Here is a 57,671-nt window from a genome sequence, read left to right on the forward strand (position 1 = left end):
CCTCGCCGCGGTCGCCGCACGACTCAACAACCGCCCCCGCAAAACACTCGACTGGCACACCCCACTCGAGAAACTCACCACGCTACTGTCCTAACAGAGCACGTTGCGACCACCACATGAATCCGCCCGGCATTGGAGACACTCAGCGTCTCCAATGCCGCATTGGGGACACGGCTCTGGGAAGAGAGTGTCTTGAATGCCTCTTTCACCCGGTTCAGCTGAAGAAGCTCGACCTTCAGACCTTCCCCATGTCCTGAGGTGACCCAGTAGTGAAGGGGGCCTTCACGCGACGCAGCGCCGGACCGACGTCACCGCGGGGGAGTCTCCCGCGGCGACCGGAACGTCCTCGCCGCGATCCAGCCGCCCGCCAGCGCCGCCACGGCCGCGATCGCGAGCGAGATCGGGATCGACCAGCCCGACGGCCGTCCCAGCGCGAGCGCCCTCGTGGCGTCGATCGCGTAGGTCAGCGGGTTGATCGCCGAGGCCACCCGCAGCCAGGTGGGCATGGTCTCGAGCGGCATGTAGGCGCTGGAGGAGAACATCAGCGGGAACATGACCACGAACGACGCCATCTGCAGGGTTTCGGCCTTGCGCAGCCAGGTCGTGATGGCGACGAAGATCCAGCTCAGGCACCAGCCGACGACGAGCGTGAGCAGAAGTGCCGCGGTGACACCGAAAACCCCGCCGGTCGGCCGGAAACCGAGCAGGACCACGCTGGCGAGCGCCGTCACCAGCAGTTGCACGGCCAGCCGGGCGGAGTCGGAGATGGTGCGGGCCACCAGGACAGCCGAGAGACTGATGGGCATGCACCGGAGGCGTCCGGTGAATCCACTGTAGATCTCCGCGAGCAGGCCGGCGCCCGAGCTCATCGCGGTGGTCATCGCGATGTTCACCAGCGTCGCCGGGACGAGGAAGTTCACGTAACCCTGGTAGGCCGCGACACCGGGCAGCGTGCTGACCCCGTTGAAGACCTGGCTGAACAGCAGGAGCAGCACGATCGGTTGCAGCAGCCCGAAGAACACCAGCCGCCGGTCGCCGAACGCGGTCTTCAGCGACCGGACGGCGAGCACCCGGACCTGGGTGCCGAAGGTGCTCGGCGGCCAGGTCGCCGGATCGGTCAGCACCAGCGGTGCCGGCGCGCGGTGGCGTGCCTCGGTCATGACGGGACCGCCGGATTCCGGTGCAGGGAAAGGTAGACGTCGTCGAGCGTCGGCTCGGCGACGGTGAGGTCCTTCATCGGCGCGCCCGCCGCGTCGAGCGCGCGGACCAGCACCGTGATGTCGGAGGGCCCGGACAGCGGGACGCCGAGCACCAGCCCGGAGGCCGACGTCGTGCAGCTCATGCCGAGCCGGTGCAGCGCGGCCACTGCCCGGTGGGCGGCGAGCCCGGTGCCGAAGGTCAGGGTCGCGGTCCGTTCCCCGAGTCTGGCCTTCAGTTCCGACGGCCGCCCGGAAACCGTGACGTGCCCCAATCCCAGCACGATGACGTGATCCGCCAGTCTGTCCGCCTCCTCGAGGTACTGCGTGGTGAGCACGACGGTGGTGCCGCGTGCGGCGAGCCGTTCGACGCCGTCCCAGAGCCCCGCTCGGCTGAGCGGGTCGAGGCCGGTCGTCGGTTCGTCGAGGAAGAGGACGTCGGGGGAGCCGACGAGCCCGGCCGCGAGATCGAGCCGCCGCCGCATCCCGCCGGAGTACGTCCGCGCGGGCCGGTCCGCGGCGTCGTCGAGGCCGAACATGGCGAGCAGTTCGGCCGCGCGGGCCCTGGCCTGGCGCCGGTTCGCGCCCAGCAACCGGGCGACGAGTTCCAGATTGCCGCGGCCGGAGAGCGCGTCGTCGACCGCCGCGAACTGGCCGGTGACCCCGATCCGCCGTCGGACGTGATGTCCGGCGCGGACGACGTCGAAACCGCACACCTTGGCACTGCCGCCGCTCGGTTTGACGCGGGTGCTGAGGATGTCGATCAGCGTCGTCTTCCCGGCGCCGTTGTGGCCGAGCACCGCGAGCACGGTGCCGCGGCCGACGCGGAGACTGACGCCGGCGAGAGCCGTCACTTCACCGTAGTGCTTGGCAAGGCCGGTCACTTCGATGGCAGCCTGCTCCATTCGCCGAACGTAGCGGGGGTTTCGGTGCGGCCGCAATGAACGGGAGCGGACTCCGGACGCGCGTGGCAATTCAGGACGTCGTCCTCCACACGCGCGTCACAAGAACACGCGTGTGACAGTTTTGCCTCCGCCGATGTCGACGAGCGTGACAAAAGCGATTCGGCGCGGGTGGCGGTGCCAGTTAATGAGTCACCCGATCCCACCCGGATGACAAACAAAAGGGGCCGGATCCGGTGTCCTTGCCGGTGCGAGAGGGCACAGGTAATTTACCGCTTCCGTGTCCGTGCCGTTTCGGCCGTGTCACGCAATTTCTCCGATTCCCCGGGAGTGACCGTTGTGAAGTTCCCACAGAAACTGAAGTCGAAAAGATCGGTGCAAGCCTTGGCCGCCGGTACGGTGGCCGCCGTCGCGGCCACCCTGGGCATCGCCGGCGCGGGCTTGAGCGAGGCGGCGCCCGCGTCGCTGACGCTGAAGTACACCTGCCCGTTCCCCCTGATCGGCGACCAGACCCTCGTCGTGAAGATCGACACCGTCCTGCCGGACGACGCCGTGGCCGGGAAGACGTCCACCCCGATCACGTTCGACGTCGACGTCACCGTTCCGGCGGACGCGACCGCGGGACTTTCGCTCGTCGGCGCCACCACCGTCGAGGGCAGCGCCAAGGCCGCCGCGGTGCTGAAGTACCCGGTCGACAAGACGCTGAACCTCGGTCTCCCGCTGGTCATCCCGGTCACGCCGGTGCCGGAGGCGGGCGAGTTCCACGTCAAGACGAGCGGCAAGGCGCCCGCGGTCACGTTCCCCAGCGCGGGCACCGCTTCGGTGACCGTCGGGAACTTCAGCACCACCATGACGCCGAAGAACGCGCAGGGACAGCCGACCGACCTCGGCACGTTCACGTCGGACTGCATCGTCCAGCCGGGACAGAACCAGCAGCTCGGGACGTTCGAGATCAAGCCCGCCGGTGGTGGCACGACGACACCGACCACCCCGACGACGCCCACGACACCGACGACGCCCACCACGGAGCCGACTCCGACGACGGAGCCGACTCCGACTTCGACGACGCAACCGACTCCCACCACCGAGCCGACCCCGACGACGGAGCCGACTCCGACTTCGACGACGCAACCGACTCCCACCACCGAGCCCACGCCGACGACGGAGCCGACTCCGACCTCGACCACGGAACCCACTCCGACCACGGAGCCGACCCCGACGACGGAGCCCACTCCGACTTCGAGCACGCAGCCGACTCCCACGACGGAGCCGACTCCGACCACCGAACCCACGCCGACTCCGACCACGGAGCCGACGCCCACGACCGAGCCCACTCCGACCACGCAGCCGACTCCCACCACGGAGCCGACCCCGACGACCCAGCCGACGAGCCCGACCACCGTGCCGACCACGCCGACCACGACACAGCCGCCGGGCGACACCAAGATCGTCTACGGCGTCAAGGGCAGGACCACCATCGCGGGGCTGAACGCCAGACTGCCGCTGGGCCCCGGTGAGTTCACCGCGAAGCTGAACGCCCAGTCGGGCAAGTTCACCGGTCAGCTCTCGCTGCCGCCGTCGAACGTGCAGTTCCGGTTCCTCGGCTTCTTCCCCGCCTCGGCGACGGTGAAGATCAACCAGGTCGGCGACGTGACGGGCACCGTCAACGCGGGCGCGGTGAAGGCCGACACGAAGGCCGACGTCAAGCTGCTCACGGTGCGGCTGTTCGGATTCCCGATCCTGGCGAGTTCGACCTGCCAGACGGCCAAGCCCGCGGACATCCCGCTGGTTTCCGCGCACGGCTTCAACCCGTTGAAGGGCGGCAAGCTGACGGCCGAATACAAGCTGCCGCAGTTCCGCGGTTGTGGCCTGCTGACGCCGTTGATCAGCGCGATGGCCTCCGGTGACGGGAACAGCCTGGAGATCAACCTCACCAAGAAGTAGCAAAGCCTCGTGAGTGGTAATGACGGTTAGAACCGTCATTACCACTCACGAGACCCACTGCAAAACAGTTACGCCCATTACAACCTTTCCGTTTTCCCGAACGCCCGGTCCCGCATTACTTGTCTCCCTGATCTCCCGCCAGTAGCGTGCTGCACAAGTTGGCCGTTCGGCCGGAGAAGTCGAAGTGAGGAAGCCCGAATGTCAGTGATGACCGGGCGCGTTCTGCGCGCCTTCCTGCTCCCGGCGGTGCTGGGGCTGGGGGCGCTTTCACTGGCTTCCGCCTCGGCCGCTCCCGCGCCGGCGCAGCAGGCCGGACCCGAACAGCCTCCGTCCGCCGCGCAAGCCGGACTGAAGTTCGGCTTCTACGTCGGCGACGAACAGCAGCCCACGACCAGCCGCGTCGCGAAACTCGGTTCGGACATCACGTTCCCGCAGGGCCGGTTCGACGGCATGATCCTCGGGTTCACCGACAAGTCGCCGATCTCCGGCAAGCTCGCCATCCCGTCGACGTCGAGCTACTTCGTCTCCTTCCGGTTCATGCCCGCCACCGGCACCGTCGAACTCGTCCCCGACGGCGACGCGACCGGCGTCGTCGACGTGGACACCGGCGCCACGGGCGACTGCAAGGAGGTCGGCACCGCGATCTGCGCGCACACCGATGTCACGTCGAAGGTGTTCATCAAGCTTTCCGACGTCAAAGTGGACGGAAAGGTCCTCGACGTCGGCCCGAACTGCCGGACGGCGCAGTCGGCCGTGGTGAACATCAAGGCATTGGTGCCGCTCGCGTTCCCCGCCCCGCCGGTGAAGGTCACCAGCACCTTCGCCACGCCGGGATTCACCGGTTGCGGGGTCCGTGAGGATCTGAGCCCGTTGCTCACCGGTCTGGTGGCCGGACCGGGCAACACCCTGGTCACCAACCTCAAGCTGCGATGTGTCGGCTCGGCGGGTCCCCCCAACGGATGCGGAGCCTGACGATGACCAATCCCGTCACCCTGCTCGCCCGCGCGCCGGAGAAGGCCGCCGCGGGACTGCGCGAATTCGGCCGCATGTGCGCCATGGGCCTCGACGTCATCCTCGCGATGTTCCGCCGCCCGGTGCAGGTCCGCGAGTTCGTCCAGCAGTTCTGGTTCATCGCCAGCGTGTCGATCACGCCGGCGATCCTCGTGTCGATCCCGTTCGGCGCGGTCATCTCACTGCAACTCGGCTCGCTCACCAGTCAGATCGGCGCGCAGCAGTTCAACGGCGCCGCGAGCGTGCTGGCCGTCGTGCAACAGGCCAGCCCGATCGTGACCACACTGATCATCGCGGGCGCCGGCGGTTCGGCGATCTGCGCGGATCTCGGCGCCCGCTCCATCCGCGAGGAGATCGACGCGATGGAGGTGCTCGGCGTCTCGCCGATCCACCGGCTGATCGTGCCGCGGGTGCAGGCGGCCATCGGGGTTTCGGTGCTGCTCAACGGTTTGGTCAGCGTCGTCGGCGTGCTCGGCGGCTACTTCTTCAACGTCATCGTGCAGGGCGGGACGCCCGGCGCGTACCTCGCGAGTTTCAACGCGCTGGCCCAGCTGCCCGACCTCGTGGTCAGCTCGATCAAGGCGTTCATCTTCGGGTTCCTCGCCGGGGTCGTCGCGTCGTACCGGGGGCTGAACCCCAGAGGCGGCCCCAAGGGCGTCGGTGACGTCGTCAACCAGTCGGTGGTGATCACGTTCCTGCTCCTGTTCTTCGTCAACACCATCCTGACCGCGCTGTACCTGCAACTCGTCCCGGCGAAGGGAACCTGATCCCGTGACCAGCGTCCCCGAACGGGCCAAGGAAGCCTTCAAACGCCCCGGCAACAGTCTTTTCGAGCTGGGCGACCAGTTGCTGTTCTACGTCCGCGCGCTGGCGGCGATCCCGATGGCCGTCACCCGCTATTTCCGCGAAGTGGTGCGCCTGCTCGCCGAGGTGACCTTCGGCAGCGGCGCCCTCGCGGTGATCGGCGGTACCGTCGGCGTGATGGTCGGCCTGTGCGTGTTCACCGGGATCACGGTGGGGCTGCAGGGTTTCAGCGCGCTGAACCAGATCAACATCTCCGCGATGACCGGCTTCCTCACCGCGTACTTCAACACCCGCGAGATCGCGCCGCTCTCGGCGGGGCTCGCGTTGTCCGCGACGGTCGGCGCCGGATTCACCGCGCAACTGGGTGCCATGCGGATCTCGGAAGAGATCGACGCGCTCGAAGTGATGGCCGTGCGGAGCATGCCGTACCTCGTCACCACCCGGATCGTCGCGGGGTTCATCGCGATCATCCCGCTCTACGTGATCGGCCTGCTGATCTCGTACCTCGGTTCGCGGGTGACGACGGTCGTCTTCTTCGGACAGTCCGGCGGGACCTACGACCACTACTTCTCCCTGTTCTTACCGCCTGAAGACGTGTTGTGGTCGTTCGCCAAGGTGCTCGTGTTCAGCGTCGGCGTCATCCTCACGCACTGCTTCTACGGCTATCGCGCCGCGGGCGGCCCGGCGGGCGTCGGGGTCGCGGTCGGCCGCGCCGTGCGGACGTCGATCGTGCTGATCAGCGTGCTCGACCTGTTCCTCAGCCTGGCCATCTGGGGCGCCACCACGACGGTGAAGGTCTCCGGATGACCGCCCGGGCACGGACACAGGCCGCCGGGGTGATCTTCCTCGTCATCCTGGTGCTGCTCGGCTGGCTCGCCGTGGCCATCTTCAACAAGGACTTCGACCGCGCGGAACTGGTCACGCTCAAAACCGACCGGGTCGGCAACCAGCTGGCCCCGCCCGCCGAGGTCAAGGTCCGCGGCGTCCCGTTCGGCGAGGTCAGGGCGGTCCGCGGCAGCGCGGACGGGGTCGAGGTGGATCTCGCCATCGACCCGGCGAAGATCGATCAGCTGCCGCGCAACGTTTCGGCCCGGCTGCTGCCCAAGACGGTGTTCGGCGAGCGCTACGTCAATCTCGTGCTGCCGGACCGGCCCGAGGGCGGCTCGCTGCGCGACGGCGACGTCATCGGCCAGGACCGGTCGGCCAACGCGATCGAACTGGAACGCGTCCTCGGTGATCTGCTGCCCCTGCTGCGGGCGGTGCAGCCGCAGAAGCTCAACAGCTCGCTCGGCGCGATCTCGCTCGCGCTCGACAATCGCGGGAAATCCCTGGGGGACAGCATCGTCCAGCTCAACGATCTCCTCGGCCAGGTGAACCCGCTGATGCCGCAGTTCAAGGCGGACATCAGCAAGCTCGCCGACGTCGCCGACCTCTACACCGGCGCGGCGCCGGACATCCTCAAGGCGCTCTCGGATCTCTCCACGACCGCGAAGACCATTGTGGACACCCGCGCCGATCTCGACAAGCTGTACACCAGCGTCACCACCGCGAGCGGTGACCTGAACAAGTTCCTGGTGCAGAACAAGGACAACATCATCGGCGTCAGCGTGAAGAGCAGGCCGACACTGGAGCTGCTGTCCCGCTATTCGCCCGAGTTCCCGTGCCTGTTCGACGCGGTGAACCGGCTCAAGCCGGTGATGGAGAAGGCCTTGGGCAAGGGCACCGGCGAGCCCGGGCTGCACGTGACGTTGTCCGTCCACGATCCGCGCGACAAGTACGTGCCGGGCCGGGACGATCCGCGGTTCGACCAAAAGGGCGGCCCGCGGTGCTACGGCGGGGGTACGGCTTCGGCGACGGTGTCCTTCGCCGCCGATGGGGACCTCGGCCCGGCCAATTCGAAGGGGGAGCGGGGGCTGGTCGCCGAGATCCTGGCGCCGTCGCTCGGGATGAAACCGGCCGAGGTCCCGGACTGGAGCAGTGTGCTCGTGGGCCCGGCGTTGCGCGGAACGGAGGTGACCGTCCGATGAGGAGTATCGCGGGACCGGCGATCAAGGGCCTGATCTTCTTCGTGATCACCGTGGTGGCGACGGGGATCCTGGCCATCACCATCGCCAACTCCGGGGTCGGCACGACGGTCGGCTACACCGCCAGATTCACCGACGCGACTTCGGTCAACCCCGGGGACGAGGTCCGGATGTCCGGCGTCCGGATCGGGCAGGTGGACTCCATCGGAGTGGTCGAGCGGCGCCTGGCGGACGTGCGGTTCTCGATCGAGAGCAAGCGCCGTCTCACCGCGGGCGCCTCGGTCACCATCAGGTACCGCAACCTCGTCGGCCAGCGCTACCTCTCGATCGATCCCGGTCCGGACGGGCCGGCCGCGCTGACCGAGGGCGCGCTGATCCCGCCGGAGCGGACGACCCCGGCGCTGGACCTGACCGCGTTGTTCAACGGGTTCAAACCGCTGTTCCAGGCGTTGTCGCCGAACGACGTCAACCAGTTGTCGTTCGAGATCGTCCAAGTGCTGCAGGGGGAGGGGAGCACCATCGACAGCCTCCTGGAGCACACCGCGTCGCTCACGAACACGCTGGCGGGCAAGGACGAGGTGATCGGCCAGGTGGTCGGGAACCTCAACACGGTGCTCGACACGCTCAACTCCCAGGGCGACCAGTTCGACAAACTGGTCGACGTCACCGCGCAACTGGTCTCCGGGCTCGCGGCGGACGCGAAACCCATCGGTTCGGCGATCGGCGGGCTCGGCGAACTCACCACGGCCACCGCGGACCTGCTCAAGGACGGCCGCGCGCCGTTGAAGGACAGCATCAACACCCTCGGCGACCTGTCGAAGAACCTCGCCGACAACACCCCGGTGTTCGAACAGTTCCTGACGAATCTCCCGAAGAAGCTGGACCGCATGGGCGCGATGGTCTCGTACGGCTCGTGGTTCAACTTCTACCTGTGCTCGGTCAAATCGGACGCGCCACCGGCCCCGGGCGGCCCGCCGGTCGGCATCCCGCTGACCCAGGGACGGTGCCGGTGAAAGCGCCCAGGATCAAACCCTTCCGCAGCCGCAATCCGATCGTGGTCGGCACCGTCACGGCCGTGCTGATGACCGTCGCCGGTTCGGCGGTGTTCTTCTCCGACGACCTCCCGCTGATCGGCGGCGGCACCACATACGCGGCGGAGTTCACCGAAGCCGCCGGGCTCAAACGCAACGACGAGGTCCGGGTCGCCGGGGTGAAGGTCGGCGAGGTCACCGACGTCCTGCTGGACGGCGGCCGCGTCAAGGTCCTGTTCCGGGTCAAGGACACCTGGGTGGGCAACCGCACCACCGCCGCGATCAAGATCAAGACCCTGCTAGGACAGAAGAACCTGGTCATCGACCCGGTCGGCAACGCGGAACTGGACCCGGACGAGCCGATCCCCGTGCAGCGCACGAGTTCTCCCTACGACGTCACCACCGTGTTCAACGACCTCGCGAACACCGTGGGCGCGATCGACACCGATCAGCTCGCGAAGGCTTTCGGGACGTTGTCGGAAACGCTCGGCGCCTCCACACCCCAGGACGTCCGGACCGCCTTCGACGGCATCACCGCGCTGTCCAAGACACTCGCGTCCCGCGACGAAGAACTGGTGAAACTGTTCCAGAACACGAACAAGGTGTCCCAGACGCTCGGCGACCGGTCGCAGCAGATCGAGGCGCTGATCCGCGACGGCAACACCCTGCTGACGGAGCTGAACGCGCGCAAAGACGCGATCGCGAAGCTCTTCAGCGGGGTGAAGAACCTCTCGGTGCAGCTCAAGGGGCTCGTCGCGGACAACCAGAAGACACTGGGCCCGGCACTCGAGCAGCTCGATCGCGTCGCCACCGTGCTGCAGCGCAACCAGGACAAGCTCGGTGAAAGCCTGCGGCTGGCCGGGCCGTTCTACCGGCTGCTCGGGAACGCGGTCGGCAACGGCCGCTGGATCGACACCTACATCTGCGGGCTCGTCCCGACCGGCAGTACGCCCGGCAGCTGCATGCCGTCGAGGAACGGGGGACGCTGATGGGGCGCCACTTCACGTTGTCCGATCTCGGGGCGCACGCCCGCCGCCGGGCCTGGGTGCGGCGGCTCGCGGTCGCCGTCGTCGCGGGGCTGGTGGTGACGGCGGCCTGGCCGCTGCTGACCCGGCAGGCCGACCGCGTGCTGACCGGGTACTTCACCGCGACCGTCGGGGTCTACCCGAACACCGAGGTGCGCGTGCTCGGGGTCCCGATCGGTTCGGTGACCAAGGTCGAGCCCCAGGGGACCACCGTCCAGGTGACCATGACCGTACGGCCGGACGTCAAGCTGCCCGCCGGTGTCGGCGCCGTCGTGATCACGCCGAGCCTGGTCGCCGACCGGTACGTGCAGCTCACCCCGGTGTACACCGACGGCCCGGAGCTGGGCGGTGACGCCCGGATCCCGCCCGAACGCACCGTGACCCCGGTCGAGGTCGACGAACTCCTCGGCAGCCTCAACCAGCTGATGACCGCGCTGGGGCCGAAGGGCGCCAACCGGGACGGCGCGGTCAGTGACGTCCTGACCAAGGCCGCGACCTACCTCGACGGCAACGGCGGAAAACTCGGCGAGGCGATCAAGAACCTCGGCGAATTCGCCAGGACGGCGAGTGATTCCAAGGACGATTTGTTCAACTCCGTCGACAACATCAGCAAGTTCACCGCGATGCTCGCCTCGAACGACGACAGGGTGAAACAGGCGATCCAGCAGATCTCCTCGATCAGCAAGATCCTGGCCGATCAGCGGGACCAGTTCTCCGGCGCGATGACCGAACTCACCGAGGCGCTGAGCGTGGTGCAGGGCTTCATCAAGGACAACCGGGGCAAAGTGAAGTCCGATGTGGACAAACTCGCCGAGATCACCAAGGTGCTCAGCCAGCAGAAGGCGTCGCTGAGCGAGGCGCTCGACGCCGCGCCGAACGCGCTGGCGAACGTCCTCGGCGCGTACAACCAGGGCGCGGGAACGCTGGACGGCCGAGGGAACCTCACCGAATTCTCGGGGGCGAAATGAAGTCCCGGTTCAAATGCGCGGCCCTGCTGGCCCTCACGCTGGCCGCCACCGGCTGCAGCAGCGGCGGTGTCGACGTCTACGACATCCCGTTGCCGGGTGGCGCCGCGCTGGGCGAACACCCGATCCATGTGACGGCGAGTTTCAGCAACGTGCTGGATCTCGTGCCGCAGTCCGGGGTGAAGGTCAACGACGTCCCGGTCGGCCAGGTGCGGACGGTCGAACTGGCGCCGGACGGCCGCAGCGCGGTGGTCGGGCTGCTGCTCAACGGGGACGTGAACCTGCCTGCCAACGCGGTCGCGCGGCTGCGGCAGGCGAGCATCCTCGGCGAGAAGTTCGTCGAACTCGCGCCACCGGCCGACGGGACCCCGAGCGGGCGGCTCACCGACGGCGCGGTCATCCCGCTGGCCAGTTCGTCGCTGACCCCGGAGATCGAGGAGGTCTTCGGCGCGCTTTCCCTGCTGCTCAATGGTGGAGGCGTCGCGCAGGTGCAGAACATCACCCGCGAACTGAACGACGCGCTCGGCGGCAAGGAAAGCGCGGCCCGCAGCCTGCTGGCCAATTTGGACACCTTCGTGCGCGGACTCGACGAGCACAAGTCGGAGATCACGCGCGCCATCGAGAGTGTCAACAAGCTCGCGGCGACGCTGAACGCGAACACCGAGGAGATCAAGACGACGCTGAACGGGCTCACCCCGGGGATCGAGGTGCTGAACCAGCAGCGTCAGGCGCTCGTCGGGATGCTGAAGTCGTTGGACGGGCTCACTTCGGTCGCGGTCGACACGGTGAACCGCAGCAAGGACGACCTCGTCGCCGATCTCAAAGCGCTCGAACCGTTGCTGCGGAAGCTGGCCGACTCCGGGGACAAACTGCCGAAGGCGATGGAGATGATCTTCACCTTCCCGTTCCCCGACGCCGCGCTCGAGGCCATCCGCGGTGACTACCTGAACACGTTCCTGACCTTCAAGAACAGTGGTGGCCGCTGATGCTGACCAAGTTCGTCCGTGTCCAGCTGGTGGCCTTCGTGGTCATCGCGGTCCTCGGCGTCGCGTATGTCGGCGCGACGTACGCGGGGCTGGACAAGCTGGTGCTCGACCGCGGCTACACGGTCAAAGTGCGGCTCGCCACCGGTGGTGGCATCTTCAGCAACGCCGAGGTCACCTATCGGGGCGTGCCGATCGGCCGGGTCGGAGAACTGCGGCTGACCGCCTCCGGAATGGAAGTGGACCTGGAAATCGAGCCGGGCGGCCCGGAAGTCCCCGCGGACACGGAAGCCGTCGTCGCCAACCGGTCCGCCGTCGGCGAGCAGTACGTCGACCTGAGGCCGCGTCGCGGTGACGGTGCCGTGTTGCGGGACGGTTCGGTGATCAGCGAGGCGGACACGAAGATCCCGCTGCCGGTGGACGTCGTCCTGTCCAGTGTGGACTCCTTCGCCAACTCGGTGCCGAAACCCGCCCTGCGGACCGTGGTCGACGAGCTGTACAACGCGACGTCCGACGCGGGCCCGGCGCTGGACCAGCTCGTCGGGCGGGGGATCGAGTTCGTGAAGGAGGCGAGCGAGCACGTCGGCCCGCTGACCAGGTTCGTGACCGACGCGCAGACCGTGCTCGACACGCAGGTCTCACAGGCGGACGCGATCCGGTCGTTCGGCGCCAACGCGAAACTGCTCGCCGCGACGCTGAAGAGCTCCGACGGTGATCTGCGGCGGCTCATCCCGGCCGTTCCGGCGGCGGCGAACGAGATCAGCACGCTCCTGAGGGAGACCGGCCCGAGCCTCGGCATCCTGCTGGCGAACCTGCTGACCACCGCGGACGTGCTGGAAACGCGGCAGGACGGCCTCGAACAATTGCTGGTCACCGCGCCGAAGGCGGTCGCCGCGGGCCACGCGATCATGGGCCCGGACGGCGCGCACGTCGGCCTGTCGCTGACGTTCTTCGATCCGCCGCCGTGCGTCACCGGCTACGGAACCGGCTACCGCGACGGTCTCGACACGTCGCCGCGACCGTTGAACACCGCGGCGCGCTGTGCGCTGCCGAAGGGCAACCCGACGAACGTGCGCGGCTCGCAGAACGTGCCGGGAAGGTGAAGACGATGACTCGACTCGCGGTTCTGCTAGCGGTGGTGGCCACCGCGTTCGCCGCCTGGTTCGGCTACTCCTGGTGGGACGCGAGCCGGGACGACGGCGTCGCGCGGGCCACCGTCCGCGAAGAGGCGTTGCAGGTGGGCAGGCAGGCTGTCGCCGCACTGACCACTTTGGACTATCGACAGGCCGAACAGGGCTACCAGAACTGGCTGAACCTGTCCGGCGGCGCGCTGCACGACGAGCTCGCGCGGGACCGGGAAGGCGGGCTGGGCCGGATCGGCCAGGCGAAGACCGTCACCACCGGCCGGGTCGTCGACGCCGCGGTGACCGAAGTGGACAGCGGTGGCGGGACCGCCGAGGTGATCGCCTCGGTCGAGCTCGAAGTCCGCCCCGACGGCGGGGAGGCAGTCACCAAACACAACCGGTTCCGTGCCGGCCTGAACCGGACACCGGACGGATGGCGCGTCACGTCGCTCGGCCAGGTGCCGGTGACCGACACCGGAAAGCCTTGACGGAGGACGGAATGACCACGAAACGAGCCGTCAAACCGGTGCGGCGCACCGTGAAGGTCGCCGGGAAGATGGGCGGGAGCGCGCGGGTCCTCGAAGCCCCCGAAACTCCCGACTCTGTGGTCCCCGAGGAGCCCCCGGTCATCGTCGCTCCTGTGCGGCGGCGGGGTGTTTTGGTGTTCGGCGCGGTCGCGCTGGTGATGGCGGGCCTCGCGGGGTGGTTCGCGATCGAAGCGCGGGACGCGACGGCGGTCCTCACGCACAACACCGCGCTGACCGACGTCGCCACGACCGCCGAGGTGAGCGACCAGGTCGGCAAGGCGCTCGGTACGGTGTTCTCCTACCGCTACGACGATCCCGCCAAGAGCGAAAAGGCCGCGAAAGAGGTCCTGACCGGGCCCGCGCTGGGGCAGTACGACCAGCTGTTCGCGCAGGTCCGTGGGCTGGCGACGGAGCAGAAACTCGTCGTGACCTCGACGCCGGTGGTCTCGGGCGTCAAGGTTCTCGACGGGGACCGGGCGTCGCTGCTGGTGTTCCTGGACCAGACCGGCGTGCGGGGGGATGGGCAGCGGAGCTCCGGTGCGGCTCAGCTGAGCGTGACCGCTGAACGCTCCGACGGCCGCTGGCGAGTCACCGCTCTCGCCGCCGCCTGACCTTTCCACGCAACTAGTCGACTACTTGCGCTGCCGGTCCGTGAAGGCCTCCTTCCCTACTCTCAAAGTAGGGAAGGAGGCCTTCACGGCATTGGGTCGCCTTGTGAAGGGGACTTGCGGCCGACGGCGATCCGCGTGAGCCTCAGGAGGGGGCGGCTCGCAGGGCCAGGATCATCTCGAACCGCCGCTCAGGATCCCGCAGCCCGTCCGAGAACAGCGCCTCCAGCTCTTGAGCGCGCGACCGCACCGTCTGCGGATGCACCGCGAGCCGTTCCGCCACCTCGCGGACGTTCCCGCAGGTCTCGAGCCACGCCAGCAGCGTCCCGGCCAGCCTCGAATGCTGCTTCCCGGTCAACCCGGCCAGCGGACCGAGCCGCTCCCGGACCAGTTCGGCGGCCAGGAACGGTTCCTTGAGCAGCCACAGGCGCGAAAGGTGGTCGACACACCACGTCACGGGTTCGTCGACGAGCGCGCCGGACTCGACGAGCCGCAGGGCCTCTCGTGCGGCCCGCAAGGAACGTGCCGCGAAGGCGGGTGGGACGGCCGGGCCGATCGCGGCCCGGCAGCCGGTCAGGTCTTCGGTGAAGCGTTCCCGTTCGTCCGGTTCCGGAGCGGGGAGCAACAGACAAGGAGAGGGACTCTCGAAGTCGGCCAACCCGGTCAACGCGGCTACGGGCGCTTCGTCCGTCAGCCGGTCGAGGGCGACGGCGACGAGGAGGTCCGGCAGCTGCCAGCGGGCCAGGTCGGCGGCGTGTTTGACGACATCGGGCGGTGACGGCGGCTCGGCGAGCAGGAGCTCCATCAGCCGGTGCCGTCGGCGCTCCAGCGCGCCCGCGGCCTTCTCGCGCGCTTCCGCGTGGCCCTCGACGGACAGCGCCGACAGCTCGTCGATGTAGGCGAAGATGGCTTCGGCGAGCAGGCACAGCGTCGCGGAAGGGACGCCGGCGCGGCGGCCGGCCTCGGCCACCCGGCGCCAGGTCACCCTGGCCCCGACCCGGTACGCGGCCTGGAGGACGTCGACGTTGCGGCCCTGGTGGAACTCCTGGACGCCCAGGCTCAGGAACACGCTCCGCCGGTCTTCCGACGGGGCTTCCGGGTTCCCGATCCGCTCCACGAACTGCAGGAACGCCATCTGGACGCCGGTTTTGAGCGCCTTCCCGAACGCGCCGTCCAGCGGCCGCGCGTAGTCGGGGATGGTCCGCTGGATCTCGCGGACCACCTCTCCGGCCACGTCGGCCAGCACCGGCCGGAACACGGTCGACAGCTCTCTCGGCAGCAAAGCCCAGAGCTGGACGGCACGCCCGCTCGACCCATCGGGCCGAGCGGGCGTGAGAAGCGGGCCGTACGTCGCCTCGATCCCGCTGCGGGCATCCTGCGGTCGGGTCACCTCGTCACCTCGTTGTGAGTGGGAAACGCTGGTCAGTCCTCGGTGAGCAAGGCCTCCGCGCGCAGAGCGATCTCCATGTCGAGCCGGTCGTCGGCGTTGTTCAACCGGTCGCCGAAGAGATCGATGAGCTGGTGCATGCGGTATCGGACGGTCTGGGGGTGGACCTTGAGTTTTTTCGCGATCTCCGGGGCACTGCCCCGGGACTGCAGCCAGATCAGCAGCGTCTCCCCGAGCCGCGCCCGCTGTTTGGGGGTGAGGTCGTTGAACGGGGCGAGGCTGCGGGTGCACAGCTCACGGACCAGGAACTCGTCGGCGAGCAGCCACAGGGTGGACAGGTGATCGCTGTACCGGGTGACCGGTTTGTCCGGCAGGACCCCGCGCTGGACCAGCCGCAGGGTGCGTCGGGCCCACAGCAGGGAGCGCGGTGCTTCGGTGAGCCGCACGGCCGGGCCGATCACCGCCCGCCAGCCGGGAAGCCGTTCGGCGAGGTCCTTCAGGTGCTTGTCGGGGTCGCCGGTGACCAGGCAGGGCTTGGGACCCTCGAAATCGACCAGGACGTCGGAGTCCAGGTCGGCGCTGTCGGGGTCCAGCGGGCCGAGCCGTCGTTCCAGCGCGACGACCGTGACCTCGGCAGGCATCGCCCATTGGGCGTTGGCGGCGTGGGACGCGATCGACTGCGGTGAGGACGGCGGATCGGAGAGCATCAGTTCGAGCAGCCTGCGCCGGCGTCTCGCCCTGGTGCCCGCTGCCCGCTCCTGTGCGGCGGTGTAGCCCTCGATGGACAGCGCGGAAATCTCGTCCACGTAGGCGAAGATCGCCTCCGCCGCGGTGCACAGGAGATCGGCGTCCGCTCCGATCGCCTGCCCGAATTCCGAGACGTGCCGCCAGGCGACGCGACCGCCGACGCGGTACGCCGTCTGCAGGCAGTCGAGGCTGCGGCCCTCCTTGAACTCGACCTTTCCGAGGTTGCGGAACACCGCCGACCACTTGTCGAGCGACGTCGTCCCCTGTCCGATGGTATCGAGGCAGTGCAGGATCGCCTGCCGGATACCCTGCGTGATGATCTGTCCGAACGCGCCTTCCAGCGGCTGCGCGTACTCGGGGACGGCTCGTTGCACCTCCTGAAGGATGGCTCGCGCCAGGGGGTCGGCTCGCGGCCGGAACCGCTCGCCGAGATCCCTCGGCAGTGACGCCCACAGTCCATTCGCACCGGTGCTGCGCACAGGTCGGTTCTCCACTGGGGTTCTCGGTGCCGGCGTGAAGGCGCGCGGTCGCTGGACCGGACCCGGTGGCTGGCGGTGCGGGGTGGCGGGGTTACGCACGTCGGGGTCAGGCCGTGCGGTCCGCAGATCGTGCCGCGAGAACCCGGTATCCAAGTCGGTCATGTTTTTTATCCTTGCTGGCAACAAAATCAGCCTCTTCAACGGTGAAGCCGATCCAGATTTTGTGGCTCACGCAACATAAAATCCGGCCGAGAGGACTGTCAACGGCTGGCGGGGCCTTGATCGGCCACCTGGATGGACTACACCCGAACGGGTGGTCCGATCCGGCGGCGGGTGACACTTAGGCGGGCCTGAGATGAGGCCCGGGTGACAACTTTTCCGGGGCCTTTTCGAGCACCTCCGCCGCCTCGCTGGCGCGGATGAGCACCTCGACGACCTCGTCCAGGCTCAACCGGGCGGGTGCGGTCTCGGCGAGGAAGCGCTCGAGCTCGCCGCCGAACCGGGCCGGATCGGCCACATGTGGAAAGTGTTTCGCATTTTCGAACACCGTCAAGCGGCTATCCGGCAGCAGTTCGCTGGTCTTCCGGCCGTGGCCGACCGGGATGAGCGGATCGTGCGCGCCCCAGACGACCAGCGTGGGCACCTCCCGGGCGAGGTAGAGCTTGTCGACGGCGCTCGCGCGCTGGCCGCGGAGGTCGATCAGGCTGCGCGCGATGAACAGGAACGCCCGCCGCCTGCCCGGATCGGCCAGCGACGAGAGGTGGCGTGTCAGCTCCCTGGTCTCGGGGGAGAGCTTCCCGCCGAGCTTGCGGCAGGCGGCGGCGATCCCGCGGGCGATCGCGACGGTGACCGGGTTGACGGCGGCCGACAGCGTCGCCTTGGCCCCCGGCAGCGCCGTCGCGCGCAGGACCGGGGTCACCTGCGGGCCGAGCCCGGCGCTGCCCACGAGCACCAGCCGGGCGCACATCTCGGGGAACTGGTACGCGAACTGCATCGCGATCCCGCCGCCGAGGGAGTGCCCGGCGATGGTCGCGTGGCGGTTGCCGGTGAGCGCGAGGACGTCACGGACCACGCTGGCCATCGCGCCGAGGCCGTAGTCGGCCCGTGGCGAGCCCGAATCACCGTGTCCCGGAAGGTCGGGGACGAGAACGCGGCGGTCGAACCCGGTCCGCTCGAAGTGGTCGAGCAACGGCACCCAGGTCTCACCGCTGCCGGAGATCCCGTGCAGCAGCACGAGCGGTTCACCTGCGATGTCCTTTGTGGACGGCAGGTATTCCCGCAACCGGATTTCCTGCCCGTGCAGGGTCAGTGTGCGCGTTTGAAGGGCCATGTCCCGCCTTTCCGTTGTCAGGCGTCAAAATAACGGGTAGAACGGCTGGTGCGTCAGCGTGTCGCCGGACACGTCCGGTAATGACGACCCGGATGACAAGAATTCCGGCGCGCACCCCGAGCCGGATGCTAAAACCGTGACGGCGAGGCCGTTTCGCATCGACAATCTCCCACCGTCCCGGTATTCAGGAAAGCGTCGGTAAACACCCGTCACCACGGGGAGAAGAAACGATGGCCTGCCGGGCGGACTTCCACATCGACCAGCCGAGGGCGAAGCGCGCCCGCCGGGGCCTGCGCTGGGTGCTCCCCACCGTGCGGCCACCGGAACGGCGGGTCCGGCGCGTCAGCTCCCTGGTTCCCCTTCGTCGGGGCGGAGGGCCCGCATAAGTCGCTGCGCGCGCAGCGCGAGGTGCATGCCCAGCCGGTCGTCCGCGTCCTTGAGGCGGTCACCGAACAGGTCTTCCAGTTGCCGAAGGCGGTTCCGCACGGTCTGCGGGTGCACTCCCAGCCGTTGCGCGATATCCGGTGCCCCACCGCGGGTTTCCAGCCATGCCAGCAGGGTTTCGCTGAGTCGCGCCTGTTGTTTCTCGCTCAGTGAGCTGAACGGGTCGAGGCTCTGCTTGGCGAGCTCTGCCCCGAGGAAGTCCTCGGCGAGCAGCCAGAGCGTGGCGAGGTGATCCCGGCACCAGACGATCGGCCCGGGGGCGTCTTCGCTGGTCAGCAGTAGTGCGCGGCGAGCGGTGCGGAGGGCGGCGGGGGAGTCGGTGAGCGGTACGACCGGGGAGACCGCCGCGCGCCAGCCGTCCATCCCGTCCTTCAGCGGCGCGAGATCGGTGTCGGGATCGGCGGTGAGCAGATACGGCTCGGTGCTGTCGAGGTCGTGCAGCACGGTGTCGTCCAGGAGATGGGCGGGGAAGCCGGGGGCACCCGGGGTGCGCTGGAGCGCGACCATGGCCGCGGTCTCCGGAACACGCCATCCGGCGCCTTTGGCCAGGCTCGCGATGCTGCACGCGGACCCTTCCGGGGCCTGCGAGATCAGTTCGAGCAGGCGGCGGCGCCGGAGCGGGATCGCGCCTGCCGCCTTGGCTTCCGCTTCCTGGTAGCCCTCGATCGTCGTGGCGCACAGTTCGTCGACGTAGACGAAGACCGACTCCGCCGCGAGCGCGATGACGTCGGGGCCGACACGGAGTCCGCGCACGATGGGCCGCATCGCGCGCCAGGCCGCCCGGGCGCCGACCGTCGCGCTGTCGTGCAACGGTTCCAGGCCGCGGCCCTCCGCGAACTCGGTCCGTCCGCGCAGCCGGTAGAACTCGATCCAGCGGTCGTGGGGGACGTCCGGGTCGCCGATGCAGTCGACGTAGTGCTGCACCGCCCGCTCGCAGGAGACGACAAGGACCCGGCCGAAGACGCCGCGCAACGGCAGCGAATACGCGCTGACCGACCGCTGCACCTGCTTGATCATGGCCGCCGCGGCGTGACCGACATACGGACGCAGTTCTTCGCCGAGCGAACGCGGCAACGTCGCCAGCATGCCGAAACTGCGGTACTCGACCACGAAGACCACCCTTTGATTTTCTTCGAACCGGGGACGGGAACATGAATCCCTTTGCACAACCGCGTCGGATCGACGGACCGGGTGCCGGGAGTGTTTCTACTGGATCGGCCGACGGCGTGTACCACGAATGTGACGTTGAATTGGCGACGGAAAGTCGCGGCACGCCGCGCCGGTGACACGGATGGGCGTTTCGGCGTGGCGGCTTTTGACACGGATGTGGCGCCGGTTCTACGCTCCGTGCATTCGAGTGCGCCGGTGGCGCGCGGACGAAAGGGAATTGGTGCCCGTAATCGTCGGCCTACTTCACAGCGGGAGAACGCACACGTGAGCTGGCAGCCCGTTGGTTCGTTGTGGGCACGCCTGCCGAGGGAACTCGGTGACGCCGTCCGGCCGCGGATCCCGGCGATCGCCCGGTACTGCGTCGAAGGCGTGATGTCCGAAATCGCCGAATGCGCCGAGGTCTTCAGCGACAGCGACGCCCGTGCCGCGGCCGTCGAGCTGACCCGGCGCAGCATCGAACGCGCCATCGACCGGGTCGGCGTCCCCGAACTGCTGCAGAACGACCTGCTGGCGGACTTCCGCGCCCAGGGCAGGATCGCGTTCCATCAAGGACTCAGCCGCGAGGCCGCGCAGGCCGCGTTCAGGGTCTCGAGCCGGGTGCTGTGGCGTTCGATCGCCGCGGCGGGCCGTCAGCTCCAGCTTTCGGGCGACGTGCTCTACGGCGCGGCCGAATGCCTGTTCGGCGACGTCGTCGAGGTGACGATGGCGCTGACCGAGGGCTACAACGCCGCACAGGCCGAGGCGACCGGGCCCGCGGAGCAGCGGGCCAGGTTGTTCCGGCTGCTGACCGGCGGCGCGGGATACACCCAGGCCGACGCCGGCGCGCTCGCCGTCGCGATCGGCTGGCGCATCCCGCAGCGGATCACCGCGGTCGTCTTCAGCGCGGCTCCCGGGGCGCCCGCGTTCCCTTCGGGACTGTTGCCCTCGGGGGTGCCCGCGGATCTCGTCTCCGACGCGCCCGGCGCGCTGGTGGCGTGTCCCGAAGCCGACCTCGGCGGCCTGCGGGAACTGCCTTCCGGCTGGTCGGCGACGGTCGGCGTGTCCGTCCCGACGGCACAGGCCGCCGAGTCGTTCCGGATCGCGCGCCGCGCGTCCGAACTGGCCCAGCGGGGGATGATCACCACGGTCGGCCCGGTGCTGTGGTGCGAGGAGCACATCACCACGCTGTTGCTGCTCGCTGACGAGTTCCTGCTGGATCAGCTGGCCGTCGAGGCGCTGGAACCGTTGTCGGGACTGGCGCCGCGGCAGCACGACGAGCTGGCGGCGACCCTGCTCACGCAGGTGCAGACGCGGGGGAGCGCGCCCGAGATCGCCCGGCAGCTCGCCGTGCACCCGCAGACGGTGCGGGCCCGCCTGCGGAGGCTCACGGAGTTGTTCGGCGAACGGCTGGACGATCCGGATCAGCGGCTGCGGATCGAACTCGCGCTGCGCGCGGAACGACTGAGGCCCGCCGACGTCTGATTCCGTAGGCACTGACGGGCTCCCGCCACCGGGAACACCCAGCGGCGGTAGCCCCACCAGCGGAACGCCGAACCCGCCGCGGTGCCCAGCAGCATCCCGCTGACGAAGTCGGCGATCTCCTGCGCCAGGAAACTGACCTCGGGGACCTCGAAACGCAGGACGTAACGCGAGATCAGGGGCGGGCACAGGTTGATCGTCACGGCGATCGCGTTGACGGCGAAGAACAGCGCCGCTTCGTGCAGCCTGCGCCTGCCGCCGCGGGTGTGGAACGCCCAGCGGCGGGAAAGCAGGTACGCGAAGGCCGTCGCCACGACGGTCGCGATGGCCAGTGCCGTGACCGGTTTGGCTTGCAGGACGGTGAGTTTCAGCCCGTAGTTGGTCCCGAGGGTGAGGCCGAACGCGGCGAGGCCGACGGTGGCGAACCGGAGCAGCTCACGCCGCTTGCCGGTCCGCGCACCGCCGTGCGCCGCGTCGTCCACAAAGGACGCTGGGGCGGTTCTGAGCACCGCGGGCTCAGCAGTTCGACGTCGCCGGGGTGCCCGCGACCCGGTCCTTGAGGAAGGCGAGCACGTCGGCGTTGCCGGTGTAGACCGCCGTGATGTGATCGGTCTCGAAGGTCTTCCAGGTCGTCTTGACCCCGGCGGCGCAGTAGGCCTTGTGCAGCGCGTCGGCCTGGGCGAACTGCACGAGCTGGTCCTGTGTCGCGTGGTAGAGGAACACCGGGACCTTGGGGGGTGTGCCGCCGAGCTTGTTCTCGTTGAGCCGCTTCACCCATTCCGGCCGTACGTAACCGGCGCTGGTCGTGTAGTCGGCGATCCTCTGGTTCGCGTAGGTGGTGAGCAGCTCGAACGTGCACGCGCTCTTCTGCATCTCCGCCAGTTTCACGCGGCCGTTGTCGCTGAGGAAGGAGTCCAGCTTCAGCTCGGGGTACGCCTTGTCCAGGCCGAGGAGGGCGTAGGCGAAGACGCCGAAGCCCTGCTTCCCGTCGAGTTGCAGCGTGACCTGGACGAGGTCGGCGGGCACACCGCCCGCCGCGACGCCGACGAGGTTCAGCTCCGGGGCGTACGAGGGCTGCAGTTCGCCCGCCCAGGCGGCCGCCCCGCCACCCTGCGAGTACCCGCGGAAGAGCACCTTGGCGTCGGTGGACAGCTTGGCTTCCGGCAGGCGTTGCGCGGCGCGGACCGCGTCGATCACCGCCGGGCCTTCCGAACGCCCGACCACGTACGTCGTCTTCGGGTCCTGGCGGTAGCCCTCGTAATCGGTCAGCGCGACGGCGTATCCGGCGTCGAGCGCGTCGTCGAGACCCGACTGCTCGTAGAACGCGCCGATGTCGACCATCTTCGACGGCGCGCAGTCGAACGCCGGACCCTGCGTACCGGCGGCGAACGAGACGATCGGCGCCTTCGCCGGGTCGGCGTTCTTCGGCACCAGCACCGTCCCGGTCACCGCGTCCGGCCGCCCGAGGGCGTCCGTCGACAGGTACATCACCTGCCACGCGTTGACGGAATCCTTACGCGGTCCGGCTTTCGAGACACGTGAGCGGATGATGTCACCCGGTTTGCCCGCCGGGAGCGGGGACGGCGGGGTGTAGAACGAGTCGTCGGACGCCGTGGGGGCGGCGGAATTCGCCGGGCTCCCGCTCAGCACGGTCAGCAGACCGGCGGACAGGACGATCGCCAGCACGGCGGCGAGTGTCCGGCGGGACGGGCGGGGGAACGAGATCGGCACGGCCGGGCCTCCAGAGTGCGGGACGGGTTCAGACGTTGCCGTAGACCTGGCGGCAGGTCGGGGATTCGGCGAAGGCGAGGTTCAGTTCCGGGTTGGCGCGCAGGTGCTTGATCGGGCCTTCCGGCTCGCTCAGCCCGCTCATCGTGGTGTCGGCTTCGGCGACCACCTTCTGCAGGCTCGCCTGGTCGGTGACCGTCGCGCCCTGCATCTTCGTGAGCGTGGCGGCCACCTTCGTCTTGGTCTCGCCGAGCGTGGTGGTGGCCTTGTCCACAGCGGACTGTCCATCCGGGACCGGCGGCACACCGGCGTTCCGGATCCCGCCCGCCATGTCGTCGAGGGCGGCGGAGAGCGAGTTCAGGAAGCCCACCATCGCGGTCTTCGTCACCTGCGGATTGGCGGGATCGAACGCGGGCGGCTGGGACAGCTTCGCCGAGCCCGTCGCGACTCCGGAGCACACCTTGTCCACCCAGGCGAGCGCGGCGGGGTCGGCGTGCCGCCCGGTGTCGGCGGGCTCGTCGGACCCGCAGGCGGTCAGCAGGACCGCCGCGGCGGTCGCTGAGACGGTGGCGAACGCGATTCGCGCTGCCGTGCGGCGCATTCTTTTCATGGTTTCCCCGTCGAATTCGGCGAAAAAGGGCCGGCCGTGGCACGAGGGGCGGGAATCCGCGGTGGTCGGCGGTGACCGGCTTGCTGAACCGCGAGGTTACTCACGAAGGATTCCGTCAGGCAAGCGAGGCGGGGCCGGGAAAAGGTGATTGGCACGCGCGAGATAGTTTCGCGCCGCGTGATTGTCACCCGCGTCAGCGGTTTCGAATCCGGTCTCAAGTGGCTCTGTGCTGGGGAAACCCATGTGCCGCTACTAGGAACCGGGTGGGTGCACCGTGCCAGGGTGACAATTTACCGGCGGCGCGTCAACTTTTCCGGAGAAGCCCTTGATAGCGGTGCGGGAGCGTCGTTAGTTTACTGTTCGGTTGCGATCCGTCAGACATCGTCGCTACCCGGAGAATTCTCTCGGGCCGATATTTCAGTGCTCTGGGGAATTGTACGCCGTTTCGTATCATCGTTGATACCACGGAAGGACGATCGTGAGTCACCGTAGAGGAACAAAGAAGGCGGTCGCCGCCGCCGCTGCCGGTGCCGTGGGGCTTGCCACCGCGGTACTCGTGGTCGGGGCACAGTCCAGTGTCGCCGATCCCATCTCGCTGCCGCTCAACTACCACTGCAACCTGCCGCTCGTGGGGTCGCAGTCGTTGAAGGTGGTGATCAACACCGATCTTCCGCTGTCGGTCAAGACCGGTCAGCCGACCGGCACGTTCGACATCAAGGCCGTCTCCACGATCAACGCGGACACGGTCAGCGGGCTCAACCTGATCGGTGCGACCACGCTGGACGGCCAGGCCATCGCGGCGGCGAACGTCGCGGCGCCCGGGCTCAACCTGCCGGTCAAGGTGCCCAACGACATCGCCAAGCAGAACATCCCCACCTCGGGCGAGATGACGATCAACGCGGCGGGCAAGACCCCCTCGCTGACCTTCAACCAGCCCGGCGAGGCGAAGATCACCGTGGGTGACCTGCAGCTGAAGGTCACCCCGCGCAAGGCCGACGGTTCGGTCACCGGCATCACGCCGGACGGCACGATCGACGCGCCGTGCACGCAGGATCCGGGCCAGAACAACACCCTGGCGACGATCAAGATCGGTGACGGTGGCGGCACCACCACGCCCACCACCCCCACCACGCCGACCACACCCACGACCCCCACGACGCCGACCACGCCCACGACCCCGCCCACTACGACCACCACCCCCGGTGGCGGCGGGATCAAGTACGCGTTCGGCATCAAGGGTCAGACCGCGCTGAAGTCGCTCGGCAGCACCGCGCCGATCAACGGCGGCTTCGACGCGGACGTCGACCTGGCTTCGAAGACCTTCACCGGCGATCTGAAGCTCGACCCGTCGTCCACCCAGTTCAAGCTGTTCGGGTTCGTCGACGGTCGTTCGGAGATCAAGGTCGAGCAGGTCGGCAAGCAGACCGGTGAGCTCATCGGCACCGGTTTCAAGGCGAACATCAAGTTCAACGTGTTCCTGCCGAGCGTGCAGGTCTTCGGGATTCCCATCAGCAGTGACCCGAAGTGCGGCACGGTCAGCCCGTCCACCAGCGTGATGACCACCGGTCCGGACTTCGACCTGCTCAAGGGCGGGAAGCTGTCGGGTACCTACTCGCTGTCGGCGCTGCAGAACTGCGGTCAGTTGAACGACTTCATCAGTGCGTTCGCCAAGAGCGACGGCAACACGCTCGATCTGAACCTCACCAAGAAGTAGCCAGGCAAGCCGGTCCCCGTCGCGATCCGCGGCGGGGACCGGTGCCGTCTCAGGCCGTCCAGGAAGGCGACCATGCCCCTTCGCATCAATGTCCGGATGCTGCTCGCGGCGGGCCTCATCGTCCTGCTCACCGCCGGCTGCCTGCTCTTCGTCGCCGTCCGCAGCGCGGCGGCCGGCACCCCCGTGGACAAGAAACTGTCGTTCACCTGCCCGTTCCCGCTGATCGGGCTGCAGAAGCTCGACGTGAACATCAAGGCCGACTTCGAGGTCCCGACCGCTCCCGGCGGCACGCTCAGCACCTCAGGGCTGACGATCACCGTGAACGTGCCGGACAAGGCGACGCGCGGGCTCAACCTCGTCGGCGCCGCCACCATCGAAGGCACCGCGGCGGCGGGCGTCACGCTGGTCAACGGCGACGCGAACCCCTTCCCGGTGCGCATCCCGCTGAACGTCGCCAAGACCGGCCTGCCGCCGTCCGGCACCTTCAGCACGGTGGCGACGGGCTCCGTGCCGACGGTGACGCTCGCGAAGCCGGGCAAGACGACCTTGACGGTCGGCGACTTCACCACCCGCCTGACCCCGAAGAAGGCCGACGGCTCGTTCACCGGGATCGGTTCGTTCACCTCGGACTGCACGCTCGACCCCGGCCAGGACCCCGTCCTGCTCTCCTTCGACCTCGGTGACAAGCCGGCGGGACGTCAGTACACGGTCGCCGGCAAGACCGGCGTCAAGGCGCTCGGTGCCACCGCGCCGCTGTCCGGCGGGTTCGACCTGAGCGCCACTTCGGCCACGGTCTTCACCGGCGGCCCGGCGTTCGACAAGGCACACGCCGACTTCCGGCTGTTCGGCTTCCTGCCGGGCGCGGCCGATCTGGAGTTCGTCGCGGACGGACCGCAGGGCGGCGACTTCGCCGGGACCGGTTTCGTCGCGCGGTCCCGGTTCACCACCGTCCTCCCGCTCGTCACGCTCATCGGCATGCCGGTCAGCAGCGGGCCGGGGTGCCGGACGTCGGCCCCGTCGACCGCGGAACTGCGCACCGGGGACGGCTTCACCCTGGCGGGCGGCGGCGCCCTCAGCGGCACCTACTCGCTGGCGCCGCTCACCGGCTGCGGCGCGTTCACCCAGTACTTGAGCTCGTTCGTCCAGGGCGACGGCAACACGTTCGATCTCGTGCTCACGCCGCGCAAGTCCTGACTTCCTGGCGGCCGTGTCGCGAAAGCCACTTTCGGGACATGAGACGTCGCGAAAGTGGCTTTCGCGACACCCCGGGAGGCTGGTGTGGCCTACTCACGACCACCTGTACGGACGCATCACCGGTCACGCCAAGCACTCCGATCAGCTCACTCGCCCACTCCAGTTGGTGATGCTCCCAATGTCGCAGCTGAGACGCTCAGCGACTCAAATGCGACATTGGGAGCATCAACCATCCTTACGAGGCACGGGACCTCTGTTCTCACCACCATCGCACTAGTCGGGCCGGACGCGGGCCCGGTTCCCGGCGGCGGTAATCTGCCTGGCGACACCTCACGGGACACCTGTTCCACCACCAAGGAACCACTGGTGAATCCCTGGGAGTGCCAAGAATGACGATTTCCGCGCCGGAGGCAGCCGTCCGCACGGTGGAGCTGACCGTGTCGGGGATGACCTGCGCCGCCTGTTCGGCACGGGTCGAACGCACCCTGAACAAACTGGACGGTGTCCGCGCGTCGGTGAACTACGCGACCGAGCGCGCGACCGTCCAGGTGCCGGACACGCTGGCCGACGAAGTGCTCATCGAGCGGGTCCGCAAATCCGGTTACACGGCCGAGATCCGCGGGGAAGAGGATCCGGACACCGGCTTCGCGCGGGTCCGTGATCTCCGCCGCCGTCTGGTCGTCGCCGCTCTGCTGGCGATCCCGCTGGGGAACCTCTCGATCACCCTCGCCCTGGTGCCGCGCCTGCGGTTCCCCGGCTGGGAGCTGCTGTGCCTCGTCTTGGCCGTTCCGGTGGTGTTCTGGTCCGCGCTGCCGTTCCACCGCGCCACGCTGCGGAATCTCCGGCATCGTTCGTCCAGTATGGACACTCTGGTGTCGCTGGGCGTGCTCTCGTCGTTCGCGTGGTCGGCTTGGTCCGCCTTCGCGGGCGGCGCCGAACCCGGGTACTGGATCGGCTTCGGCCCGACCGCGGCCGGAGCGGACGCGATCTACCTCGACGTCGCCGCCGGGGTGACCACCTTCCTGCTGGCGGGCCGGTACTTCGAAAGCCGGTCCCGGCGCGGCGCCGCCGGGCTCCTGGCGGCGCTGGACGCCTTGGCCGCCAAGGACGTCCGGGTGCTGCGGGACGGAACCGAGCGGATGGTCCCGATCGGGGAACTCGCCACCGGGGACCTGTTCGTGGTGAAGCCGGGGGAGTCGATCGCCGCCGACGGTGTCGTCGACAGTGGACTGTCCACTGTGGATGTCAGCGCGGTGACCGGCGAGCCGGTGCCCGCGGAGGTCGGCGCGGGCGACCGGGTCATCGGCGCTTCGGTGAACCGGGACGGCAGGCTGGTCGTCCGCGCGACCGCGGTCGGCGCGCACACCCAGCTGGCCCAGATGACGGCGCTGGCGGAGCGCGCGCAGGCCCGCAAGGCCGCCGTGCAACGCCTGGTCGACCGGATCTGTTCGGTGTTCGTCCCCGTCGTACTCGGCGTGGCCGTGCTGACGCTCGCGGTGTGGCTGTTCAGCGGCGCGCCCGCTCGCGACGGTTTCGAGGCGGCCGTCGCCGTCCTCATCATCGCTTGCCCGTGCGCGCTCGGGCTGGCCACGCCGACCGCGCTCATGGCGGGGGTCGGCAGGGGTGCCCAGCTGGGCATTCTCATCAAGGGACCCGACGCGCTCGAGGCGAGCCGCACGGTCGACACCGTGGTGCTGGACAAGACCGGCACGGTGACCACCGGGAAGATGACGGTGACCGGATGCCGACCCGCCTACGGCTTCGTCACCGCGGAGGTCCTGCGGTTCGCCGGGGCCGTCGAGGCCGGTTCCGAACACGCGATCGCGGCCGCCGTCGTGACCGCGGCCAGGGCCGAGCTGCCGGAACTGCCCGAGGTCGAGGACTTCGCCGCGCTGCCGGGACTCGGCGCGCGCGGCGTGGTCGACGGTCACGAGGTCCTCGTCGGCAACCTCCGCCTGCTGACCGGTCGGCAGGTCGCGGTCCCGGCCGACGTCGTCGACGCGTTGGCGGAGGCCGAGCACGAAGGCGCGACGGTGATCCTGGCCGCGATCGACGGCCGGGTCGCCGGGCATCTGGTGGTCCGGGACGTCGTGAAGCCGTCGGCGAGGGCCGCGGTCGACGCCCTGCACGCGCTCGGCCTGCGGACCGTGCTGCTGACCGGCGACAACGAAGCCGCCGCCCGCGTGGTCGCGGACGAGGTCGGCATCTCCGAGGTGCGGGCCGGTGTGCTGCCCGCCGAGAAAGCCGAGGTCATCGACGAACTGCGGGCCGGGGGAGCACGGGTCGCGATGGTCGGCGACGGGATCAACGACGGCCCGGCGCTGGCCACCGCGGATCTCGGCATGGCGATGGCGCGGGGCAGTGACATCGCGATCCGGTCGGCCGACGTCGTGCTGGTCCGCGAAGACCTGCGCGTGGTCCCCGACGCCATCCGGCTCGCGGATCGGACCCTGCGCATCATCCGGGGGAACCTGGCCTGGGCGTTCGGCTACAACGTGGCCGCGATCCCGCTGGCCGCGCTGGGACTGCTGAACCCGCTGATCGCCGGGGCGGCGATGTCGCTGTCGTCCGTGCTGGTCGTCTCCAACAGCCTTCGTCTCAAGGACTTCGGCCGGGCGGACCGACGGGCTGCGTGACACTTCCGGGTGGTTTTGTACCATCGCCCCTGACAAGGGGGTCTTCGTGAAGCCGTTGAACACCGGCGAACCCACCGGCGTGGGGCGCTACCGGGTGTTCGCCGCGCTCGGAGAAGGCGGGATGGGCCGGGTGCTGCTCGGGATCTCCTCCGACGGGCGCCTGGTCGCGATCAAGCAGGTCCACCCCGGGTTCGCGCACGACCCCGGCTTTCGCGAGCGATTCCGCCGCGAGGTCGCGACGTCGCGGCTGGTGTCCGGCGCCTACACCGCTCCGGTGATGGACGCCGATCCGCACGCGCCGACACCGTGGCTGGCCTCGGTGTTCGTGCCGGGACCGGCACTGTCCGAAGCGGTCGCCGCCGGCGGCCCGCTGCCGCCGATGGCGGTCCGGCACCTCGCCGCGGGACTCGCGCTGGCGCTCGGCGACATCCACCGCGCCGGGCTGATCCACCGGGACCTGAAACCGGGCAACGTCATCCTCGCCGGTGACGGTCCCCGGGTGATCGACTTCGGGATCGCCCGCGCCGTCGAGAGCGACTCGGAACTCACGCACACCGGCGCGGTGATCGGCTCGCCCGGATTCATGTCGCCGGAGCAGGCCGAGGGCAAACCGCTGACCCCGGCGAGCGACATGTTCTCGTTGGGCGCGCTCCTCGTGATGGCCGCGACCGGGACGAATCCCTTCACCGGAACGTCCACTCCGCACACCCTCTACAACGTCGTGCACGTCCAGCCCGACCTGCGGCATCTGGCGCCGGAGCTCCGTCAGATCGTCGAGCCGTGCCTGGCGAAGAACCCGGCGGACCGGCCTTCCCCGGCGTGGGTGCTGGAACGGCTGGGGCCGATCCCGCCGATGACCAGCCCGTGGCCGCCGGTGGTCTCACACCTCATCGAGACCCAGCAAGCCGAGGTCCGGCGGCTGCTGAACCCGCCTCCGCCGAAGCGATCCCGCCGCGGCCTGATCGCGGGACTCGCCGCGGCCGCCGTCGTACTGCTGGCCGGTGGCGTCATCACGGCTGTCTCGCTGTCGAAGGACGACCCGCCCCCGGCCGCCGCCGCGCCGAGTTCGCCGCAGCTCCCGGACGAACCGGTCGCCACCCCGGTCAACCAGGATCCGCTCGGACCGGACAACCTGCGGCGGGTCGACCTGTGCAAGGTGCTCAAAGGGCGCGACGTACCCGGGTTCGGCAAGCTGAGCGTGGAGATCGATCTCCAATTCGATTCGTGCACGTACACCTCGCCCGCGGGGAAGTGGCTGGAGCTGGAGGTCGGCGGCGACCTGATCCAAGGCGAAGCGGGTGGCGAGCTCGAAGGACTTCCGTTGCGGATCAAGGGCTCCGGTGACGCGTGCGCGGTCGCGGTCCCGGTCGCCGGGCTGCCGAACACCAAGCTGAGCGCCGACGTGAACTCGATGTCCACAAAGGACGAAGCATGCGCGGTGGTGAAGGCGGCCCTCACCGACGCGGTCAAACGGATCCGGGCCGGTGGCCAGGATCGCGAGCTTCCGGCGGGCACCCTCGCGCCACTGGACCCGTGCGCGCTGGTCGGCGCCGCGACCACGGACCGGCTGATCGGCCCGGTCGTCGAAACGATCCGCGAGCACCTGCACCAATGCCGGTACGACGCGGCGGGCAGTGTCCGGCTGAGTCTCGTGCGGGCGTACCCGCCGTCCCAGACGAAGGACTCGTACTACACGGGTTCCACCACCCTGGATCTCGGCGGTACCACGGTGTACCTGGCGAAGAAGGACGACGGCGTCGCCCGTTCCTCCTGTTCGCTGACCTGGCAGCATCGGTCCGTCAGCGAGCACGACGGCGAGAACGTCGAGCTGACCATCGGCACCAGCGGGACGAAGATGACCGCCGACGAGGCCTGCGAGAAGGCGAAGGGCTTCGCCGGTGCGCTGCTGCAAAAACTTCCGAAACCCTAGGGCTGATCAGTGAAACCGTTGAACCCCGGCGAACCCCGGCAGGTCGGCCCGTATCGGATCATCGCCGAAATCGGTGAAGGCGGCATGGGCCGGGTCGTGCTCGGCCTGGCCCCGGATGGCAGGCTCGTCGCGGTCAAACAGCTGCACGCCCAGTTCGCACACGATCCCCGGTTCCGCGAACGGTTCCGGCGCGAGGTCGCCACCTCGAGGCTGGTGTCCGGCGCATACACCGCCGCGGTCATGGACGCCGACGCGGAGGCGGAAACGCCCTGGCTCGCCTCGGTCTTCGTCACCGGACCATCCCTGAAGGAGGCGGTGGACGCCGCCGGACCGCTGCCCGCCGCGTCGGTACGCCTGCTGGCGTCCGGGCTCGCCGCCGCGCTGACCGAAATCCACCGTGCCGGGCTGATCCACCGGGACCTCAAGCCCAGCAACGTCATCCTGACGAGTGACGGGCCCAGGGTGATCGACTTCGGCATCGCGCGGGTGGCGGAGGAGGCACAGGAGCTCACCGGAACCGGCGCGATCATCGGGTCGCCCGCGTTCATGTCGCCGGAACAGGCGGGCAGCGGGCAGGTCACCGGGGCGAGTGACGTGTTCTCCCTCGGCGCGATCCTGGTCATGGCGGCGACCGGCCGCGGCCCGTTCACCGGCCCGACCGCGCCGCAAACGCTGTATAACGTCGTGCACGCCGCCGCGGACTTCACCGACGTCCCGGACGAGATCCGGCGGCTCGCCGAACCGTGCCTGGCCAAGGATCCGGCCCGCCGCCCCACCCCGGAACAGATCCTGGACCACCTCGGACCCGTGCCGCCCGGCATGGCTCCCTGGCCGGCCGCCGTGCACGCCCGGATCCGGCAGCAGGACACCGAAGTGCGCTCGGTGCTTGGCCCTGCCGCTCCCGATCTGGCGGCCGCCGCCGAAGAAGATGGCGCCGCGCACGAAGAAGCTCCTGTTCGGCGCGCTCGCCGCGGTCGTCCTGCTCGTGGTCGCCGGGATCGTCGCGCTCGGTCTCTCCGTCGCCGAGTACGCGAAGCCCGAGGCGCCGGGTACGGCGTCGCTGGCGGTGAGCGAGGCGCTCAGCCCGGAACGCCTGCGCCTGGTGGATCCGTGCAAGGTGCTCGCCGGTCGGTTCGTGCAGGAGTCCGGGACCCTCAAGCCGGAAACGGGGCCGATCTACCCGGCCCGCTGCAAGTACACCGGTCTCCGAGACGCCTCTTTCGAGATCCGGATCGGTGACGGCGTGAGCAACGTCGAGCGGACGGACCGGACCGCCGAAGGGCTTCCGTTGCTGCGCAGCACGATCAGCGGCGGATGCGATTCGATCGTCCAGCTTCCGGCGGATCGGAAGCTCGGCGTCGTCGTCTCGCATCCGGGCAAGGACGGCGACCCCTGCAAGGCGGCCGACGACATGCTGACCGCCGCCCTCGCCCGGTTGCGCACGCACGAGGTCGACCGCGCCGGCGACCCGGCGAGCCTGCTCCCGCTCGACCCGTGCGCGGTCGTGGATCCGGCCGCGCTCACCAAGAACGTGCCCAACACGCAGCCCGCTCCGCGGACGTTGCGGATCTGCGAGTGGCAGGGCGGCGGGGACACGCTGACCGTCGAGCTGCAGCGAGGTGCGTACGCGCCCGAAGGTTCGCCGGTCGACCTCGGCAACGGTGTCACCGGCGACATCCGGGAGTTCGGCGGCTCGAACTGCGTCGTGACCTGGCAGCACCGTCCGCTGCCGGACCGCGAGGCCGAGCACGTCGCCGTCCGGCTGCTCGCCCGGGAGGGGAGCGGGAGCCCGTGTGACCGGACGAAGGAGATCGCGGCCTCGGTCGCTTCGCGGCTGCCGAAACCCTGAGCTGCCTGCGTTTTGATCGAGAGGGGAACCCCTTTGCGGGCCCGGAAACGGGTCCGCTAAGCTAGCTCCCGTACGAACAACTACACACGCGCGTTTAGCTCAGCGGGAGAGCGCTTCCCTGACACGGAAGAGGTCACTGGTTCAATCCCAGTATCGCGCACCAGGTTCGCTTCCCCGGTGAACCGGAGTTCGTACCACGGGCGATTAGCTCAGGGGGAGAGCGCTTCGTTCACACCGAAGAGGTCACTGGTTCGATCCCAGTATCGCCCACCGCAGTGAAGACCCCATCCGATCAGGGTGGGGTCTTTTCGCGTCTCGTGAGTGGTAAGGACGGTTCTAACCGCCTTTACTACTCACGAGGCCGGCGACCAGGAACAGTCCACAAGCGACTCCCGCCGACACTTGAAGCCCAGTGGTGCAAGCCACCCGCGCGGCTTCGAGCAGTTCGCCGATCAACGGCGACGGAAGTCCCGAGACCGCGGCCTCGGCCTGAGCGGGTCCCGAAAGCGCGAGCTGCCGCGCCGGTTCGGGTACCCCGGCCGGAACCGCCAGGTGCGCCGCGTACACCGCCGCCGCGAGGGAGCCGAACAGCGTGGTCCCGAAACCCGCGCCCAGCTCGTAGCCCGTCTTCTCCACCGCCGCGGCGCCGCCCGCCTGGTCCGCGGAGGTCGCCGAAAGCAGGGTGTCGGTGCTCGACGTGAGCGCGAACGCCATCCCCAGCCCCATTCCCGTCAGGCCGGCGCCGAGCAGCACCGGTGACGTCAGCGCGGCCGAGCCCGCCGCCGGGACCAGCAACGACAACGCGGTGACGGCGAACCCGGCCGTGCGGACGCGAGCGTTGCCGAAGCGCCCCAGCAGCGAGGGGGTCACCACGCTGCCGACGGCGGACGCGCCCAGCACCAGGAGCAGCCGGGTCGCCGCAGCCGTCGGGGAGAGGCCGAGCACCACCTGCAGGTATTGGGCGAACAGCAGCCCGAGCCCGACCAGCGTGCTCATCACCAGCAGGACCCCACCCACCGCGGCGCGTACCCCCGGCAGAGTGAACAGGGCGAGGTCCAGCAGTGGCGGATCGGTCCGGCGCTGACGGCGCAGGAACAGTCCGATGAGGACACATCCGGTGATCCCCGAAGCGACGGCCGTCGGCCAGGAGCCCGGATGCCCGACGGCGAACGCGATCCCGAGGACACCGCCCGCCGCGAGGGCGGCGCTGGTCGCGTCCCACGGCCGCTGCCCTGGCGGATTCCGGGGGAGCCACCGCAGGGCCAGCACCACCGCCGCCAGGATCACCGGCGGGTTCAGCAGGAACGTGGCGCGCCAGCCCCACGTCTCGACGAGCACCCCACCGAGGACCGGCCCGAACACCGAGCCGGTACCGGCGATCCCGCTGCACACCGCGATCGCCGTGCGGCGGTCGCGCTGCTCCGGGAAGAGCTCCCGGAGCAGCGACATCGTCACCGGCATGATCATCGCGCCACCGCAGCCGAGGAAAGCGCGAAAAGCCAGCAGCGCCGGGACGTTCGGCGCGAACGCGCACCCGAGCGACGCGATCCCGAACACGACGTACCCGGTGACCAGCACGCGCCGCCGTCCGTACCGGTCGCCGAGGGTGCCGAACGGCAGCAGCAGCGGCGCGGCGGTCAGGGGGTAGATCGCCACGATCCACACCTGCGCCGCCGCGCCCGGCCGCAACTGCCGGACGAGGTCGGGCAACGCGACGTGCAGCACGGTCGCGTCGACCGCGACGAGGAAGAGCCCGGCGCCGAGCACCGCCAGCAGCGGCCAGGCGCGGTCGACCGCTCGCCCGGCCCGGGCCGTGGTCACAGGAGTCCCGCCAGATGCCTTGCCACCACATCGACGTGAGGCGGGTCCACCACCGACAGGTGATGCGCCTCGACCGGCACGATCTCCAGTTCCGGGCACAGCTCCGCCCAGCCGGCGGCGAGGTCCGTGCGGGAATACCGAGGTTCCATCGCCAGCCCGGCCGCGTACTGCTCGACAGCCCGGTAGAGCACGACCCGGCCGTCGTAGCGGCGGGGCGTGCCGCGTTCGGCCGCCAGCGTGTCCAAAAAGGACTGACGCTGGTGCCGGAGTACGCCGGGGCTGAGCAAACCGGCTTCGGCGACCCGCCGCATGGTCAGTTCGATCTGCTCTTCTTCGGGCAACGGCGCCAGTTCCTCGTGCCCGAGCCGGACTTCGCGGCCGTAGGTCCCCTCGACGTAACCGGTGAAGCGCAGGAATCGCCGGGCGGACGACGCCCGCGGGTCGAGGTCCGGTTCCGGGAGCGGGAGCATGGTGTCGATCAGCGCGACGAACTCGACCTCCTCGCCTTCCTCGGCGAGCCGGGCGGCGACGCCGTAGGCCAGCGCCCCGCCGAACGACCAGCCCGCCAGCCGGTACGGCCGGTCGCGACGGTGCGCCCGCACCAGCGGCAACAGGTGCTCGACGCGTTCCTCGATGCTGACACCGGGAACGCGTTCGAATCCGACGCACGGCACCGCGGTGGGCAGCCTGTCCAGCAGCGGCCGGTACACGGTGCACGTGCTGCCACCAGGGTGGAACAGCAGCAGCGGCGCGACGCCGGTGTCACCGGGAGCGAGGACGTGCACCGGTCCCTTCTCCTCCCTCGTGTCCAGGACGGCGCGGGCGACGTCCGCGATGGCCGCGAGGGAGTCGTGCCGCAGGAGTTCGGCGGCGTCGACAGGGGTCGCGAGTTCGGTGCTGAGCCCCTTGGCGAGCAGCTCGGCCAGCCGATCCGGCGTGCCGGTCTCGGTCAGCCGGACGTGCGTGCCGCCCGGGTCGGCTCCGGTGTGCTCCTGCCAGAGGCGCAGGACGAGCCGGTCCGCCGCGTCCCAAGCCCGGCCTCGGGCCGGAAGCGGCTCCTCGTCTTCGCGCGGCGCGAGATCGCGGCTGAGGTCGGCGAGAGTGGCACCCCGGAGCACGCTGACGGCGTCGGGTTCGGTGCCGAACTCCCGGCGGACGGCCTCCCGGATCCGGTTCGCCATCAGGGAATCCAGTCCGAGTTCCACCAGCGGGACGTCGGCGTCGATGCGCTCGGGCCGCAGGCCCATGACCGCGGCGACGATCTCGGTCAGCCGATCACCACCTCCGCGATGAGCGGGTTCGGGTTCGGTCACCCGTGCGGCGAACGACGGCGTCTCCCCGGCGGTGGTGTACCAGTGCCGTTCGTGCCGCCACGGCATCGGCGGGACGTCGACCAGGCGGGCACCGTCGTCCGGGTCGGCGGGGGTGATCCGGGTCCCCGCGCAGTAGAGTTCGGCCGCGGCTGCGCCCAGCGCGCGGACCTCGTCCTGGCCCCGCCGCAGGGTCCCGGTGACGACGGCGTCGTGGATCCCCTCGCCTTCGAGGGTCCGCGCCACCGAACCCCGCAGGATCGGATGGGGCGACAGCTCGACGAAGACGCGGTGCCCGTCCGCGGCGGCGGCCGCCACGGCCTGCCGGAACCGCACCGGACGGCGCAGGTGCGTGGCCCAGTACCCGGCGTCGAAGTCCGGAAGGTCCCGCGGATCGGCCAGAACCGTGTCGTACCAAGGGACCGTCGGGCGACGGCCGCCTAGTTCGACGAGCGCTTCCCGGAGCGCGGGCAGGACGGGGTCGACCCGGACGGAGTGCCCGGCGACCTCGACCGGCAGCAGTCGCGCGGTCAGCCCGGCGGCCTCGAGTTCGGCGACGAGCAGTTCGAGGACGGTCGCGTCCCCGGCCACGGTCAGCTGGCCCGGCGCGGATTCGACGGCGAGTTCGATGTCTGGGTACAGCTCCAGTTCCTCCGGCGCCAGTTCGACCGCCGCCATCGCTCCACCCGGACCGATGGTGCCCAGGAGCCGGGCACGGGTCGCGACCAGGTGGACGGCCTCGTCAGGGGTGAGCACACCGCTCACCACGGCGGCGGCCGCGGAGCCCAGCGAGTGCCCGATCACGGCCGCGGGCCGGACCCCGAGCGCCTCCCACTGGGCGGCCAGCGCGACCTGGATCCCGAAGATGGCCGTCTGGGTTTCGGGAAGGGACAAGGGATTCCCGGTGGTGAGCAAGGCGCGCAGCGATCGGCCGGTGTGCTCGGTGAACAGGTCGTGGAGCTTGTCGACCTGTGCGGCGAAGGCGGGCTCGGCGGCCAGCAGCCCGCGTCCCATCCCCGGCCATTGGGAGCCGTGACCGGAGAACACGAACACCGGTCCGTCGGTGGTCCGGGTGCTGCCCGCGACCGCGCCGGCGGGCAGCGGATCGGCACCGGTGCCGACGGCACGCAGCAGAACCGCGAGCTCGGCGGTGTCCCCGGCGACGACGGCGGCGCGGTGCGGTCCGCCGTTGTCGCGCCGGAACAGCGTGTGGGTGACATCGGCGAGGGAAGGCGACGGCGTGGCCGAGGACTCCAGCCAGTTCGCCAGCTGCGTCGCGCGTTCGGTGAGGCGGTCGCGGGTGCGGGCGGAGAGCAGCCCGATCCGGACGTCCGCGCGTTCCTGGGCCGGCTCCAGCGCCGCGGCCTGTTCGAGGACGACGTGCGCGTTGGTCCCGCCGAACCCGAACGCGGACACCCCCGCCGTGGCGCGGCCGGAACGGCGTGGCCACGCCGTCGGTTCGGTCACCACCTTCAGGCGCAGGTCGTCGAACGGGATGTGCGGGTTGGGTGCGGCGAAGTGCAGCTGGGGCGGCAGTTCGTCGTGGGTCATCGCGAGGACGACCTTGATCAGCCCGGCGATCCCCGCGGCCGCTTCCGCGTGCGCGATGTTCGTCTTCACCGACCCGATCAGCAGCGGGGCGTCGGCGGGCCGGTCCTTGCCGAGAACGGCACCGAGCGAGCGGGCCTCGATCGGGTCACCGAGCAAAGTGCCGGTGCCGTGCGCCTCGACGTAGTCCACAGTGGACGGATCGAGCCGGGCGCCGTGGTACGCCGTGCGCAGCATGTCCTGCTGGGCGATCGGGTTCGGCGCCGCCAGTCCTTGCGACCGGCCGTCGGAGTTGACCGCGGTGGAGCGGATCACCGCCAGCACCCGGTCGCCGTCGTATTCGGCGTCTGCCAGCCGTTTGAGCACGACGACGCCGCAGCCTTCGGCGCGCGCGATGCCGTCGGCGTCCGCGGCGAATGTCTTGCAGCGGCCGTCGTCCGCGAGGAGACCGGCCGCGGCGAACGCGGCCGTCGGTCCGGGCAGGAGCATGAGGTTCACCCCGCCCGCCAAGGCGAGATCCGCCTCGCCGTCGCGCAGCGCGCGCACCGCGTGGTGCACCGCGACCAGCGAAGACGAGCAGGCGGTGTCCACCGCCATGCTCGGCCCGCGCAGGTCGTAGACGTAGGAGAGCCGGTTGGCCGAGATGCTCCCGGCGGCGCCGGTGGCCGTCCACAGGTCCACTCCGCCGCCCGCCATCGTGAGGTGGCCGTAGTCGTGGGTGGAGATCCCGGTGAACACGCCGGTCCGGCTGCCGCGCAAGGAGGCCGGGGCGATCCCGGCGTGTTCGAGCGCGGCCCAGGTGACTTCCAGGAGCATCCGCTGCTGCGGGTCCATTGTGGACGCCTCGCGCGGGGTGATGCCGAAGTGGTCGGCGTCGAAACCGGCGACGTCGTCGAGGAAACCGCCGACGACCGGTGCCGCGTCGGCGCTCCACCGGCCCGGCGGCGCGGTCCGGACGGCGTCCCGCCCGCTGCGCAGGAGCTCCCAGAACTCGTCGAGTCCGTTCGCTCCCGGCCAGCGGCAGCCCAGGCCGACGACGGCGATCGGGTCGGTCCGCCGGCGGTCCGTTCCCGTCGGCTCCGGTTCCGGTTCGGCGCCGCCGGTGAGGGAGCGGGCGAGGTGGTCGATGGTCGGGCTCTCCCACAGCAGAGTGGCCGGGAGCGGGGTGCCGAGCAGGTCTTCGAGCTCCGCCGCGATGCCGACGGCCTGACGGGAGGACAGGCCGTAGTCGCTGAGCGGGCGGTCGGCTTCGAGCCGGGCCGGGTCGACGCCGGTGTGCTCGGCGACGGTGCCGAGCAGCCAGCGGCGCAGGGCGGGGGTGTCGAGCGTCGGGTTTCTCATCGCACCAGGGCCTTTCCGTAGTCGCCGGCGAGGTAGCGGTCGCGGCACGCGCTGCGCGCGATCTTGCCGCTGGAGGTGCGCGGGACCAGGCCCGCCGGGACGAGCACGACGTCGCGCAGCGAAAGGCCGTGCGCGTCGGAAACGAGCCGCCGGATCGACGCGGCGAGGGTCCGCTCGTCGTCCGTGGTCAGCGCGGTGTGGCCGCGGTGTTCGGCGACGACGACCGCGGCTTCGGTGTCGGTGCCTTCGACGGCGAACGAGGCGACGCTGCCCGGGCGGATGTCGCGGTCGGCCGAGGCCGCCGTCGCTTCGACGTCCTGCGGGTAGTGGTTGCGGCCGTCGACGATCAGCAGGTCCTTGATACGGCCCGCAATGTAGACCTCGCCGTCGTACCGGACGCCGAGGTCCCCGGTGCGCAGCCAGGGCCCCTCCGGGAGCCCACCGAGTTCGCCGGTCAGCCGGGCGCCGAAGGTCTCGGTGCTTTCCAAGGGCTTCTGCCAGTACCCGGTGCCGACGTTGGGACCGTGGACCCAGATCTCGCCGACCGAACCGTCTTCGAGCGCGACGCCGGTTTCCGGGTCGACCAGCGCGACGTGCTGGCCAACCGGGACACCGCAGGCGACCAGCCGGAGACCGTCGCCGGACTGCCGTGCCGTGCCCGTCCCGAGGTCGGCGCGGTCGAACGTGGTGACGCGCGGGGGAGTTCCGGGGCCGGTGGTGACGAAGACGGTCGCCTCGGCGAGACCGTAGGAGGGCCGGGTCTTGTCCGGCGTGTACCCGGAATCGGCGAAGGCGGCGTGGAACCGGTCGAGTACGTCGGGGTTGATCGGCTCCGCGCCGTTGACGATCGCGGCGACGCGGTCGAGGCGCAGCTTGGCGCGGTCCTCTTCGCGCACCCGGCTCGCGGAGTAGTGGAACGCGAAGTTCGGCGCCGCGCTCCAGCTGCCGTTGTGGTCGCCCAGCAGTTCCAGCCAGCGCACCGGTCGTTCGATGAAGGCCAGCGGATCCATCAGCACCGACCGCATGCCCATCGCCAGCGGGGTGATCAGGCCGAGTACGAGACCCATGTCGTGGAACAGCGGCAGCCAGGACACGGTGGTCCCCGTCGGTTCGATGCCGAGCCCGTGCACTGCCTGGCGCACGTTGGCCAGCACGTTCGCGTGGGTCAGCACCACGCCCGCCGGGCTGCGGGTGGAGCCGGAGGTGTACTGCAGGTACGCCACGTCGTCCGGTGTCGCGTCCGGGGCGGGCCACGCGCGGACCGGGCCTTCGGCGGGGCGGTCGGCCGCGATGACGGCGACCTCGTCACCGCCGGGGAGACCGGCGAGGAACTCGCGGACCGCGTCCTCGGCCGCGACGGTGGTGACGACCGCGGTGGGGGAGCAGTCGGTCAGCACCGCGGCGAGGCGCCCGGCGTGCCCGGGCAGCCCGGGGTCGAACAGCGGCACCGCGATCGCGCCCGCGGTGATCGCGCCGAGGAAGGCGACGACGTACTCGGCGCTCTGCGGGCACAGCACGGCCACCCGGTCGCCTGGCCGGACGGGCAGCGCGCCCGCGACGGCGTCGACGCGCTCCTGGAGCTGCCGCCAGGTCAGGGTCTTCCGCCGCCCGCCGCGATCGGTCGCGAAGTCGGCGAAGGTCAGCGCGGGCCGGTCGCCGTCGACGTCCGCCCAATGCCGGAGGCAGGCTGGGAGGGTGGTGCCGGCCGTGGCGGGCAGGTTTTCGGGGGCCAGGGACATGGCGTCTCCTCGGGGTTCGGCGGGGGTTTTGCGAGGGTTCAGCGGCCGAGCGGTCCGGCGGCGTGCTGCCAGGCGGCGACGGCGAGGGCGTCGAGATCGAGGCCGGTGGTCCCGGCGTCACGAAGCACGACCAGTACGTCGTCGGCGGCGATGGCGACGGTGCGCAGACGCAGTCCGGGCAGCTCGGGGGGCTGGCCGGGGAGCGTGAGGAGTTGTTGGTAGGAAAGGGTTTTCGCGCCCGTGACGGCGGGCGCGGGCTGGACGGTGACGGTCGACACCGCGGTACCGGCCGCGTCGTCGACCGTCACCTGTGAGCACCGCGCGGCCTGCGCGGCCCAGGCCGTCAGGTCGGGCGGGTTCGCCGTGCGTGCGACGAGCTCGGACACCTGACCGCCGGGCACCGCGGACTGGAAGCCCTGGCCGGTGGCGCCGGTGCCGATCAGCCTGCCGTGGACGACGTCCTCACAGCCGCCGACGTCGATCCGGCTCTCCTCTCGGTCCGGCGTGGACAGTGCCGCGGCCAGGTCGAAGCCGTCGCGCGCGGACGCGTGCGGGACGGTCTCCGGCGGCAGCAGGGCGGCGGGCGGAACGGCGGGAGAGGGCGAAACGACGGGAGAGGGCGGCGCGGCGGCCGCCTGAATCGATTCTCCGGGTACGCCGGAAATAGTGGCCAACGCGGCGGCGGTGACGACGAGCGCGCGAATTCGGGCAGTCATGAATAGCCCTTTCGGAAGGGTCCTGATGGGGTCGTGGTCCCTTCGGTGGGACACGGCGCCGGGGTTGCGTCAGTGGACGCCGAACCCGGGCGGCACGACGAAGGCTACGACGGGAAATCGAATACCGGAAGGTATCAAGAGAACGTAAATGTCCTTCGTGTACTAGGTGTGACCTGCGGCTTCCGAGGTTTTCGCAGGTGTGCGAGCCAGTCTGGTACCCCCGTGCCACTGTCGCTCACTGTCCGTGAGCGACGGGTCACCCTGATGGGGGAGGTGGGGGCATTTCTTGTTTCCCTGGCATTCACATTGTCCTCCCGGATTTTGGGCAGGACAATTGCCTGGAGGGGGTTCTTCCGCTTAACGTGTCGGCACTCCGGATTTCTTTTGCGGGTAATCGCCGTCACATTTTCGGATTCGATCGAACGACCGGGACAAAGGATTACGTATGCGCAATACTTCGAGGCGGCTGCGCGCCGTCGCGCTGCTGACGGCCGTGACGTGCTTGCTGCCCGGCGCCGCCCTCGCCCCGGCGAGGGCCGAGAGCGGTGTCCCGGACGCCCGCGCCGACGACGGCTCGCACGTCGTCGCCCAGACCACTGTGGACGATGATCCGCGGATGCTGGACCTCACCGTGCGCTCGGTCGGCGTCGGGAGCTACGCGATGGTCCGGCTGATCCTGCCGTCGCGATGGGACGCCGAACCGGAGAAGAAGTGGCCGGCGGTGTACCTGCTCGCCGGGGAGACACGGCTGCAGGACTATCGCGGCTGGACCGCCAACACCGACATCCGGAAGCTCGCCGACGACTCCGGCGCCCTGGTGGTGATGCCGGGTTCCGGTTCCGCGGGGTTCTTTTCCGACTGGTGGAATCACGGCAAGGACGTCGTGCTCAATCAGTGGGAGACGTTCACCGCGGTCGAGATCCCGCAGCTGATCGACCGCGCGTATCGCGGGGACGGGCGGCGGGTGGCGGCCGGGCTCTCGCTCGGCGGCTACGGCGCGCTGGAACTCGCCGCCCGGCGGCCGGGGGTGTTCCGGTTCGCCGGGTCGTTCAGCGGCAATCTCAACCCCACCGGTCCGTACGGCGAGCTGCTGACCAGCGCGATCGTCGCCTCGGCCCGGCAGGACCCCGAAGCGCTCTGGGGTGACCGGCGTCGCGAGGCGTCCCGCTGGGACGCGCACGATCCGCTGGTGAACGCCGACCGCCTGCGCGGCACCGAGCTGTACCTGTCGACGGGCAACGGCCTGCCGGGACCGTACGACGGCAAGCTCCCGATCGACGTGCTCCCGGGGGCGATGCTGCTCGAGTTCCTGTGCTCCGGCCAGACCACCGCGATGGCGGACCGGCTGAACCGGCTCGGTGTCCCGGTCATGACCGACTTCTACGGGCCGGGCACGCACCATTGGGCGTACTGGCAGGACCAGCTGCACAAGACCTGGCCTCGGATGCTGCGCGCGCTCGCCGCGCCGGTGAAGGCGGGGGAGGCGTCGTGACCCGTCCGTCCTTTGTGGTCACCGGGGCTTCGAGCGGGATCGGCCGCGCCTGCGTGACCGAACTCGTCCGGCGGGGCGCCCACGTCTGGGCCAGTGTGCGCACCGACGCGGACGAAGCGGAACTCGCCCGCACCCACGGCGAAGCGGTCACCGTGCTGCGGATGGACCTCCGGGACGCGGCGTCGATCACGGCGTGCGGAGAGAAGGTCGCGGCCGCGGGACCGCTGCGGGGGCTGGTGAACAACGCCGGGATGGCCCGGCCCGGACCCCTGGAACACGTCCCGCTCGAGGATTTCCGGCAGCAGCTGGAGGTCAACGTCACCGGGCAGCTCGCCGTCACGCAGGCGATGTTGCCCGCGCTGCGCGCCGCGTCCGCCGCCAGGGTGGTGACGGTCGGGTCGATGGGCGGGCGGATCGCCGGACCGATGGTCGGCCCCTATCACACGTCGAAGTTCGCCTTGGTCGGCTTGACCGACAGCCTCCGCGCCGAACTGGCCCCGTCCGGGATCGAGGTCGTCCTCGTCGAGCCCGGCGCTGTCGCCACCTCGATCTGGCCCCGTGCCCGCGCCGCCGCCGAGGAGGTGCGCGCGGCTTTGCCGGAAGCCGCGCGGGAAAGGTATGCGGCACAACTGGACGAAGCCGAACGGAGCGCGGAACGGTCCGCGCGCGCCGGGGTGCCGCCCGAGCGCGCGGCACGGGTCGTGGTCCACGCGCTGACCGCTCGCCGTCCCGCGCCGCGGTACCTGGTCGGCCGGGACGCGCATATCGCGGCGGCGCTGGCGAATCTGCCCTTCCGCCTCCGGTACCGGTTGACGGCGGCGAAACGGTGACCCGGCTGGTCGTGATCGTCGCTCCCGGTTCGCGGGGCGACGTCCAGCCGTGCATCGCCCTGGGGCGTGGTCTCGAGGGCGATCGGGTGCGAGTGCTGGCGGCGGAACGGTTCCGGGAGCTGGTGACCGGATACGGGCTGGAGTTCGCGCCGCTTTCGGCCGATCCCAGTGAAGTCCTCGGCTCGGACGGCGGGCGTGAATGGACCGAGGGCGGGCGCAATCCCGCGACGTTCCTGCGCGGACTGCGAGGCGCGCTGGCACCGGTGCTGGAACGCTTACTCGCCGATGTCCACGAAGGAGCGTCCGGCGCGGACCTCGTCCTCGCCCCGACACTGGGTTTCCTCGGCGCGCATCTGGGTGCCTCGCTCGGCGTCCCCGACGTCGAACTGCACTACCAGCCCAGCGTGCCGACCCGGAAGTTCGCGCATCCGCTGCTGCCGTGGGCGGGCAGGCTCGGGCCTTGCGGGCGGCAGTTGAGCTTCCGCGCCGTCGATACCGTCGCCTGGCAGGTGTTGCGGCCCGAGGTGGACCTTTGGCGCGGCCGGTCGCTCGGGCTGCCCCCGGCGGGCCGGCGCGGACCCCGGAGGAAGGAAACCCCGGTGCTGTGCGGGTTTTCCGACGCCGTGGTGCCCCGGCCGAAGGATTGGCCCGCCAGGGTCCACGTCACCGGGTACTGGTTCCTCGACACCCCCGCCGGATGGCGGCCGGACCCGCGCCTGCGTGACTTCCTCGCTTCGGGGCCGCCTCCGGTCTACGTCGGCTTCGGCAGCATGCGGCCTGCGGAGGCGGAGCGGACGTTCGCCGCCGTCCGCACGGCGCTGCGCCGGGTGGGGCTGCGGGGGCTTCTCGGTACCGATGCCGGGTCCGACGACGATGATCTGCTGACGGTGCAGGACGTCCCGCACGCGTGGCTCTTCCCGCGGACCGCCGCCGTGGTGCATCACGGCGGCGCGGGCACGACCGCCGCGGCGCTGCGGGCGGGCGTCCCGGCGCTGGTCTGCCCGGTCTTCTCCGACCAGCCCTACTGGGGTGACCGGGTGTCGCGGCTCGGCGCCGGACCGCGGCCGCTGCCGTTACGGGAGCTCACCGCGGACGCCTTGACCACGCGTCTGCTGGAGCTGTCCGGCAATCTGCTGTTCCGTCGCGGGGCGCAGTACGTCGGCGCTCGGCTGCGTGCGGAGGACGGGGTGGCGCGGGCTCGTGAGGTGCTGCGGGAAGTGCGTCAGCGGAGCTCATCGAGATAAGCGATGAGCCGGCCGAAGCAGGACTGCCAGCCGTCGACGTGTTCGTCGCGTTCCACCACCGTCTCGAAGATCGCCTGGTGGAACATCATCTCGGTTTTGCCGCCGCGTTCGGCGAGGAGGATCGTGACCAGGGTGTCGTGACCCCGCGCGCCCGCCGGTTCCTCCCAGGCGAAGCTGAAGACGAGCCGCTCCGGCGGCACGATCTCGTGGTAGACGCCCGAGGCCCACAAATCGGTCTCGCCGTCGCTGACGCAGATCCGCCACCGGCCGCCCTCGGTGAGGTTGACCGTGCAGGACTCGGCGGTGAACCCGGCAGGGCCCCACCAGTGGGCGAGATGATCCGGATCGGTCCACACCCGGAAGGCGAGCTCGCGGGGCGCGTCGAGAAGGCGGGTGATCGTCAGGTCGGCCATCGTTCTCTCTCGGGTTATTCAACCGTTGGGTTGATCAACGTGTTGGTTGAACTTTAGTGCGACGGGTGATGGTGTCAAGCCGCGAGGGCTCGCCACGGTCGCCCCATCACTCGTACGGTCGGCAGAATGAATCTGCGCTCAGCACTCTGGCTGCCGATCTTCGACGAACTGGCCGACCCGGTGATCGTCGCGCGCCTCGCCGCCGAGGCCGAAGAAGCGGGCTGGCACGGCCTGTTCGTCTGGGACCACATCCGCTGGCGGGAGCCGGTGCGCGCGGTCGCCGACCCGTGGATCACGCTCGCCGCCGTCGCGTCCGCCACCGAGAACCTCGTCTTCGGGCCGATGGTCACGCCGCTCGCCCGCCGTCGCCCGGTCAAGCTCGCCCGCGAGACGGCCACTTTGGACCGGTTGAGCGGCGGGAGGCTGATCCTCGGCGCGGGCCTCGGCAGCGACCGGTTCGGCGGGGAGTTCTCGAAGACCGGTGACGAAATGGACGATCGCGCACGCGGCGAGATGCTGGACGAGTCGCTCGAGATCCTCACCGCGGCCTGGTCCGGGGAACCCGTGCGGCATCACGGAAAGCACTACACGGTCGACGGCATCACGTTCCTGCCGCGACCCGAGCGGCCGGTCCCCGTGTGGCTGGCGGGTTTTCCCGGCAAGGTGAAGCCGATGCGCCGGGCCGCGCGGTACGACGGGTTCTTCCCGGTGAACCTGCCGGACGCGGACGAGTTCGCCGAGGCGGTCGAAACGATCACGGCGTTGCGTGAGGACGACAAGGCGCCTTACGACTTCGCGATCGGCGTCCCGGCGGGCACGGATCTCGCGCCCTACGTGAAAGCGGGCGCGACCTGGTGGATGGCCGAGTTCCCGTGGGACGACCTGTCCGTCGACGCGGTACGCGGCGTGCTGCGGGACGGCCCGGCCTAGGCGTACGGCTTCGGGTCAGGCCCGTTTGCGGCTCGCGATCTCGTCGAAGAGCCGCCGCACCTGGGCGGGGTCCGCGTCCCGGGCGAGGGCGACGTAGTGGTCCATGACGGCCGGCCGGTAACGCACGGGCAGCCTCTGTCCTGGGGCGAGCCGGGTGAGCTCGGTGATCGTGCGCAGTTCCGCTCGGGCCTGAGCTGGCTGAAGGGGCCTTTCCCCGCATGTGACGAGGTGAAGGGCGCCTTCCTGGCATGTCATGCGGGGAAAGCGTCCTTCAGCCCCGCCTTTAACATCTCTTTACCAAGTGGCATACTGAACCGACGAGGGGAGTACTTCCCAAGAGCCTGCCCGGTCAGTACGGACACTCCACTGGTGTCCCCGGGAGGCCGCCCTACCGGGCGAAGGAGACCTCGAACTTCGAGTTCGAGGAGGCTCCATGCCCGAGTCCGTGGTAACCGTGGGATCGCCGGGGTTGTGGGCGATCAGCATCGCCGTCCTGCTGGCACTGCTCGTCGCCGACTTCGCCGTCACCCGCCGTCCGCACGAGGTGTCGATGCGGGAGGCCGCCGGCTGGTCGGCCTTCTACCTCGCGCTCCCGGTGGTGTTCGGGTTCTGGCTGTGGCTGGAGTTCGGGGGCGACCAGGCGATCGAGTTCATGACCGGCTTCGTGGTCGAGAAGTCCCTGTCGGTCGACAACCTGTTCGTCTTCATGCTGCTGCTCGCCGCCTTCGCGGTCCCGCCGATGGTCCAGCAACGTGTGCTGCTGTACGGCATCGTGGGCGCGCTGGTGCTCCGCGGCGTGTTCATCGCGGCGGGGGCCGCGATGCTGTCGGCGGGCACGTGGGCGTTCCTCGTCTTCGGCCTGATCCTGTTCGCGTCGGCGATCAAGATCCTGCGTGAAGCCCTCTCGAAGGACGAGAGCGAGATGGACCTCTCGCAGTTGCGGTCGGTCCGGTTGCTGCGCAGGCTGATGCCGGTCACCGACGACTACCGCGGCACCCGGCTGACCGTGCGCGAACACGGGCGCCGCGCGCTCACCCCGCTGGCGGTCGTGGTCGTCGCGGTCTTCGCCACGGACGTGGTGTTCGCGGTCGATTCGGTGCCTGCCGTCTACGGCATCACCGAGGATCCGTACCTCGTGTTCGCCACCAACGCCTTCGCCCTGCTGGGCCTGCGCGCGCTCTACTTCGTGCTGCATTCGGCACTGGCGAAGCTGGTCCACCTGAACCACGGCCTCGCGATCATCCTCGCCTTCATCGGCGTCAAGCTGATCCTGCACTGGGCACACGGGATCTGGCCCGCCGTGCCGCAGGTCCCGACGCCGGTCTCGCTCGGGGTGATCATCGCCGTCCTCGTCACGGTTTCGTTCACCAGTCTGTACTCGCGCCGCCGCGAGACCGCCCGGACGGCGAAGGAGTGAGCGATGATCACCGGACTCGTCGTCGGCTTCCTGATCGACCTGGTGGTCGCCGCGCTCTTCCTCGCCGCGCTGGTCCTGGTCTGCGCGGCGATGCGGCCGCCCCGTCCGCCACGCGGCCCCTGACCGTGTCGGATGCTGGCGTGTCGGGAGTGCGCACCGGCGGCGGGTCCGGTACGGCCGGTACGCTGCCCCGTGGTTGAGAAGACAGCCGTCTTCTGTTCGCACGCCGGAAATCCGGTGAGGAAAGGTGGCTGTCCGTGTCCAACGCCGTGCGTCACGGCGAGCAGTCCCCACCTCGTAGACCTTCGCCGCAGCTGGACCGTTTGCACGTCCTGCTCGTCGAGGACGACGACGGCGACGCGCTCCTGGTCGAAGAGATGCTCGCGGACGCGGCCGAGAGTCTCGAACGGGTCGTGCTCGACAGGGCGACCACGCTCGAGCAGGTCCTCGCGCGGCCGATCACGGCCGACTGCGTGCTCCTGGATCTCCAGTTGCCGGACGCGACCGGGCTCACCGGCCTGACCCGGCTGCGTCAGCACGCGCCGTCGACGGCCGTGATCGTGCTGACCGGCCGCGAGGACGAGGCGCTCGGCGTGTCCGCGCTGGGGGCCGGCGCGCAGGATTACCTGGTCAAGCAGCACGTCGACGGGCAACTGCTGGCGCGGACCCTGCGCTACTCGTGGGAACGCAGCCGTGCCGAACGCATCGAGCAGCAACTGCTGCAGCATCAGCTCCTGGCCAGGGAGAACGCGCGCCTCGAACGCGGCCTGCTGCCGACGCCGCTGGTGACCGATCCCCGGCTCGGTCTCGCGGTGCGGTACCGGCCCGGCCGGAACGGGGCACTGCTGGGCGGCGACTTCTACGACGCCGTCGAACTCCCCGACGGCACCCTGCAACTGGTCATCGGGGACGTGTGCGGGCACGGTCCGGACGAGGCGGCGCTCGGCGTCGCGTTGCGGATCGCGTGGCGTTCGGTCGTGCTCGCCGGGCTGCCCATGGCGGAAACGCTGGCGATGGTGGAAAAGATGCTGCAGCACGAGGCGCTGGGACCGCTTTTCGCCACCGTCTGCATGATCACGGTCGCCCCGGACCGCCGGTCCCTGCGCATGACGCTGGCCGGGCATCCGCAACCGCTGCTGGTCGACGATTCGGGCGGCAGGCTGCTGTCCAGGGAAGCGCTCGGCCCGCCGCTGGGCGTCGCGCCGGGCATCGGATGGCGGGAGCTGACGGTGCCGATGGGGCCGCGATGGTCACTGCTGCTCTACACCGACGGCCTGTTCGAAGGGCGCGTCGAGGGCAGCGGGGAACGGGTCGGGCTCGAACGGATGGCCGAGGCCGCGCTGAGCAGCCTCGACGCCGCGGGCGGTTCGGACCGGGCGCTGGACCACCTGATCAGCGAGATGGACGTCCTGCACGGAGGACCTCTGGACGACGACGTCGCGCTGGCCTTGCTCACGTTCGACGCCGAGGAGTCCCGATGAAGCGCGATTCGCCCGACGGCGTCTGGTCGATCAGGCGCTGGGCGGTGCTGTCCGGGGTGCTCGCTTCGCTGCTGATCGGCGCCGCGATCGTGGCGGGGTCGATGGCGCTGGTCAACCTCACCGATTCGCGTTCCCGGCTGCTGGACGTGACCGGTCCGCAGGTCCTGCAGTCCACCGCCCTTTCGACGGCGATGCTGAACCAGGAGACCGGTGTCCGCGGCTACATCCTGGCCGGGCGCGCCGAGTTCCTCGAGCCCTACCGTGACGGACTCAAGGCGCAGGACACCGCGGTCGCCGAACTGCGGCGGCTCGGCGCCATTTCGGGCACGACCATCGGCGACGATCTGGACCAGGTGCTTCAAGCCGCTTCGACGTGGCGCCGGACGGTCATCGAGCCGGTGCTCGCCGGCGCGCCCGCCACCGGAGCGCAGGTGGAGGCGAGCAAACCCCTGTTCGACGGCGTCCGCGGTGCCCTGACCGGGTTGCAGAGCCGCCTGGAAGGGGAACGGCTGGACGCGCGGAACGACCTGTCGTCCGCGGCCGACGTGCTGCGCGTGATGCTCGTCGTCATCGCGGTCCTGTTGTGCGCGGCACTGGCACTGGTGTTCTTCCTCCTGCACCGCAAGCTGATCAGCCCGATCCGCCAGCTGGCCGGCGAGGTGCGCGACGTCGCCACGGCCGACATCCACCGTGAGGTCCGCGGTTCGGGGCCCAAGGAGATGCGCGAACTGGCCTCCGATGTGGAATCGCTGCGTTCGCGGATCCTCGCCGAGGTCACACATCTGGAGCGAGCGCAGGAAACGATCGCCGTCCGGACCCGTGAGCTGGAGCGGTCGAACTCGGATCTGGAGCAGTTCGCCTACGTCGCCTCGCACGACCTGCAGGAGCCGCTGCGCAAGGTGGCCAGCTTCTGCCAGCTGCTCCAGAAGCGGTATCAGGGGAAACTGGACGAACGCGGTGACCAGTACATCGGATTCGCGGTCGACGGCGCGAAGCGGATGCAAGCGCTGATCAACGATCTGCTCGCGTTCTCCCGGGTCGGGCGCCGTCCGGGCGAGAGTGTCCTGCTGGAGTCCGAGAGCCTGCTGGACGCCGCGCTCGGCAATCTCGAAGACGCCATCACCGAGTCCGGCGCCCGGATCACCCGTGGCGAACTTCCCGTCGTCCGGGGGGAGAAGTCCCTCCTGACGGCGGTCCTGCAGAACCTGGTCGGCAACGCCGTCAAGTTCCGGGGAGAGGACCCGCCGGAGATCGACGTCGCCGCGGAACTCGACGGCACGGACTGGCGATTTTCCGTCACCGACAACGGAATCGGCATCAGTGACGAGTACGCCGAGAGGATCTTCGTGATCTTCCAGCGCTTGCACGGCCGCGGTGACTATCCCGGCACCGGGATCGGCCTGGCGCTGAGCCGCAAGATCGTCGAACACCACGGCGGGACGATCTGGCTGGACACCACCGTCACGGCCGGGACCCGCTTCTGCTTCACCCTCCCCGCAGACCAGAGCCCCAGCGAAGGAAACGGACAAGCATGACCGAGTCCATGGAACCGATCCACATCCTGCTCGTCGAGGACGACCCCGGCGACGTCCTCATGACGCAGGAGGCGTTCGAGCACCACAAGATCCGCAACACCCTTTCGGTCGTCTCCGACGGCGAGCAGGCCTTGCAGTTCCTGCGCCGTGAAGCGCCGTACGAGGACGCGGAGCGCCCGGGGCTGATCCTGCTCGACCTGAACCTGCCCCGCAAAGACGGCCGCGAGGTGCTCAGCGAGGTCAAGGCGTCCTCGGAGCTGCGCAGCATCCCCGTCGTCGTGCTCACCACGTCCGAAGCCGAAGAGGACATCCTCCGCAGCTATGACCTGCACGCCAACGCCTACGTCACCAAACCGGTCGACTTCGACCGGTTCATCGACGTGGTGCGGCAGATCGACAACTTCTTCGTCACCGTGGTGAAGCTTCCGCGCTGACCTCAGGGGAAGCGCAGCACGGTGATCCCGGCCAGCACGAAGAACACCAGCACCACCAGGGTGCTGCTCTGGCCACCGGACGAACTGGTCACGACCTGGTCGACGGCGCCGGTCAACCGCACGCCGCAGTCCGCGACGACGGTGTGCCTGCCCGCCTCGATCCGGGTGAACTCGACGGCCGCGGTGAAGGCCCCGGTGCCGTCGGCGTAGGCGTTGCCGACGCGGTCGCCGTTCGACGTCAGGGTGACGGCCTCGCCCGGCAGGCAGCCCTTGCCGGTCGCGGACAGTTTGTCGCCGGGCTGCACACTCGGCCGGTCGAGGACGAGGTCGTTCGGCCCCGGCGGGGTGCTGCTCGACGAGGGGACGTCCGTCGGCGGCGGGGGAGTGTCCGTTGTGGACGGCGGCGTCGTGGTCGTGGTGGTGGGCGGGGTCGTCGTGGTGACCGGGGTGGTCGGCGTGGTGGTGGTCCCCGGTCTGGTCGGGGTGGTCACCGGGACGGTCGGCTTCGTGGTCGGCGGCACCTTCGTCGTCGGCGGCGCCGTGGTCACGGTCCCCGTGACGCGGAAGGCCGCGCTGCCGGTCAGCGGTCCGCCGGTCCGCGCGTTGGTGCAGTTGCCCGTGACGGTGTAGCCACCCGGTGTCGCGTTGCCCGGAACCGTCGCCCCCACCTGTCCACTGGGCGCGCTGACCGAGGTGATGGCCGCTCCGGACCACGTGAAGGAAATCGGTCCTTTGCACGGGGAGAAAGTCCAGGAAATGGTAAAAGAACTCCCGGCGGGACCGCTCGAAGGTTTCAAACCAACTGTCGACTGATAAGGGGACTGTTGCGCGTTTCCCGCTCCCACCAGGGAAAGCAGGAACAACAACCCGGTCACGGTGCCGAATATCAGGCGAACCACGATACGCATTGGGACGTCCCTCTCCGGTAAGTACTCGCTGTAGCATTCCGGACCAGTCGGATAACGCAAACAGGGGATACGCAAAATGGGACGTGTCATCGCGGCAGGGGTTGCGTTGGGTCTGTGCGCGGTCCTCTTGGGCTCACCACCGGCCACTGCGGACAGTGGCGGCGGGACGGACAGTGGCAGGCTCGAACTGGCGGTCACCCTCGACGACCGGCCGATCACCAACGCCACGGTCACCGTCGATCCGGCCAAGCAGATCGAGCTCACCGTCACCGCGACCAACAGCGGCGGGACGGCGGTCAAGGTCCGCAGCGTGCGGGTGTCCGGCGTCGCGCTCGCCCTGACGTTCTTCGCCTACGACACCACGGCCCCGTTCGAGGTCCCCGCGCACAGCCGGGTCACCAGGACCTTCGTGCTGGACATGGCCGACCTCTCCGGCCAGGCGATCGGGCTGCTCCCGTCGACGGTCGAACTGCTCGACGCCCAGCGCGGCACCCTCGGCGAGACCGAGACGGTCGCCGACATCCGCGGATCGTTCTGGTCGGTTTACGGTGCCTTCGGTCTCGCGATGCTGGTGCTCACCGTGCTGGCGTGGCTGACCGCCCTGCTCGCGCTCGCCCGCCATCGCCTGCCCGCCAACCGCTGGCGCCGCGGTCTGCGCTTCCTGCCCGCCGGATTCGGCACCGGGCTCGTCGCGGTCGTCACGCTGTCCGTGCTGCGGCTCGTCGCGCCGGAGCCGGCGATCGAGATCCCGGTGGTCCTCGGCGCCGCCGTCATCGCGTTCCTGCTCGGCTATCTGACGCCGCATCCGGCACCGGCGCCCGCCGACGACGAAACGGTCCGCTTTCCCGACGGCACCAAGGAATTCAACCGATGAGCGCACCCTCCGAGGTCGTCGCCGCGCTGCCGCAGTACGAGATCGGGGCCGCGATCGGCCAGGGTGGGATGGGGGTCGTCTTCGCGGGCGTCCACCGTTCACTGCGCCGCGACGTCGCCATCAAACAGCTGCCGTGGGACGTGCTGAACCACGCCGTCAGCAGCGAACTCTTCGACCGCGAAGCCCGGGTGCTGGCCAGCCTCGACCACCCGCACATCGTGCCCGTCTACGACTACGTGCGCACCGGCCGCGAGCATTTGATGGTGATGGAACGCCTCGACGGCGGCACGGTGCACAGCCGGTTCCAGGCCGGGGGAGTCGGCGCGGAGCAGGCCTGCGCGATCGGGCTGGCGACGCTCGCCGGACTTCACGCCGCGCATGAAGCGGGCGTGCTGCATCTGGACGTCAAGCCGAAGAACCTGCTCTTCACCACGCAGGGCGTGATGAAGGTGGCCGACTTCGGCATCGCGAAGGTGATCAGCGAGGGCGCCACCCTCGTCACGCACGGCGGAGAGGTCCTCGGCACGCCCGCCTACATCGCGCCGGAGCAGGCGATGGGCAACGCGCTGAGCCCGGCCGCCGACGTCTACTCGGCGGGCACGGTGCTCTACGAACTGCTGTCCGGGAAACTGCCGTTCGACAACACGCGGGGCGCGATCAGCATGATGCGCCAGCACATGTTCACCGACCCGCGCCCGATCGAGGGCGTGCCCGCGCCGATCGCCGCGGTCGTCATGCGCAGCCTCGCGCGCGAACCGGACTCCCGCTACCGCGACGCGGAGACCTTCGCGGCGGACCTCGCCTCGGCAGCCACCGCCGTCTACGGTCCGGGCTGGCTGGAACGTTCCCGGGTGCCCGTCCGGCACCTCACCCCGCGGGTGCTTTCCGCGCTCAGCACACCGGTCGCCGCGCCGGTTCCGGCCGGGGACGGCCCGACGAGACCGGTCCGCCGTCCCACCCCGGATCCGACCCTGTCCGCGACCCGGGCGGCGTTCGAGCCCGAGTCCCCGCCTGCGGAGCGGTCTGGTCCGGTGCTCTGGTTCCGGCTCGCCGCGGCGGTCGCCGCCATCGCGCTCGTGGTGCTCGCGCTGCTCAACCCGGAACGGCAGCCCCACGAGTCGTCGCTCCTGGCTGTCGACCTCACGGTCGTTTCGTCGTCGCCGGAAGTGGACCTCAGCAAGACGTTCACGCTGACAGGCAAGGGGACCCCGGGGCAGGTGAGCCTCGACCTGACGGCCGCGGGCATCCCCCTGGGTTCCGCCACGGCGACACCGAAGGTCGAAGGCGGCTACTACAGCGCCGAGCTCCAGTTCCCCGGGATCACCCGGTGGATCGTCGGTGGCGCCGTCACCGCGACGGTGACGGCCGACGGCGTCACCGAGACGTTCACCTTGCGCACCCACCAGCATCCGCTCGCGAGCGCGCTCGGCGCGGGCAGCCTCATCCTGGCGCTGTTCGCCTTGGCGTACCTGGAATCCGGGCTGAGGACTCTCCGGAACGGCCATCGCTGGCGGGGCGCGCTCGTCGGCGGACCGGTACTCGGCCTGCTGTTCGGCGCGGCGGCGTGGCTGTGCGTCTCGGTGCTGCGGGTGCGCGAACCCGCGCTGCCGTTCGGCATCGGCTGTGCGATCGCGGGGGCGGTGGCGACGGGCTTCGTCGTCGCGGCCGCCCGCGCCCGACGTCTGCGCTGAATCCCCAGGGCTGAGCCCCAGGGGTGGCCCGGTTTCGCGGACCACCCCTGTTCCGGGATCAGGACTTGCGGTGCTTGCCGTCGTCGTCCGTGACCTCGAACTGCTCCTTGCGGACCTTGCCCGACACCGTCTGCTCCTCGGTGACCGTCTCGGTCTTGAGCCTCGCCCGCTCGACCGGGACGGTTTCCTTGGTCACCACCGGTTTCTCGGCGTGCAGGATGACTTCCTGCTCGTCCTCGGCGATCTCGGCGCGCTCGCCGCGCGCGTTCGTGATCGGTTCCCGTTCGATGCGCACCTCTTCGTGGCTGACCGGAACGGTGATCTGCTGCTCCTCGGTGACGACGTACTTGCGCAGCCGGACGTGGCCGGTCTCGACCTGCTCGGTGCCGACGTTCAGCCGCTCCTCGGACCGCGTCATGGTGTGCTCGGCGTCCCGGTTCTTCTTCCCGGCGTCCGCGTCCATCCCGGGCTTGCCGCGACCGGTGCCGGTGCCGCCCATGGCGCCCTTCCCGGCGCCCGCGGTGTCCATGCCGGGACGGCCCCGGCCCTGCGCCTTGTCGTCCATCCGGCCGTCCGGCGACGTCCGCGGCATCGGCAGCCCGTAGTGCTTGTACAGCTGCGCGCTCTCCTCCATGGACAGGTGGCCGTCGGCGTCGATACGGGGCGCGTCGGAGACGGCCTCCTTGTCGACGCGGACGTGCACGCCGTCCTTGTCGGCATGCGCGCCCGAGAGCGGGACGAAACTCTCCTTGGTGCCGAACAGGCCCGTTTTGACCGTGATCCACTCCGGCTGATGCGTCGCGTCGGCCAGGTAGACGTTGCCGACCTTTCCGAGCTTGTTGCCCGTCGGATCGACCACGGCACTGTCGATGAGTTCCTGCGGCTGCATGGTCTTCGCCATCGGTCCTGCTCCTCTCGAAAGATCTTGCTGAGAAGCCCACCGTCAGCCGGGCCGCTGATCACGGCAACCGTCGTGGTGTTCCTGTGGGTGACCCCGGAAAGTGGGGGTTTGAAGCCGCGCTCGCGGGCTAAGACCGGCGTGTCGTCGCTGGTGGAAGCGGGTGCCCGCGGGGTGACCGGCGGACCCGGGGTTGGTGCGAAGGTGTGGATCTCCTCACGGCGCCCGCCGAAAACCGGATGCGCGGGTCTCCGCGCCTGACCTACCCTCGTGATCGTGATGCAGCAACTGCTGTTCCTCTGAGGAACGACGCCTCCACCGGTACCGCGAGCCGCGGTACCGGAGTTCGTTCTTCCTGCTCATCACTTTCGCTGGAGGCAGTTCCTTCATGTCATCCCCTCTTTCTCCCGCGCCCTCGCGTGCCGCGCACGTCCGCCTGTCCGGTGTCCACCTCTCCTTCGGGGGACGGCCCGTGCTTTCCGGGGTCGACCTCGTCGCCGCCGCCGGTGAGCGGGTCGCCATCGTCGGTGAGAACGGCCGCGGCAAGACCACGCTCCTCCGGGTCCTCGCCGGTGACCTGCCCGCCGACCGCGGCGAGGTGCACCGCGCGGGTTCGGCCGGTGTCGCCGACCAGCAGATCCCGCTCGGCGCGACCGACACCGTCGGCGCGCTGATCGACCTCGAACTGGCGACCGTCCGCACCGCGCTGGCCCGCCTGGAGGCCGCCACCGGCGCGCTGGCCGATGGCCGTCCCGGCGCGGACGACGTCTTCGCCGCCGCTCTCGCGGAGGCCGAAGCCCTCGACGCGTGGGACGCCGACAGGCGTGTCGAAATGTCGCTGGCGGCCTTGAACGCCGTCGACGACCGTGACCGTCCACTCGGGACACTGTCGGTCGGGCAGCGCCACCGGGTGCGGCTGGCCTGCCTTCTCGGGGCCGGGCATCCCGTGCTGCTGCTCGACGAGCCGACGAACCACCTCGACGCCGCCGGGCTCGATCACCTCACCGAGCGTTTGCGCGCGTACCCGGGGGTGGTCGTCCTGGTCAGCCACGACCGGGCGTTGCTCGCGGACGTGGCCACCACGGTGATCGACCTCGATCCGTCGAGCGACGACCGGCCGCGGGTCTACGGCGGTGGCTACGCCGCCTACGTCGAGGCTCGCCGGGCCGAACGCGCTCGCTGGGAGGCTTCGCACGCCGAACAGATCGCCGAGCGGCAACGGCTGGCCGACGACCTGTCCGCGGCGAGGAACCGGCTGCGCGACAACTGGCGGCCGCCCAAGGGCACCGGCAGGCATGTCCGCGCCACCCGGGCGCCGGGACTGGTCCGGGCGGTGCACCGGCGGCAGGAGGAGCTGGCCGAGCACGTGGTGGCGATCCCGACGCCACCGGCCAGGTTCGCCATGCCCGAGCTGCCGTCGCGTGGTGGCGCGATCCTGCTCGGCGCCGCCGGGGTGACGGTGGCCGGGCGGCTCGCGCGTCCGGTCGACCTGGTGCTGGAAAGCGGCGACCGGCTGGTGGTCACCGGTCCCAACGGCGCGGGCAAGTCGACGCTCCTGGCCGTGCTGGCCGGGGACCTGGAGCCGGGGTCGGGCACGGTCACCCGCTCCCGGTCGGCGCGGATCGGGCGGCTGGGGCAGGAGTCCGAGCTACCGGGCAGGCGTACGGCGATGGAGCTGTACGACGAGCAGCTCGCCAGGGCCGGCGACCCGGGGCCGGGGCTGGGTGAGCTGGGCCTGCTCGCCGGATACGACCGGCACCGGCCGGTCGCCGAACTGTCCGTCGGCGCCCGGCGGCGGCTGGATCTGGCACTCGTGCTGGCCCGCCGTCCGCACGTGGTGCTGCTGGACGAGCCGACCAACCATCTGTCCGCCACCCTCGTCGACGAGCTGACCGCCGCGCTCGGGGCCACCCCGGCCGCGGTGGTGATCGCCACGCACGACAGGCAGTTGTCGCGCGATACGACGTCCTGGCCGAGGCTCGCTTTGTGAACCGTCAACCGCGGTGGGCGGTGGTGTAGCGCACTGTCTGCGCCAGCACCACGCTCCCGTCGGGCTCGCGCAGCGGTTCGAGCTCGGCGAGCACGGCCTGGCGCACGGCGTCGAGGCGGTCTTCCGGGATCAGTTCCCAGAACAACCGCTGGCCGTGCGACCAGGACCAGGTGATCCAGTGCCCGGGGTCGGCGAACTTCACCGGATAGACGCGTTCCACGGACGTGACACCGGTGAAG

48 protein-coding genes and 2 tRNA genes (1 of these 50 running past the window's edge) are annotated in these 57,671 nt (G+C 69.9%); 32 read left to right on the top strand and 18 right to left on the bottom strand.

From position 1 onward, the window contains the following. Positions 1-308 precede the first annotated feature (308 nt). Together ACLJRM_RS19630 and ACLJRM_RS19635 are read right to left on the bottom strand one after the other, a co-directional pair. Positions 309-1,160, bottom strand: a complete 852-nt coding sequence (locus ACLJRM_RS19630; RefSeq protein ID WP_410605157.1) for an ABC transporter permease — start codon at positions 1,158-1,160, stop codon at positions 309-311. After that, on the bottom strand, positions 1,157-2,101 hold the full coding sequence (locus tag ACLJRM_RS19635; protein ID WP_410663877.1) for an ATP-binding cassette domain-containing protein: 945 nt from the start codon (positions 2,099-2,101) through the stop codon (positions 1,157-1,159). The genes ACLJRM_RS19630 and ACLJRM_RS19635 overlap by 4 nt, the downstream gene beginning before the upstream one ends. Positions 2,102-2,437: 336 nt before the next feature. Between ACLJRM_RS19635 and ACLJRM_RS19640 the strand changes: the two genes are divergently transcribed. From ACLJRM_RS19640 to ACLJRM_RS19695, 12 genes are all read left to right on the top strand, one after another. Further along, a complete protein-coding gene (locus ACLJRM_RS19640) occupies positions 2,438-4,042 on the top strand; it encodes a DUF6801 domain-containing protein (protein WP_410663878.1) in 1,605 nt (534 codons plus the stop codon). A gap of 198 nt (positions 4,043-4,240) precedes the next feature. After that, the gene (locus ACLJRM_RS19645; protein ID WP_410663879.1) at positions 4,241-5,014 is read left to right on the top strand and encodes a hypothetical protein; all 774 of its coding nucleotides are present in this window, start codon (positions 4,241-4,243) and stop codon (positions 5,012-5,014) included. A 2-nt stretch (positions 5,015-5,016) separates the two neighbouring features. Beyond that, complete coding sequence (locus tag ACLJRM_RS19650; protein ID WP_101608568.1) at positions 5,017-5,820, top strand: MlaE family ABC transporter permease; 804 nt, start codon at positions 5,017-5,019, stop codon at positions 5,818-5,820. 4 nt (positions 5,821-5,824) lie between these two features. Then, positions 5,825-6,664 (top strand): MlaE family ABC transporter permease, encoded by an 840-nt coding sequence (locus ACLJRM_RS19655; RefSeq protein WP_101608567.1) that lies wholly within the window; start codon positions 5,825-5,827, stop codon positions 6,662-6,664. After that, positions 6,661-7,884: an MCE family protein gene (locus ACLJRM_RS19660; protein ID WP_101608566.1), complete on the top strand. Its 1,224-nt coding sequence runs from the start codon at positions 6,661-6,663 to the stop codon at positions 7,882-7,884. Before ACLJRM_RS19655 ends, ACLJRM_RS19660 begins: the two co-directional genes overlap by 4 nt. After that, on the top strand, positions 7,881-8,894 hold the full coding sequence (locus ACLJRM_RS19665) for an MCE family protein (RefSeq protein ID WP_101608565.1): 1,014 nt from the start codon (positions 7,881-7,883) through the stop codon (positions 8,892-8,894). Before ACLJRM_RS19660 ends, ACLJRM_RS19665 begins: the two co-directional genes overlap by 4 nt. Then, on the top strand, positions 8,891-9,901 hold the full coding sequence (locus tag ACLJRM_RS19670; RefSeq protein ID WP_233223120.1) for an MCE family protein: 1,011 nt from the start codon (positions 8,891-8,893) through the stop codon (positions 9,899-9,901). Before ACLJRM_RS19665 ends, ACLJRM_RS19670 begins: the two co-directional genes overlap by 4 nt. After that, on the top strand, positions 9,901-10,905 hold the full coding sequence (locus tag ACLJRM_RS19675) for an MCE family protein (RefSeq protein ID WP_101608564.1): 1,005 nt from the start codon (positions 9,901-9,903) through the stop codon (positions 10,903-10,905). The genes ACLJRM_RS19670 and ACLJRM_RS19675 overlap by 1 nt, the downstream gene beginning before the upstream one ends. After that, positions 10,902-11,888 (top strand): MCE family protein, encoded by a 987-nt coding sequence (locus ACLJRM_RS19680; RefSeq protein ID WP_101608563.1) that lies wholly within the window; start codon positions 10,902-10,904, stop codon positions 11,886-11,888. The genes ACLJRM_RS19675 and ACLJRM_RS19680 overlap by 4 nt, the downstream gene beginning before the upstream one ends. Beyond that, positions 11,888-12,988, top strand: a complete 1,101-nt coding sequence (locus ACLJRM_RS19685; RefSeq protein WP_410605152.1) for an MCE family protein — start codon at positions 11,888-11,890, stop codon at positions 12,986-12,988. Before ACLJRM_RS19680 ends, ACLJRM_RS19685 begins: the two co-directional genes overlap by 1 nt. A 5-nt stretch (positions 12,989-12,993) precedes the next feature. Further along, complete coding sequence (locus tag ACLJRM_RS19690; RefSeq protein ID WP_101613261.1) at positions 12,994-13,497, top strand: hypothetical protein; 504 nt, start codon at positions 12,994-12,996, stop codon at positions 13,495-13,497. Positions 13,498-13,508: 11 nt separating this feature from the next. Continuing rightward, positions 13,509-14,147 (top strand): hypothetical protein, encoded by a 639-nt coding sequence (locus tag ACLJRM_RS19695; RefSeq protein ID WP_101608561.1) that lies wholly within the window; start codon positions 13,509-13,511, stop codon positions 14,145-14,147. Positions 14,148-14,289: 142 nt separating this feature from the next. On the opposite strand, the gene ACLJRM_RS19700 is transcribed toward ACLJRM_RS19695, so the two are convergent. The 5 genes from ACLJRM_RS19700 to ACLJRM_RS19720 form a co-directional block, all read right to left on the bottom strand. Continuing rightward, positions 14,290-15,534, bottom strand: coding sequence for a PucR family transcriptional regulator (locus ACLJRM_RS19700; protein ID WP_410663880.1), 1,245 nt, complete (start codon positions 15,532-15,534; stop codon positions 14,290-14,292). Between the two features lie 32 nt (positions 15,535-15,566). Further along, complete coding sequence (locus ACLJRM_RS19705) at positions 15,567-16,757, bottom strand: helix-turn-helix domain-containing protein (protein ID WP_410663881.1); 1,191 nt, start codon at positions 16,755-16,757, stop codon at positions 15,567-15,569. Positions 16,758-16,863: 106 nt separating this feature from the next. Next, complete coding sequence (locus ACLJRM_RS19710; protein WP_255414878.1) at positions 16,864-16,989, bottom strand: hypothetical protein; 126 nt, start codon at positions 16,987-16,989, stop codon at positions 16,864-16,866. Positions 16,990-17,097: 108 nt separating this feature from the next. Continuing rightward, positions 17,098-18,087: an alpha/beta fold hydrolase gene (locus ACLJRM_RS19715; protein WP_410663882.1), complete on the bottom strand. Its 990-nt coding sequence runs from the start codon at positions 18,085-18,087 to the stop codon at positions 17,098-17,100. Between the two features lie 342 nt (positions 18,088-18,429). Beyond that, positions 18,430-19,650, bottom strand: coding sequence for a helix-turn-helix domain-containing protein (locus tag ACLJRM_RS19720; protein ID WP_410663883.1), 1,221 nt, complete (start codon positions 19,648-19,650; stop codon positions 18,430-18,432). Positions 19,651-19,965: 315 nt separating this feature from the next. On the opposite strand from ACLJRM_RS19720, the gene ACLJRM_RS19725 reads away from it, so the two are divergent. Continuing rightward, positions 19,966-21,162: a PucR family transcriptional regulator gene (locus tag ACLJRM_RS19725; protein ID WP_410605145.1), complete on the top strand. Its 1,197-nt coding sequence runs from the start codon at positions 19,966-19,968 to the stop codon at positions 21,160-21,162. Here the strand turns inward: ACLJRM_RS19725 and ACLJRM_RS19730 are convergent. Genes ACLJRM_RS19730 through ACLJRM_RS19740 form a run of 3 tightly spaced genes read right to left on the bottom strand, consistent with a single transcriptional unit; the run spans position 21,102 to position 23,488 of the window. Continuing rightward, positions 21,102-21,668 carry a GtrA family protein gene (locus tag ACLJRM_RS19730; protein WP_233223121.1) on the bottom strand — a complete coding sequence of 189 codons (567 nt, stop codon included), beginning with the start codon at positions 21,666-21,668 and terminating at the stop codon, positions 21,102-21,104. The genes ACLJRM_RS19725 and ACLJRM_RS19730 overlap by 61 nt on opposite strands. Before the next feature lie 7 nt (positions 21,669-21,675). Continuing rightward, entirely contained in the window at positions 21,676-22,890 is a 1,215-nt protein-coding gene (locus ACLJRM_RS19735) for a lipase family protein (protein WP_101608555.1), read from the bottom strand. 28 nt (positions 22,891-22,918) lie between these two features. Then, positions 22,919-23,488 carry a hypothetical protein gene (locus ACLJRM_RS19740; RefSeq protein ID WP_101608554.1) on the bottom strand — a complete coding sequence of 190 codons (570 nt, stop codon included), beginning with the start codon at positions 23,486-23,488 and terminating at the stop codon, positions 22,919-22,921. A gap of 541 nt (positions 23,489-24,029) precedes the next feature. Between ACLJRM_RS19740 and ACLJRM_RS19745 the strand changes: the two genes are divergently transcribed. The 8 genes from ACLJRM_RS19745 (at position 24,030) to ACLJRM_RS19780 (ending at position 33,090) form a co-directional block, all read left to right on the top strand. Further along, entirely contained in the window at positions 24,030-25,211 is a 1,182-nt protein-coding gene (locus ACLJRM_RS19745) for a DUF6801 domain-containing protein (RefSeq protein ID WP_410663884.1), read from the top strand. A gap of 72 nt (positions 25,212-25,283) precedes the next feature. Continuing rightward, the gene (locus tag ACLJRM_RS19750; RefSeq protein WP_410663885.1) at positions 25,284-26,405 is read left to right on the top strand and encodes a DUF6801 domain-containing protein; all 1,122 of its coding nucleotides are present in this window, start codon (positions 25,284-25,286) and stop codon (positions 26,403-26,405) included. A 389-nt stretch (positions 26,406-26,794) separates the two neighbouring features. Beyond that, a complete protein-coding gene (locus ACLJRM_RS19755; RefSeq protein ID WP_410663886.1) occupies positions 26,795-29,041 on the top strand; it encodes a heavy metal translocating P-type ATPase in 2,247 nt (748 codons plus the stop codon). Between the two features lie 46 nt (positions 29,042-29,087). Further along, entirely contained in the window at positions 29,088-30,971 is a 1,884-nt protein-coding gene (locus ACLJRM_RS19760; RefSeq protein ID WP_410663887.1) for a serine/threonine-protein kinase, read from the top strand. Positions 30,972-30,980: 9 nt separating this feature from the next. Next, positions 30,981-32,210, top strand: a complete 1,230-nt coding sequence (locus ACLJRM_RS19765; RefSeq protein WP_410663888.1) for a serine/threonine-protein kinase — start codon at positions 30,981-30,983, stop codon at positions 32,208-32,210. 4 nt (positions 32,211-32,214) lie between these two features. Beyond that, positions 32,215-32,820, top strand: a complete 606-nt coding sequence (locus ACLJRM_RS19770; RefSeq protein WP_410663889.1) for a hypothetical protein — start codon at positions 32,215-32,217, stop codon at positions 32,818-32,820. Positions 32,821-32,908: 88 nt separating this feature from the next. After that, positions 32,909-32,983 (top strand) — tRNA-Val (locus ACLJRM_RS19775). A gap of 35 nt (positions 32,984-33,018) precedes the next feature. Continuing rightward, positions 33,019-33,090 (top strand) — tRNA-Val (locus tag ACLJRM_RS19780). 66 nt (positions 33,091-33,156) lie between these two features. Here the strand turns inward: ACLJRM_RS19780 and ACLJRM_RS19785 are convergent. From ACLJRM_RS19785 to ACLJRM_RS19800, 4 genes are read right to left on the bottom strand one after another with little or no spacing between them, the layout of a single operon-like run. Further along, positions 33,157-34,641: an MFS transporter gene (locus tag ACLJRM_RS19785; protein ID WP_410663890.1), complete on the bottom strand. Its 1,485-nt coding sequence runs from the start codon at positions 34,639-34,641 to the stop codon at positions 33,157-33,159. Further along, positions 34,638-38,840, bottom strand: a complete 4,203-nt coding sequence (locus ACLJRM_RS19790) for a beta-ketoacyl synthase N-terminal-like domain-containing protein (RefSeq protein WP_410663891.1) — start codon at positions 38,838-38,840, stop codon at positions 34,638-34,640. Before ACLJRM_RS19790 ends, ACLJRM_RS19785 begins: the two co-directional genes overlap by 4 nt. Next, a complete protein-coding gene (locus tag ACLJRM_RS19795) occupies positions 38,837-40,579 on the bottom strand; it encodes a fatty acyl-AMP ligase (protein WP_410663892.1) in 1,743 nt (580 codons plus the stop codon). The genes ACLJRM_RS19790 and ACLJRM_RS19795 overlap by 4 nt, the downstream gene beginning before the upstream one ends. A 38-nt stretch (positions 40,580-40,617) precedes the next feature. After that, positions 40,618-41,295 carry a hypothetical protein gene (locus ACLJRM_RS19800; protein WP_410663893.1) on the bottom strand — a complete coding sequence of 226 codons (678 nt, stop codon included), beginning with the start codon at positions 41,293-41,295 and terminating at the stop codon, positions 40,618-40,620. A gap of 445 nt (positions 41,296-41,740) precedes the next feature. Between ACLJRM_RS19800 and ACLJRM_RS19805 the strand changes: the two genes are divergently transcribed. From ACLJRM_RS19805 to ACLJRM_RS19815, 3 genes are read left to right on the top strand one after another with little or no spacing between them, the layout of a single operon-like run. Beyond that, complete coding sequence (locus ACLJRM_RS19805) at positions 41,741-42,787, top strand: alpha/beta hydrolase (protein ID WP_410663894.1); 1,047 nt, start codon at positions 41,741-41,743, stop codon at positions 42,785-42,787. Continuing rightward, positions 42,784-43,617 (top strand): SDR family NAD(P)-dependent oxidoreductase, encoded by an 834-nt coding sequence (locus ACLJRM_RS19810; RefSeq protein WP_410663895.1) that lies wholly within the window; start codon positions 42,784-42,786, stop codon positions 43,615-43,617. Before ACLJRM_RS19805 ends, ACLJRM_RS19810 begins: the two co-directional genes overlap by 4 nt. Next, positions 43,614-44,861 (top strand): glycosyltransferase, encoded by a 1,248-nt coding sequence (locus ACLJRM_RS19815; RefSeq protein WP_410663896.1) that lies wholly within the window; start codon positions 43,614-43,616, stop codon positions 44,859-44,861. The genes ACLJRM_RS19810 and ACLJRM_RS19815 overlap by 4 nt, the downstream gene beginning before the upstream one ends. On the opposite strand, the gene ACLJRM_RS19820 is transcribed toward ACLJRM_RS19815, so the two are convergent. After that, positions 44,840-45,274, bottom strand: a complete 435-nt coding sequence (locus ACLJRM_RS19820; RefSeq protein WP_410663897.1) for an SRPBCC family protein — start codon at positions 45,272-45,274, stop codon at positions 44,840-44,842. The two genes, ACLJRM_RS19815 and ACLJRM_RS19820, sit on opposite strands and share 22 nt — an antisense overlap. A gap of 126 nt (positions 45,275-45,400) precedes the next feature. On the opposite strand from ACLJRM_RS19820, the gene ACLJRM_RS19825 reads away from it, so the two are divergent. From ACLJRM_RS19825 to ACLJRM_RS19845, 5 genes are all read left to right on the top strand, one after another. After that, the gene (locus ACLJRM_RS19825; RefSeq protein WP_410663898.1) at positions 45,401-46,204 is read left to right on the top strand and encodes an LLM class flavin-dependent oxidoreductase; all 804 of its coding nucleotides are present in this window, start codon (positions 45,401-45,403) and stop codon (positions 46,202-46,204) included. Between the two features lie 433 nt (positions 46,205-46,637). After that, on the top strand, positions 46,638-47,621 hold the full coding sequence (locus ACLJRM_RS19830) for a TerC/Alx family metal homeostasis membrane protein (protein ID WP_410663899.1): 984 nt from the start codon (positions 46,638-46,640) through the stop codon (positions 47,619-47,621). Positions 47,622-47,878: 257 nt separating this feature from the next. Then, positions 47,879-49,102 (top strand): PP2C family protein-serine/threonine phosphatase, encoded by a 1,224-nt coding sequence (locus tag ACLJRM_RS19835; RefSeq protein ID WP_101608539.1) that lies wholly within the window; start codon positions 47,879-47,881, stop codon positions 49,100-49,102. Then, entirely contained in the window at positions 49,099-50,637 is a 1,539-nt protein-coding gene (locus tag ACLJRM_RS19840; protein WP_410663900.1) for a sensor histidine kinase, read from the top strand. Before ACLJRM_RS19835 ends, ACLJRM_RS19840 begins: the two co-directional genes overlap by 4 nt. Beyond that, complete coding sequence (locus ACLJRM_RS19845; protein ID WP_101608537.1) at positions 50,634-51,071, top strand: response regulator; 438 nt, start codon at positions 50,634-50,636, stop codon at positions 51,069-51,071. Before ACLJRM_RS19840 ends, ACLJRM_RS19845 begins: the two co-directional genes overlap by 4 nt. 2 nt (positions 51,072-51,073) lie before the next feature. Here ACLJRM_RS19845 and ACLJRM_RS19850 read toward each other — a convergent pair whose 3' ends face one another. Beyond that, positions 51,074-51,739: a hypothetical protein gene (locus tag ACLJRM_RS19850; protein WP_233223122.1), complete on the bottom strand. Its 666-nt coding sequence runs from the start codon at positions 51,737-51,739 to the stop codon at positions 51,074-51,076. Between the two features lie 316 nt (positions 51,740-52,055). On the opposite strand from ACLJRM_RS19850, the gene ACLJRM_RS19855 reads away from it, so the two are divergent. Both ACLJRM_RS19855 and ACLJRM_RS19860 read left to right on the top strand, forming a co-directional pair. Continuing rightward, positions 52,056-52,853 (top strand): hypothetical protein, encoded by a 798-nt coding sequence (locus ACLJRM_RS19855; RefSeq protein WP_410663901.1) that lies wholly within the window; start codon positions 52,056-52,058, stop codon positions 52,851-52,853. Continuing rightward, positions 52,850-54,544 (top strand): serine/threonine-protein kinase, encoded by a 1,695-nt coding sequence (locus tag ACLJRM_RS19860; protein WP_101608535.1) that lies wholly within the window; start codon positions 52,850-52,852, stop codon positions 54,542-54,544. Before ACLJRM_RS19855 ends, ACLJRM_RS19860 begins: the two co-directional genes overlap by 4 nt. 58 nt (positions 54,545-54,602) lie before the next feature. On the opposite strand, the gene ACLJRM_RS19865 is transcribed toward ACLJRM_RS19860, so the two are convergent. Beyond that, on the bottom strand, positions 54,603-55,445 hold the full coding sequence (locus tag ACLJRM_RS19865) for a DUF2382 domain-containing protein (protein WP_101608534.1): 843 nt from the start codon (positions 55,443-55,445) through the stop codon (positions 54,603-54,605). A gap of 385 nt (positions 55,446-55,830) precedes the next feature. Here ACLJRM_RS19865 and ACLJRM_RS19870 point away from each other — a divergent pair, with 385 nt between their 5' ends. Continuing rightward, positions 55,831-57,432: an ABC-F family ATP-binding cassette domain-containing protein gene (locus ACLJRM_RS19870; RefSeq protein WP_410663902.1), complete on the top strand. Its 1,602-nt coding sequence runs from the start codon at positions 55,831-55,833 to the stop codon at positions 57,430-57,432. 4 nt (positions 57,433-57,436) lie between these two features. On the opposite strand, the gene ACLJRM_RS19875 is transcribed toward ACLJRM_RS19870, so the two are convergent. Then, a protein-coding gene (locus tag ACLJRM_RS19875; RefSeq protein WP_410663903.1) for a class I SAM-dependent methyltransferase crosses the window boundary here: on the bottom strand, positions 57,437-57,671 show its final stretch. It continues 590 nt past the right edge of the window; only the last 235 of its 825 coding nucleotides appear in the window; its start codon lies off the right edge, out of view — the gene reads right to left on this strand; its stop codon occupies positions 57,437-57,439.

The organism is Amycolatopsis sp. lyj-84 (assembly GCF_046549075.1).
Lineage (GTDB): Bacteria > Actinomycetota > Actinomycetes > Mycobacteriales > Pseudonocardiaceae > Amycolatopsis.

Excerpts from the sequence above, each read along its gene's own strand:
- ACLJRM_RS19630 (WP_410605157.1), bottom strand. The coding sequence starts at position 1,160 with ATGACCGAGGCACGCCACCGCGCGCCGGCACCGCTGGTGCTGACCGAT.
- ACLJRM_RS19635 (WP_410663877.1), bottom strand. The coding sequence starts at position 2,101 with ATGGAGCAGGCTGCCATCGAAGTGACCGGCCTTGCCAAGCACTACGGT.
- ACLJRM_RS19645 (WP_410663879.1), top strand. The coding sequence starts at position 4,241 with ATGTCAGTGATGACCGGGCGCGTTCTGCGCGCCTTCCTGCTCCCGGCG.
- ACLJRM_RS19650 (WP_101608568.1), top strand. The coding sequence starts at position 5,017 with ATGACCAATCCCGTCACCCTGCTCGCCCGCGCGCCGGAGAAGGCCGCC.
- ACLJRM_RS19660 (WP_101608566.1), top strand. The coding sequence starts at position 6,661 with ATGACCGCCCGGGCACGGACACAGGCCGCCGGGGTGATCTTCCTCGTC.
- ACLJRM_RS19665 (WP_101608565.1), top strand. The coding sequence starts at position 7,881 with ATGAGGAGTATCGCGGGACCGGCGATCAAGGGCCTGATCTTCTTCGTG.
- ACLJRM_RS19675 (WP_101608564.1), top strand. The coding sequence starts at position 9,901 with ATGGGGCGCCACTTCACGTTGTCCGATCTCGGGGCGCACGCCCGCCGC.
- ACLJRM_RS19680 (WP_101608563.1), top strand. The coding sequence starts at position 10,902 with ATGAAGTCCCGGTTCAAATGCGCGGCCCTGCTGGCCCTCACGCTGGCC.
- ACLJRM_RS19685 (WP_410605152.1), top strand. The coding sequence starts at position 11,888 with ATGCTGACCAAGTTCGTCCGTGTCCAGCTGGTGGCCTTCGTGGTCATC.
- ACLJRM_RS19690 (WP_101613261.1), top strand. The coding sequence starts at position 12,994 with ATGACTCGACTCGCGGTTCTGCTAGCGGTGGTGGCCACCGCGTTCGCC.
- ACLJRM_RS19695 (WP_101608561.1), top strand. The coding sequence starts at position 13,509 with ATGACCACGAAACGAGCCGTCAAACCGGTGCGGCGCACCGTGAAGGTC.
- ACLJRM_RS19715 (WP_410663882.1), bottom strand. The coding sequence starts at position 18,087 with ATGGCCCTTCAAACGCGCACACTGACCCTGCACGGGCAGGAAATCCGG.
- ACLJRM_RS19740 (WP_101608554.1), bottom strand. The coding sequence starts at position 23,488 with ATGCGCCGCACGGCAGCGCGAATCGCGTTCGCCACCGTCTCAGCGACC.
- ACLJRM_RS19750 (WP_410663885.1), top strand. The coding sequence starts at position 25,284 with ATGCCCCTTCGCATCAATGTCCGGATGCTGCTCGCGGCGGGCCTCATC.
- ACLJRM_RS19755 (WP_410663886.1), top strand. The coding sequence starts at position 26,795 with ATGACGATTTCCGCGCCGGAGGCAGCCGTCCGCACGGTGGAGCTGACC.
- ACLJRM_RS19790 (WP_410663891.1), bottom strand. The coding sequence starts at position 38,840 with ATGAGAAACCCGACGCTCGACACCCCCGCCCTGCGCCGCTGGCTGCTC.
- ACLJRM_RS19795 (WP_410663892.1), bottom strand. The coding sequence starts at position 40,579 with ATGTCCCTGGCCCCCGAAAACCTGCCCGCCACGGCCGGCACCACCCTC.
- ACLJRM_RS19800 (WP_410663893.1), bottom strand. The coding sequence starts at position 41,295 with ATGACTGCCCGAATTCGCGCGCTCGTCGTCACCGCCGCCGCGTTGGCC.
- ACLJRM_RS19805 (WP_410663894.1), top strand. The coding sequence starts at position 41,741 with ATGCGCAATACTTCGAGGCGGCTGCGCGCCGTCGCGCTGCTGACGGCC.
- ACLJRM_RS19820 (WP_410663897.1), bottom strand. The coding sequence starts at position 45,274 with ATGGCCGACCTGACGATCACCCGCCTTCTCGACGCGCCCCGCGAGCTC.
- ACLJRM_RS19825 (WP_410663898.1), top strand. The coding sequence starts at position 45,401 with ATGAATCTGCGCTCAGCACTCTGGCTGCCGATCTTCGACGAACTGGCC.
- ACLJRM_RS19830 (WP_410663899.1), top strand. The coding sequence starts at position 46,638 with ATGCCCGAGTCCGTGGTAACCGTGGGATCGCCGGGGTTGTGGGCGATC.
- ACLJRM_RS19840 (WP_410663900.1), top strand. The coding sequence starts at position 49,099 with ATGAAGCGCGATTCGCCCGACGGCGTCTGGTCGATCAGGCGCTGGGCG.
- ACLJRM_RS19845 (WP_101608537.1), top strand. The coding sequence starts at position 50,634 with ATGACCGAGTCCATGGAACCGATCCACATCCTGCTCGTCGAGGACGAC.
- ACLJRM_RS19855 (WP_410663901.1), top strand. The coding sequence starts at position 52,056 with ATGGGACGTGTCATCGCGGCAGGGGTTGCGTTGGGTCTGTGCGCGGTC.
- ACLJRM_RS19860 (WP_101608535.1), top strand. The coding sequence starts at position 52,850 with ATGAGCGCACCCTCCGAGGTCGTCGCCGCGCTGCCGCAGTACGAGATC.
- ACLJRM_RS19865 (WP_101608534.1), bottom strand. The coding sequence starts at position 55,445 with ATGGCGAAGACCATGCAGCCGCAGGAACTCATCGACAGTGCCGTGGTC.
- ACLJRM_RS19870 (WP_410663902.1), top strand. The coding sequence starts at position 55,831 with ATGTCATCCCCTCTTTCTCCCGCGCCCTCGCGTGCCGCGCACGTCCGC.